Consider the following 56,829-nt stretch of genomic DNA (forward strand, 5'->3'; position numbering starts at 1 on the left):
CGCGGAGGCGTCGCAGGCCGCGTCCGGCCTCGCCCAGCCGCTGCTGCAATTCCTCTCCGGCATCGAGCCGGCGACCTTCGGAGTCGGCGGCATCATCGCCGGCGCCTCGCTGGTCTTCTTCGCCTACATCGGCTTCGACGTCGTCGCGACCACCGCCGAGGAGACCCGCAACCCGCAGCGCGACATGCCCATCGGCATCATCGCCTCGCTGATCATCTGCACCGTGCTCTACTGCGCCGTCGCCCTCGTCGTCACCGGCATGGTCCCCTACCGCGAGCTCGACCCCTCCGCCGCCCTGGCGAACGCCTTCGCCTACCACGGCCAGACCTGGATGGCGACGGTCATCTCCGCCGGCGCCGTCGCCGGCCTCACCACCGTCGTGCTGACCCTCCTCATCGGAGCCACCCGCATCATCTTCGCGATGTCGCGGGACGGCCTTCTCCCCCAGCGCCTCGCGAAGGTGCACCCCCGCCTGCGCACCCCGTGGGTCACCTCCGTCGTCGTCACGATCATCGTCGCCCTGCTGGCTGGCCTGACCCCGATCGGCGTCCTCGAGGAGATGGTCAACATCGGCACCCTCTCCGCCTTCGTCCTGGTCTCCGTCGGCGTCATCGTCCTCCGCCGCAAGCGCCCCGAACTCAAGCGCGGCTTCCGCGTCCCGCTCAACCCCTGGCTCCCCGGCCTCTCCGCCCTGATCTGCACCTACCTGATGCTCAACCTCTCCATCGAGACCTGGCTCCGCTTCCTGATCTGGCTGGCCATCGGCTTCGCGATCTACTTCGCCTACTCCCGCTCCCACGCGAAGCTCGGACGCTAGACGAGCACTCCTTCGCCCCGCCGGCGATCCGGGGAACGACTGCTGACCTCGATTGCCACAGCACGCATCGAACCGCACCGGATAGGTCGTCGCCAGCCAGGATGCATGACGCGACAGCGGGGGCCGCGACGGTGAGCGACTGTGAGGATGTCCGGATGAACGTCGCATGCGCTGCACATCTGGATGAACTCGCTGGCCAGGCCGGCGCATGCGGGTCCGGTGCCCAACGCTTTGCCTCGAGAACGCGATGACCAGCCAAGAAGGAATCGGGTCCGACAGGTCCGCGCGGATCGAGTTCGAGGACCTCGCACACAGCGTCGTGGAGACATTCCTCAGCGAGATCGCCCGACGGATGGTGCTGACCGGCGAGGTCGATCCGGCGGTGACGAGTCCGTCCGATGTCTACGGACTCGCGATGTCGCGTCTGAGGGAGCACTTCGAGGCAGGTGCCGGCTTCACGTTCACCATCGATCACCGGTCCTCGACGCTCGAGTACGCCCGCAACTTCTCCCTCGAGGGCAGGGACGAGTACTCGTTGGTCTTCTACGGCCTCTACATCGAACACACAGTGAACCTCGCCATTCGCGACCGTGCGATCCAGCTCGGTCTCACAGAGAACGAGGCAATAGATCTCATGCGGCGCTCACTTCCCGAGAAGACCGGGCTGACCTGGAAGCGTCTGTTCGACGAGGATTTCCCGCAGCAGTTGCGTGCCGACATCGTGACGGTCGCGAACCGAAGGAACGCGTTCGCTCACTACGAATGGCAGAACGACACGAGCTTGAAGCTGCTGCCGGCGGCCGTGGCAGCTCGACGCAAGACTGCCTTCGACGCAGCAGAGCGAGCTGCGGTCGAGCTCGACGCCTACAGAGCACGACTCTTCGGAGTGAACGGCGTCGATCTCGACGACTGGTTCCGCGAGCGGGAGGAGTCGCAGAGCTGAAGGCTCGCACCCTCCCCACTCACCGCTCCGATCCCTTCACCATTCCGCTGTCCTCACCACAGCGAGTCGGCGGCAGGATGCTCCCGACCCAGTTCACCGAAGTCTTGAACCCCCGCTGATCAGGGCCGTCTGCGGCTCTGGGCACCCGCGGAGTCGGACGTCCGCCGTAGGGTGCAGTCATGCCCCGCTCCATGGCCGACCTCGACTTCCGCCGACAGCAGTGGGAGCAGCGCTACGCATCCCACGTCGCGCCGATCAACCGCTGGATCGACGAGCTGCGCAATCCCTACGAGCGCGGCTGGCTCCCCTACGTCGCACCCCTCCACGGCGGCACCGAGGCGCGAGTGTTGAGCATCCTGCGCGATCCCGGCCCCGGCACTCGGGACGGCGCCGGCAGCGGCTTCCTCTGCACCGAGAACGACGACGGCTCCGCCGAGCTGATGTCGCGACTCCTCACGGACGTCGGACTGTCGCCGTTCGACCTTCTGCCCTGGAACGCCTACCCCTGGTACATCGGCAAGGCGCCGACCGCTGATCAGCTCGACGCGGGGATCCCGACGGTCCTGCACCTGCTCGACCTCGCGCCGAGCATCCAGGTCGTCCTGCTGCAGGGCGCCGATGCCGACCACGGCTGGCGTCGTCTGCTCCGCCTGCACCCCGGCATCGAGCGCGAGCGCGGCCTGGCCGTGGTGCGCACGTTCCACCCCTCGCCGCAGGCCCTCTTCACGAAGGACCCCGCCGAGCGGGCGGCGCGGGCGGCTCGACGCGAAGCCGCCTTCGCAGAGGTCGCGGCCCTCCTGCGCTGAGCGGCCGCGTCACGCTCGCGAGGCGTCCGGAGGAACGACGAAGCCCTGACGAGAAGATGCTCTCATCAGGGCTTTCTGTCGGGCTGACAGGATTTGAACCTGCGACCCCTTGACCCCCAGTCAAGTGCGCTACCAAGCTGCGCCACAGCCCGTGGCAGTCCGGACCGAGGCCCGGGCAACTCGACTACCTTAGCGGATCGCGAGGCCGAGAGTGAAAACGAGCGTCGCCACGCGCACGTAGAATCTCGGGGGCGGTGGCCACCGGGTGGACCGGCCGGCAGGACCCGTCACAGGAGGCAGCAGCAGTGGACGCGCGGCAGAAGCGATCGCAGGTGGCCCTGCACCGAGCCATCATCGATCTGGCGACTGCCAGGGAGGTCTCGAGCCTCACGGTCTCCGAGATCACCGACCGCGCCGGCGTCAACCGCTCCACCTTCTACGCGCACGCCACCTCGGCCGCCGAGCTGCTCTGTGCGGCTCTCGCCGCCGAGCTCGACGCGATCCGCGACGAGTATCTCGACACCCTTCGCGCGGGAGCGGCGACCGACGCGACCATCCGGCAGGGCACGGCGCGGATCCTCGGACACCTCGAGGCGCGCCGCGACCTGTACCTGCGGGCGTTCGACGCTCCCGGCGGCGACTCCGGCGTCCGGGCGATGCTCGCGCTGCACTTCCGCGCCGCCGTGCTCGCCACCCTCGAGACCGGCACGCTCCAGCTGCCCGACGGCGACGACATCACCCCGTTCCTCGCGGACGGCACCGCCTCGTTCCTCGCCGCCGGCTCGACCGGACTCATGGAGGCGTGGCTGCGCCTCCCCGCCCCGCGCACCCCGGAGACCTACCTCACGGCGTACCGCCGCCTGCTGCCGTCCTGGTGGCCGTTCGCGACCCAGGACTGACGTCCGCGGGCATCGCTCCGTCACGAGCGGTCGGTCAGCGCGCGGAGCACGACCCTACGTGACCGATCGATCGCCGCACGCACGGGCTCAGGTGGATCTCGATACGCCCGCGCCGCGGGCTACTCGATCAGCATGGTGCACCCCACCATCCGCACGCCCCGCAGCGGCCGGCCCCCTTGCTGGTCGAGTAGCCCCGCAGGGGCGTTTCGAGACCACCGACCGTCAGCAGCCCTCGCGGCAGACCTCCGGCACGCAGAACGACGAGCCGAAGCCGCCGAAGCAGGAGGTGTCAGCGCGCGCGCTTCTCCCGCACGCGCATGTTGACGTTCACCGGCGAGCCCTGGAAGCCGTAGATCTCGCGCAGGCGGCGCGCGATGTAGCGGCGGTAGCCCGGGTCGAGGAAACCGGTGGTGAACAGCACGAATGTCGGCGGGCGCGAGGACGCCTGGGTGCCGAACAGCACGCGGGGCTGCTTGCCGCCGCGCAGGGGGTGCGGGTGCGCCGCGGTGAGCTCGGCGAGGAACGCGTTGAACTTGCCGGTCGGGATGCGGGTGTCCCAGGACTCGAGGGCGAGCTCGAGCGCGGGCACGAGCTTCTCGAGGTGACGCCCGGTCTTCGCGGAGATGTTGACGCGCGGCGCCCACGCCACGTGCGCGAGGTCCTTCTCGATCTCGCGCTCGAGGTAGCGGCGGCGCTCGTCGTCCAGGAGGTCCCACTTGTTGAACGCGAGCACGAGCGCGCGGCCCGACTCGAGCACCAGGTCGATGATGCGGACGTCCTGCTCCGAGATCGGCTCGGAGACGTCGATCACGACGACCGCCACCTCCGCCTTCTCGAGCGCGGTCGACGTGCGCAGCGACGCGTAGAAGTCGGCGCCCTGCTGCAGGTGCACGCGGCGGCGGATGCCGGCGGTGTCGACGAAGCGCCAGATCTTGCCGGCGATCTCGACCTGCTCGTCGACCGGGTCGCGGGTGGTTCCGGCCAGCTCGTTGACGACGACCCGCTCCTCCCCCGCGGCCTTGTTCAGCAGGCTCGACTTGCCGACGTTCGGGCGGCCGAGGATCGCGACGCGGCGCGGGCCGCCGACCTCGCGCTTGGCGACGAGCGACTCGAGCGGCAGCTTCTCCAGCACCGTGTCGAGCAGGTCGGCGACGCCGCGGCCGTGCACGGCCGAGACCGGGTACGGCTCGCCGAGGCCGAGCGACCACAGCGAGGCGGCGTTCGGCTCCTGGCGCACGTCGTCGACCTTGTTGGCCGCGAGGAAGACGGGCTTCTTCGTCTTGCGGAGCAGCTTGACCACGTGCTCGTCGGTCGCGGTCGCACCGACGTTCGCGTCGACGACGAAGATGACGGCGTCGGCGAGGTCGATCGCGATCTCGGCCTGCATCGCGACGGAGGCGTCGATGCCGCGGGCGTCGGGCTCCCAGCCGCCGGTGTCCACGATCGTGAACTGGCGGTCGATCCACTCTGCCTTGTACGAGACGCGGTCGCGGGTGACGCCGGGGGTGTCCTCCACGACGGCCTCGCGGCGGCCGAGGATGCGGTTGACCAGCGCCGACTTGCCGACGTTGGGACGGCCGACGATCGCCACGACCGGCAGCGCCGGGAGGTAGCGGACCTCGTCGGGGTCCTCGCTCGCGTACTCGAGGAGGTCGCGGTCCTCCTCGTCGAGGTCGTAGTCCTCGAGTCCGCTGCGCAGCGCCTGGGCGCGCGAGGAGGCGAGCTGCTCGTCGAGATCGCCGAGGCGCTCGACGAGGTCGTCGTCTCCGAAGTTCAGCTCGTCGTCACCGACGTGCGTGTCCTGTGCCATGATCGGCCCTTGCTCTCGAAGTTCGGACCTCGGCGATGACCGCATCGACGGTCTGCTCGAAGTCGAGGTGAGTGGAGTCGAGAAGAGTGACTCCGTCTGCGGCGTTCATGAAGTCCACCACCTGGGAGTCGGCGCGGTCCCTGGACCGCAGTGCCTGACCCGTCGCTTCAGCGGATTGCGTGGTGACTTCGCGCGAACGCCTCGCCATCCTAGCCTCTTCGCTCGCCGTCAGGAGGATCCGCACCCCGGCGGTCGGCGCCACGACCGTCGTGATGTCGCGCCCCTCGACGATGATGCCGGCCTTGCGGGTCTCGCCGATGATGCGGCGGAACAGCAGCGTGATCCTCCGGCGCACCTCCGGGACCTTCGCGACGGCGGACACCTGACCGGTCACGCGGGGCTCGCGGATCGCCGCGGTGACCTCGGTCCGGCCGACCCAGACCGAGTACGACTCGGGGTCAGTGCCGATGGAGTAGTCGAAGCCGTCGAGCGCGTCGACGATCGCGTTCTCGTCGGCGAAGTCGAGCCCGGTGTCGAGCCCGTGCCAGGCGAGCGCGCGGTACGCGGCACCGGTGTCGAGGAACTCGAAGTCGAGGCGGCGGGCGGCCTCGCGCGAGACGCTCGACTTGCCGCTGCCGGCCGGGCCGTCGATCGCGACGACGACCGCGTCGCCGAAGTCGGGTGCGTCGTCGGTGCGGGCGCCGCTCTCGCGCTCGGGCGCGGCTCCCCCGTCCTCCGGGATGCTCTGCTGCGCGCGACGGGCGGGCGTCATGCGGTTCAGGCCGCCCTCCTGCCTGTTCTGCTCCGTGCTCATCCGGCGATCCTCCAGCCGCGTGCGGTCAGTTCCTCGGTCAGCGGGCCGACGGCCTCCGGCACCACCGAGATCTCGGCGAGGCCCACGCGGCGCCCCTCCGCATGCTCGAGGCGCACGTCCTCCAGGTTGACCCCGGCCTCGCCGATCTCGACGAACAGCCGGGCGAGAGTGCCCGGGATGTCGTCGACGAGGACGATCAGGGTGGAGAAGCGCTGGTCCTGGCCGTGCTTGCCGGGCAGGCGGGCGACGCCGGCGTTGCCCGCGGCGAGGTGCTCGGCGAGCAGTCGGCGGGCGCCCGGCGCGTCGAGGTCGCGCAGGGCGTCGGCGACCGCGGCGACGTCGTCGCGGAAGGCGTCGAGCACGGCGACCACGTGCTCGCGGTTCGCACCGAGGATCTGCACCCACAGCTCCGGGGCGGACGCGGCGAGCCGCGAGACGTCGCGCACGCCCTGGCCCGCGAGCCGCAGGGCGTCGTTGGGCGCGTCGACGAGGCGCTGCCCGAGCAGGGACGAGATCACCTGGGGTGCGTGCGAGACGAGGCCGACCGAGCGGTCGTGCTCCTCCGGGCCCATCTCGATGATGGAGCCGCCGAGGTCGAGCGCGAGCGCCTCGACCCGGGCGAGCGCGTCGGGCGGCGTCTCGCCGTCCCGGCAGATCACCCAGGGACGGCCGACGAAGAGGTCGCCGCGGGCCGCGACCGGGCCGCCGCGCTCGCGGCCGGCCATCGGGTGCGAGCCGATGTAACGGCTGAGGTCGAGCCCCCGGGCGCGCAGCTCGCGCAGCGGCTGCATTTTGACGCTGGCGACATCGGTGACGACGGCCTCGGGGAAGGCGGCCAGCTCACGCTCGACGACGCCGGCGACGACGTCCGGCGGCACGCACACCACGATCAGCACGGGCCGGTCGGCGGCGGAGGCGGCGCGGCCGGCCCCGTAGTCGATGGCGAGCGAGAGGCTGGCCGGCGAGGCGTCGTCGAGGACGACGTCGACCCCGCGCGAGGCGAGGCCCAGACCGATCGACGCGCCGAGCAGGCCGGAGCCGACCACCCGCACCGTCCCCGTCGTCCGCATCGCGGGCGGGGCGGGGTGCAGGAGCTCGTTCACCCCGACAGCCTACCGATCAGGCCGACGCCGCTTGTCCTGGCCGCTGCGCCGCACACCGGAGTCGGGTCGCTCGGCGCCGTTCGCGGAGGGGCGTCGCCGGTCCTGCGGCGGCGTCGCGCGGTCGTCGGAGCGCAGTGCGTCGGACGGACGCTCGCGCGGCCGCTCGTCGCGGCGACGCTCGTCGGAGCGACGATCACCGCGGTCGTCGGTGCGGCGCTCAGACCGCTCCTCGGAGCGGCGCACCGGGCGGTCGTCCGATCGACGCTCGGGACGCTCCTCGGACCGACGCACGGGGCGGTCGTCCGAACGGCGCTCAGGCCGGTCCTCCGACCGACGCACGGGGCGGTCGTCCGAACGGCGCTCAGTCCGGTCCTCCGACCGACGCACGGGCCGGTCCTCGGATCGCCGGACGGGCCGGTCGTCCGATCGACGGACGGGCCGGTCGTCGGAGCGACGCTCAGGCCGCTCCTCGGACCGACGCACGGGACGCTCCTCCGAGCGCCGCACCGAGCGCTCCTCTGTCCGCCGCTCCCCGCGCCCCTCGGTCCCCCGGTCGTCCGCCGTCTGCGGCCGCGGGCGCCGCGCGCCCGCGCTCGCCTGGCGCGTCGGCTCCGGCTTCTCCACCGGCGCCTCGCCGCCCTGCCGCGAGATGGTCAGCAGCGCACCGAGCTCGTCGCGGGTCAGGTCGCGCAGGTCGCCCGAGCGCAGCGAGCCCAGGTGCAGCGGGCCGAACTGCCGGCGCACCAGCTCGAGTACGGGGTGCCCGACCGCGGCCATCATCCGTCGGACGACGCGGTTGCGACCGGAGTGCAGCGTGATCTCCACGAGCGACGCGTTCGAGCGCCCCTCCGGCCGGCCGAGCAGCCGCGCCTTGTCGGCCGCGACCGTGCCGTCCTCCAGCTCGACGCCGGCGGTCAGCGCCGCGATGGTCTGCGGCAGCACCTGCCCGTGCACCTTCGCGATGTAGGTCTTGGTCACCCCGAACGACGGGTGCGCGAGCACGTGCGCCAGCTCGCCGTCGTTGGTCAGGACCAGGAGCCCCGAGGTCTCGGAGTCGAGGCGGCCGACGTTGAACAGGCGCTCCTCGAAGTTCTGCGTGTAGGTCCGGAGGTCCGGTCGGCCGTTCTCGTCCGACAGCGAGCTGACCACGCCGACCGGCTTGTTCAGCATCACGTAGCGCCGCGAGGTGTCCAGCTGCACGGCGACGCCGTCGACCTCGATCCGGTCGTTCTCGGGATCGATGCGGCGGCCGAGCTCGCTCGCGACCTCGCCGTTCACCCGGATCCGCCGCGCGACGATCATCTCCTCGACGACGCGGCGGGAGGCGACCCCCGCGGCCGCGAGGACCTTCTGCAGTCGTTCGCCCTCGGGCAATTCAGGCGCGCTCATCGAATCCGTTCCGTCCGTCGCTCAGTAGGGGGGAGATCTTCGGCAGCTCGTCGAGCGAGGCGAGGCCGAGATGGACGAGCAGCTGCTCGGTGGTGCCGTAGAGGACCGCGCCGGTCTCGGGGTCGCTGCCGACCTCCGCGATCAGGCCGCGGCCGAGGAGGGTGCGCGCGACGGAGTCGACGTTGACCGCGCGGATCTGGGCGACCTGGCCGCGGGAGATCGGCTGCTTGTAGGCGATCACCGCGAGCGTCTCGAGGGCGGCCTGCGACAGCTTCGTCGGGTTCTGGGTCAGCACGAAGTCCGAGACGACGGAGTCGTACTCGCGGCGCACGTAGACCCGCCAGCCGCCGCCGACCTCGCGCAGCTCGAAGCCGCGGCGGATGCCGCCGTCCGCGCCGTCGAAGTCCGCGGCGAGGCGCTCGACCGACTGCCGGACGACCGGGATCGGCCGGGAGAGCGCTGTGGCGAGCGCGGCGAGCGACTGCGGCTCGTCCGCGATCATCAGGATCGCCTCGACGGCGCGGTCGATCTCGAACGCGACGGTGCCGGGGCCCGCGACGCCCGCGGAGTCGGTGGTCGCGGATTCACTGGTCATAGTCGGCCCCCAGGTGCGCGAGGCTCGCGTCGGACCAGTTCTCGGCCACCCACTGCAGGGTCAGCTCGCCGAGCGGCTCCGGCTGCTCGAACGCGATCGCGGCGTGCCGGTAGAGCTCGAGCACGGCGATGAAGCGCGCCACGATCACGCCCTTCTCGTCCGCGTCGGCGACGAGCTCGCGGAAGGTCGCCGTCGTCCGCTCGCGCAGCACGGCCACGATGTACGCGGCCTGCTCCCGGATGCTGATCAGCGGGGCGTGCAGGTGGTCGAGGCCGACGGTCGGGATCTCGCGCGGCGCGAGCGCGAAGGCGGCCAGCGCCGCGAAGTCCTCCGGCGAGAGCGTCCAGACCAGCTCCGGCTTCTTCGCGCGGAACTCCTCCTCGAGCGGCACCTGGCGCACGTGCCGACCGGTCTCGGCGTCGATCCGCTCGGCGAACCACGCCGACACCTGCTTGAAGGCGCGGTACTGCAGGAGCCGGGCGAAGAGCAGGTCGCGCGCCTCGAGCATCGCGGCGTCCTCCGCGTCGACCAGCTCGCCCTGCGGCAGGAGCCCGGCGATCTTGAGGTCGAGCAGGGTCGCCGCGACGACCAGGAACTCCGAGGCTCGGTCGAGCCCTTCCGCCGTGTCGATGCCGTGCAGGTAGGAGAGGAATTCGTCCGTCACCGCGCTCAGCGCGATCTCGGTGATGTCGACCTGCTGCTTCGCGATCAGGCTCAGCAGGAGGTCGAAGGGCCCCTCGAAGTTCGACAGCGCGACGGTGAAGCCGCGGGAGACGGGGGCGGTGTCCGCCTCCTGGTCGAGCAGGAGCGCCTCAGGCGACCGCGCCACGCGAGATCAGCTCCCTGGCGAGCTTGCGGTACGCCTTCGCCGCGTTGTGCTCCGGCGCGAACGTGGTGATCGGCACCCCCGACACGCTCGCGTCGGGGAACTTCACCGTGCGTCCGATCACCGTCTCGAGCACGCTGTCGCCGAAGGCGTCGACGACCCGGTCGAGCACCTCCCGCGAGTGCAGCGTGCGCGAGTCGTACATGGTGGGCAGGATGCCGTCGAGCTCGATCACCGGGTTGAGTCGGTCGCGGACCTTGTCGATCGTCTCGATCAGCAGCGCGACGCCGCGCAGGGCGAAGAACTCGCACTCGAGCGGGATGAGCACGCCGTGACTCGCGGTCAGCGCGTTCACGGTGAGCAGGCCCAGCGACGGCTGGCAGTCGATCAGGATCACGTCGTAGTCGGCGCTGACCTTGCGCAGCACCCGGGCGAGGATCGTCTCGCGGGCGACCTCGTTGACGAGGTGCACCTCCGCGGCGGAGAGGTCGATGTTGGCGGGGATGATGTCGAGGCCCGGGACGCGGGTCGGGCGGATGGCCTCGCTCGGGTCCTTGACGGTGCCCAGCAGCAGGTCGTAGATCGTGATCGCGTCGTAGGTGGCGACGCCGAGACCGGCGGACAGCGCGCCCTGCGGGTCGAAGTCGATGGCCAGCACGCGGCGGCCGTACTCGGCGAGCGTCGCGCCCAGGTTGATGGTCGTCGTCGTCTTGCCGACGCCGCCCTTCTGGTTGCAGAGCGAGATGATGCGCGCGGGCCCGTGCCCGGTCAGCTCCACCGGAAGCGGGAACTCGCGCAGGGGCCGGCCGGTCGGGCCGAGCGTCGGGGCTTCGAGACCGGTGAGCTCGGCCTTGTCGTCCGTCTTGCGTGTCACCTGCGTCGCCTCGCTTCCCGTGTCGGCGTGCGCTCCCGCGCGGCCTCCGTCGAGTGTACCGGCGGCCGTGCCCCTCCCCGCGGCGCCCCGCCCATGCTGATCGAGTAGCCGCGCAGCGGCGTATCGAGACCCGCCCCGTCAGCGCCGCGCCCGCGGGTGCGCCGTCGTGTACACGTCGCGCAGCGTGTCCGCCGTCACCAGCGTGTAGATCTGCGTCGTCGCCACCGAGGCGTGGCCGAGCAGCTCCTGCACCACCCGCACGTCCGCGCCGCCCGCGAGCAGGTGCGTCGCGAAGGAGTGCCGGAACGTGTGCGGCGAGATCTCCCGATCCAGCCCCGCCTTCTCGGCGACCGCGCGGATCACCAGCCACGCGCTCTGCCGCGACAGCCGGCTCCCGCGCACCCCGAGGAACAGCGCCGGCGTCGCCCGCCCGCGCCGCGACAGCTCGGGCCGTGCCCGCACCAGGTAGTCCTGCACCGCCTCGCGCGCGAAGCCGCCCAGCGGCACCATCCGCTGCTTCGAGCCCTTGCCGGTCAGCCGCACCACCTCCGAGTCGACGACGTCGTCGACGCTCAGGTCCACCGCCTCCGAAATGCGCGCCCCCGTGGCGTAGAGCAGCTCCAGCAGCGCCCGATCGCGCAGCTCCGACAGCTCCTCGCCCCGGGCCGCCTCGAGCAGCGACGCCATCTGCTCGACCGTGATCGCCTTGGGCAGCGTCATCGGCAGCTTCGGCGGCACCACGTCGTGGGCGACGTCGTCGGCGACGTGTCCCTCCTCCAGCGCAAAGCGGTGCAGCCCGCGCACGCTCGAGAGGATCCGCGCCCGCGAGCTCGCCGCCAGCGGCCGCTCGGCGCGCGCCGCCAGCCAGGACGCGAACGCCCCCACGTCGGAGCGCCGCAGCGCCGCGAGATCCGAGACCCCGCGCTCCTCCAGCCAGCCGAGGTACAGCCCCAGATCGCGCCGGTACGCCGCGATCGTGTGCGCCGAGAGTCCGCGCTCGACGCTCGCCTGCCGAAGGAAGGCGTCGGCGATCGCGGGCGGGGTCACCCCCGGCGGACCCGCGGGTGCCGCGTCCACGGCGAGGAGGCGTCGCCGAGCCCGGCCCAGCCGCGCGCGCGGAAGGCGTGCGCCGCGAGGACCGCGATGCACAGCGACGGGTTCTGCACCCGCCGCGAGAGCACGGCGTCGACGGCCTCGTCGAGCGCGACCCAGCGCAGCTCCATGTCGGCCTCCTCCGCCTCGCGCTCGAAGGCGGCGTCGGTGGCGGAGAGGTCCCGCGCCAGGTAGATGCGGATCACCTCGTCGCTGCCGCCGGGCGAGGTGGCGAACTCCGAGAGCAGGTCCCAGCGGCCGGCCCGCAGGTCGGTCTCCTCCCCCAGCTCGCGCTGCGCGGCGACGAGGGCGTCCTCCCCCTCGATGTCGAGGAGGCCGGCCGGGATCTCCCACTCGCGGGTGCGCACGGGGTGGCGGTACTGCTTGATCAGCGCGACGCGGTCCTCCTCGTCCAGCGCGAGCACCGCGACGGCGCCCGTGTGGTCGAGGAACTCGCGGCGCAGCTCGCCGTCGCCGTAGCGGAAGGTCTCGGCGCGGACGCCCCAGACCATGCCGTCGAAGACGCGCTCGCTGGTGAGGATCTCGGGCTCGACCAGCTCGTCCGAGAGCGGTCCGTTCGTGTGGAGCTCGGGCGCGTCAGTCATCGGAGCCGGCCTCCGAGGCCGGGAACAGTCGCGACGCCTCCTGGCGCTCCAGCGCCGCGGTCACGAGCCCCTTGAACAGCGGGTGGGCGTTGTTCGGCCGCGAGCGCAGCTCGGGGTGCGCCTGCGTGCCGACGTAGAACGGGTGCTTCTCCCGCGGCAGCTCGACGTACTCGACGAGGCTGCCGTCCGGCGAGGTCCCGGAGAACCACAGCCCGGCCTCGGCGATGCGGTCGCGGTAGCCGTTGTTCACCTCGTAGCGGTGGCGGTGGCGCTCCGCCGCCTGCGGCGCTCCGTACACGTCGGCGACGATGGAGCCCTCGGCGAGATCGGCCGTGTAGAGCCCGAGCCGCATCGTGCCGCCCATGTCGCCGGCGGCGAGGATCTCGACCTGCTCGGCCATCGTGGCGATGACGGGGAACTCGGTCTCCGGGTCGAACTCGGACGAGGACGCGCCCTCGAGCCCGGCCTCGTTCCGCGCGTACTCGATCACCATGCACTGCAGCCCCAGGCACAGCCCCAGGGTCGGGATGCCGTTCTCCCGGGCGAAGCGCAGCGCGCCGAGCTTGCCCTCGATCCCGCGGATGCCGAAGCCGCCGGGGACGCAGATGCCGTCGAGCTCCGACAGCGTCTTCGCCGCCGCTTCCGGGTCCTCGAGTCCATCGGAGGCGATCCAGCGGATCGCGACCTTGGTCTGCTGCGCGAAGCCGCCGGCCCGCAGCGCCTCGGTCACCGAGAGGTAGGCGTCGGGCAGGTCGATGTACTTGCCGACCAGGCCGATGGTCACCTCGTGCTTGGGCTCGTGCACGGCCTCGAGCAGCTGCGACCAGCCGTCCCAGACGACCTCGCCGGCCGACAGGTCGAGCTGGTCGATGATGTACGAGTCGAGTCCCTGCTCGTTGAGCATCGAGGGGATCTCGTAGATGGAGGCCACGTCCTTCGCATTGACGACGGCCTGCTCGTCGACGTCGCACATCAGCGCGATCTTGCGCTTGTTCGACTCCGACACCGGCCGATCGCTGCGCAGCACGAGCGCGTCCGGCTGGATGCCGATCGAGCGCAGCGCGGCGACGGAGTGCTGGGTCGGCTTGGTCTTCTGCTCCCCGGACGCGCCCATGAAGGGCACGAGCGAGACGTGCACGAAGAAGACGTTGCGGCGGCCGAGCTCGTGGCGCACCTGGCGGGCCGACTCGATGAACGGCTGCGACTCGATGTCGCCGACGGTGCCGCCGATCTCGGTGATGATCACGTCGGGCTGCGGGTCGTCCTCGGCCTGCAGGCGCATCCGGCGCTTGATCTCGTCGGTGATGTGCGGGATGACCTGGACGGTGTCGCCGAGATATTCGCCCGCCCGCTCGCGCGCGATGACGCGCGAGTAGATCTGACCGGTGGTGACGTTCGCCGCCTGGTTGAGGTTGATGTCGAGGAAGCGCTCGTAGTGCCCGATGTCGAGGTCGGTCTCCGCGCCGTCGTCGGTCACGAAGACCTCGCCGTGCTGGAACGGGTTCATCGTCCCGGGATCCACGTTGAGGTACGGGTCGAGCTTCTGCATCACGACGCGCAGTCCGCGCGCGGTGAGCAGGTTGCCGAGGCTGGCGGCCGTCAGGCCCTTGCCGAGCGAGGAGACGACGCCGCCCGTGACGAAGATGTGCTTCGTGACCTTCGCGGGGGCGGTGTCGCGCCCGGCCGCAGAAGTGTCGGAAGAGGAAGAGGAAAGGCCCGAGTTCGAATTGTCCACCACGGGGTTCCACCGTAACAGCAGAACCGGGCCCGAGCGCCGCCCCGGCCGATTTCGCACCGGTCGGGGGGCGGCGCTCCGGCCGCGCTCAGCGGCGGCGGCTCGATTCGAGCAGCTCCCGCGCGTGCGCCAGGGCGTTCTCGGAGTCGGTCAGACCGGACAGCAGGCGCGCCATCTCGGACACCCGCTGCTCGGCGTCCAGCTGGGTCACCGCGCTCGAGGTGACCGAGCCGTCCGAGCCCTTCTCGACCCGGAGGTGGTTGGTGGCGAACGCCGCGACCTGGGCCAGGTGCGTCACCACGATGACCTGCGACGTCTCGGCGAGCCGAGCGAGTCGGCGCCCGATCTCGATCGCGGCCGCGCCGCCGACCCCCGCGTCGACCTCGTCGAAGACGAAGGTCGGCACCGGATCGTTCGCCGCCACCACGACCTCGATCGCGAGCATCACCCGCGAGAGCTCTCCCCCGGAGGCGCCCTTCGCCAGCGCGCGCGGAGTGGCGCCGGTGTGCGGCTGCAGCAGCATCTCCACCGTGTCGCGTCCGTGCACCGTCGGCTCGTTCGCGCTGCCGACCTGCACGTGCAGGCGGGCGTCCGCCATGGCCAGGGCGGTCAGCTCGTCGCTGACGCGCGCGCCCAGCTCGGCGGCGGCGGCGGTCCGGAGCTCGGTGAGCCGGTCCGCGAGCCGCTCGACCAGATCGGCGTCCGCGGCCGTGTCGGCCTCGAGGGCCGCGATCCGCTCGTCGTCGCCGTCGAGCTCGAGCAGGCGCAGGCCGGAGGAGTCGACCAGGTCGAGCACGTCGTCCAGCGTGGGCCCGTAGGTGCGCGCGAGTGCCGAGAGCTCCGCCCGGCGGTTCTCGATCAGCTCCAGGTCGTGCGCGCCGTCGAGGTCGAGCTCGGCGAGGTAGGAGGAGAGGCCGGCTGCGACGTCGCCGAGCAGCACCGACGCCTCGCCGAGGGTCTGCGTGAGCGGCTCCAGCGCAGCATCGTGCTCGGCGGCGCGCTCGAGCACCCGGCGCGCGATCTCGACGAGTCCGAGGGCGTCCCGGCCGTCGAGCTCCTCCGAGGACACGGCCTCGCGGGCCTCGCCCGCGGCGATGCGCAGCTGCTCGATGCTGCCGAGCCGCTCGGACTGCGTCGAGAGCTCGACGTCCTCACCGCGCTGCGGGGCGACCACCTCGATCTCGGCGAGGGCGCTGCGGAGCCGCTCCGCCTCGCGTGCCCGCGATTCGCGCGCCGTGGTCAGCTCGTCGAGCTCCTCGCGGTTGGCCCGCCAGCGCTCGAAGGCGCTCGCGTAGTCGCGCAGGGCCTCTCCCAGCTCGGGTCCGCCGAAGCGGTCGAGCGCGTCGCGCTGTGCGGCGGCCGAGCGGAGCCGGATCTGATCGGACTGCCCGTGCACGACGACCAGCTGGTCCGCGAGCTCGCTGAGCACGCTGACCGGTGCACTGCGGCCGCCGACGACGGCGCGGCCGCGCCCCTCGGCCGACACCGAGCGGGCGAGCAGCAGCTCCGGGCCGTCGAGGTCGCCGCCGGCGTCGTGGACGCGGTCCGCGACCGCGCCCTCCTCGGGTACGAGCCAGCGGCCCGACACCCAGGCCTGCTTGCTGCCGGAGCGGACGGCGGACGCGTCGGAGCGCGCGCCGAGCACGAGGCCCAGGGCGGTCACGACCATGGTCTTGCCCGCACCGGTCTCGCCGGTGACGGCGGTGAATCCCGGTCCGAGCGGGAGGGTCGCCTCGGCGATGACACCGAGGTCGCGGATCTGCAGCTCTTCGAGCATGCGGCTACTCCGTCTCCACCGACCCCCGCCATCCGCGGATGGGGAGACCGAACTTCTGCACGAGGCGATCGGTGAACGGGGCGTCGTGCAGGCGTGCGAAGCGCACCGGCACGGGCGACCGGCGGTAGATCACCCGCGCCCCGGGCGGAAGCTCGTAGGTGCGCCGGCCGTCGGCCCACAGCACGCCGACACCGTCGGTGCGCTCCTTCACCTCGACCGCGAGGCTGGAGTCCGGCCCCACGACGAGCGGGCGGGCGAACAGCGCGTGCGCACTGAGCGGCACGAGCAGCATCGCCTCGAGGGTGGGCCAGACGACGGGACCGCCACCGGAGAAGGCGTAGGCGGTCGAGCCGGTGGGCGTCGACACGACGATCCCGTCGCAGCCGAAGCTGGAGAGCGGGCGGCCGTCGACGCCGACCATCACCTCGAGCATCCGCTCGCGGCTGCCCTTCTCGACGGTCGCCTCGTTGAGCGCCCACGTCTCGTAGACGACCGCGTCGTCGATCTTGACGCGCACCTGCAGCGTCATCCGCTCCTCGACGGCGTAGTCGCCGTCCAGAGCACGGGCGACCGCGTCGTCGAGGTCGTCTCGCTCGCTCTCGGCGAGGAAGCCGACATGGCCGAGGTTCACGCCGAGAAGCGGGGCCGTCCCGGTCCGCACGATCTCGGCGGCACGCAGAATGGTGCCGTCTCCGCCCAGGACGAAGACCAGCTCGATCTCCTCCAGCGGGACGTCGACGCCGAGCACGGCGACGTCGCTCAGCTCGGGAGCGTTCCGGACGATGTCGCCCTTGTCGTCGGCGCAGAGCACGGGCCGGGCACCGGACCCGCGGAGGCGCCCGACCACGAGGATCGCCGCGTCGAGGGAGTCCGCCCGTCCGGTATGGGCGATGACGAGGATGTTGCGCTCGCCAGGAGGGGACTGCATCGAGTGGGTGTCCTTCGGGTCGATCGACGGCGGCGGACACGATCGCGTCATCCGAGGGTGAGCGCGGTGACCGCGTCCCTCCATTCTGTCGGAATCGTTCCGCGGTCGCGGTGGAGGTGCACCAGATACTCCTGATTCCCAGCGCCACCCGGGAGCGGCGAGGCGATCAGGCCGACGACTCCGAGCCCCGCGTCCCACGCGGACCACAGCACGTCCGAGAGCGCCTCGCGCCGGAGCTCGGGATCGCGGACGATCCCCTCCTTGATGCCCAGGCGCCCCACCTCGAACTGCGGCTTCACCAGCACGACGAAGTCGGCGGTCCGCGCGACGGATGCGGCGACGGCCGGGAGCACCATCGACAGGGAGATGAAGGAGACGTCGGCGACGACGAGGTCCGGGACGGTGTCGGATCCTGCGGCTGCTGCGAGCGACGTCGCCGTCATCTCACGCGCATTGAAGCCCTCGACGACGTGCACTCGCTCATCCGATCGGATCCGAGGAGCCAGCTGCCCGTGTCCGACATCGAGCGCGATCACCGACGCGACTCCGCGTTCCAGGAGGACCTGGGAGAAGCCGCCCGTGGAGGCGCCGACGTCGAGCGCGTCCGACCCCTCCACCTCCACCGTGGGGAAGGCGTCCAGTGCGGCGATCAGCTTGTGTGCCGCCCGGCTGACGTAGTGATCGAGGGAGGCCACCGCGATCTCCTGGTCCGGACGCACTCGGATCGACGGCTTGAGCGCCGGCGCACCGTCCACCGTGACGACGCCGTCGGCGATCAGCCGCGCCGCATGCACTCGCGACCGCGCGATGCCCCTGGTGGCGAGGGCGGTGTCGAGACGCTGATCCTCGATGTCGCTCATCGGGCGGAGTCCCCGCCCTCGAGCCGGACGCGCAGCTGCTCCTGCAGTTCCGCATAGGCGGCCGCCCGGGATTGCAGGGGCGACTGCTCGATGTCATCGAGACGATCGCCGACCTCGACGCGCTCGCTTCCGGATGCGCGGTCCTCGGACATCGTCACTCCTCACGGCGCCGCGTCGAGCGGCTGGCGGCTCTCGTGGAGAACCTCTGGTTAAACAGCGATGGCCACCCATCTCTGGGTGGCCATCGTAAATTAGTGTCCGGCGGTGTCCTACTCTCCCACAGGGTCCCCCCTGCAGTACCATCGGCGCTGAGAGTCTTAGCTTCCGGGTTCGGAATGTGACCGGGCGTTTCCCTCTCGCTATGGCCGCCGTAACCCTCTCAGACACAGCCACCCGCCGAGGCGTGGTGGTGGTCAAATCTGGGTCACACGTCATGCGTGTGTTCTGTTGTCCGCCCCGAAGGTGCGGTATGCAGGTCGTGTCTTTGCGAACACGACCCGCGGTATGGAGCCCGTATTCTGGGAACCACAAAGTGGACGCAAGCAATCTCTGACCACTCCTACCAGCCTTTACAACGGTATGAGTGTAGTGATTATCAAGTTATCGGCTTATTAGTACCGGTCAGCTCCGACAGTCTTTAGTCCTGTCTTCCACATCCGGCCTATCAACCCAGTCGTCTGGCTGGGAGCCTCTCCCCCGAAGGGATGGAAATCTCATCTCGAAGCCGGCTTCCCGCTTAGATGCTTTCAGCGGTTATCCGTTCCGAACGTAGCTAATCAGCGGTGCTCCTGGCGGAACAACTGACACACCAGAGGTTCGTCCATCCCGGTCCTCTCGTACTAGGGATAGATCTTCTCAAATTTCCTGCGCGCGCAGCGGATAGGGACCGAACTGTCTCACGACGTTCTAAACCCAGCTCGCGTACCGCTTTAATGGGCGAACAGCCCAACCCTTGGGACCTACTCCAGCCCCAGGATGCGACGAGCCGACATCGAGGTGCCAAACCATGCCGTCGATATGGACTCTTGGGCAAGATCAGCCTGTTATCCCCGAGGTACCTTTTATCCGTTGAGCGACAGCGCTTCCACAAGCCACTGCCGGATCACTAGTCCCGACTTTCGTCCCTGCTCGACTTGTCAGTCTCACAGTCAAGCTCCCTTGTGCACTTACACTCGACACCTGATTGCCAACCAGGTTGAGGGAACCTTTGGGCGCCTCCGTTACTCTTTAGGAGGCAACCGCCCCAGTTAAACTACCCATCAGGCACTGTCCCTGAACCCGATTAGGGTCCGAAGTTAGATATCCAGAGTGACCAGAGTGGTATTTCAACAATGACTCCACGAACACTAGCGTGCCCGCTTCACAGTCTCCCACCTATCCTACACAAGCCACACCGAACACCAATACCAAACTATAGTAAAGGTCACGGGGTCTTTCCGTCCTGCTGCGCGTAACGAGCATCTTTACTCGTAATGCAATTTCGCCGAGTTCGCGGTTGAGACAGCTGGGAAGTCGTTACGCCATTCGTGCAGGTCGGAACTTACCCGACAAGGAATTTCGCTACCTTAGGATGGTTATAGTTACCACCGCCGTTTACTGGGGCTTAAATTCTCAGCTTCGCCTTGCGGCTAACCGTTCCTCTTAACCTTCCAGCACCGGGCAGGCGTCAGTCCGTATACATCGTCTTGCGACTTAGCACGGACCTGTGTTTTTAGTAAACAGTCGCTTCCCACTGGTCTCTGCGGCCATCGAACGCTCCCGGAGCAAGTCCGTTCACGCCTCAGGCCCCCCTTCTCCCGAAGTTACGGGGGCATTTTGCCGAGTTCCTTAACCACGATTCTCTCGATCTCCTTAGTATTCTCTACCTGACCACCTGAGTCGGTTTGGGGTACGGGCAGCTAGAACCTCGCGTCGATGCTTTTCTTGGCAGCATAGGATCACCGATTTCGACTTGCGTCTACCCATCAGATCTCAGGCTGTATGAACGACGGATTTGCCTATCGTTCGCCCTACATCCTTAGACCGGGACAACCATCGCCCGGCTCGGCTACCTTCCTGCGTCACACCTGTTAATACGCTAAACGCACCAGCACGGGTTCGTACGCTAGGCCCAACGCTTCACCCCGAAGGGATCCATCAAAGGGATTCAGATACTTAGCACTACTGGATTGTCTTGGGCGGTTCTTCGCCGGTACGGGAATATCAACCCGTTGTCCATCGACTACGCCTGTCGGCCTCGCCTTAGGTCCCGACTTACCCAGGGAAGATTAGCTTGACCCTGGAACCCTTGGTCTTCCGGAGGACGGGTTTCTCACCCGTCTTTCGCTACTCATGCCTGCATTCTCACTCGTGTGGCGTCCACGGCTGGTTCACACCGCCGCTTCACTCGCCACACGACGCTCTCCTACCCATCAACACGGCTGGACCACGAAGGCCTACCACTAATGTCAATGCCACAACTTCGGTGGCGTGCTTGAGCCCCGTTACATTGTCGGCGCGGAATCACTTGACCAGTGAGCTATTACGCACTCTTTCAAGGGTGGCTGCTTCTAAGCCAACCTCCTGGTTGTCTGTGCAACTCCACATCCTTTCCCACTTAGCACGCGCTTAGGGACCTTAGTTGGTGGTCTGGGTTGTTTCCCTCTCGACTATGAAGCTTATCCCCCACAGTCTCACTGCTGCGCTCTCACTTACCGGCATTCGGAGTTTGGCTGACGTCAGTAAGCTTTTGGGCCCCATCGGCCATCCAGTAGCTCTACCTCCGGCAAGAAACACGCAACGCTGCACCTAAATGCATTTCGGAGAGAACCAGCTATCACGAAGTTTGATTGGCCTTTCACCCCTATCCACAGCTCATCCCCTCCATTTTCAACTGAAGTGGGTTCGGTCCTCCACGACGTCTTACCGTCGCTTCAACCTGGCCATGGATAGATCACTTCGCTTCGGGTCTAGACCCTGCGACTGAATCGCCCTATTCGGACTCGCTTTCGCTACGGCTGCCCCACACGGGTTAACCTCGCCACAGAGCACTAACTCGCAGGCTCATTCTTCAAAAGGCACGCCGTCACCCCAACATGGGAGCTCCGACGGTTTGTAAGCAAACGGTTTCAGGTACTATTTCACTCCCCTCCCGGGGTACTTTTCACCTTTCCCTCACGGTACTTGTCCGCTATCGGTCATCTGGGAGTATTTAGGCTTATCAGGTGGTCCTGACAGATTCACACGGGATTTCTCGGGCCCCGTGCTACTTGGGATACTCTTCACGCCATAACACCATTTCGACTACGGGGCTCGCACCCGCTCTGGCCAGGCATTCAAACCTGTTCGTCTATGATGCGCTGTAACGTTCAGTGCTCGGCAGAACACAACGAAAAGTCCCACAACCCCGACCATGCAACCCCTGCCGGGTATCACACATGATTCGGTTTAGCCTCTTCCGCGTTCGCTCGCCACTACTGACGGAATCACTGTTGTTTTCTCTTCCTGTGGGTACTGAGATGTTTCACTTCCCCACGTTCCCTCTACCCGCCCTATATATTCAGGCGGGAGTCACCAGGTCACCACAAGGGGCCTGGCGGGGTTTCCCCATTCGGAAATCCTCGGATCACAGCTCGTTTATCAGCTCCCCGAGGCTTATCGCAGATTACGACGTCCTTCTTCGGCTCCAGATGCCAAGGCATTCACCGTTTGCTCTTAAAAACTTGAAAATCACATGAGTTTAAGAAACCACAACTCGAAAAGTTGCAGATCCAATGATTGGCAAGAACACAACCCGAAGGCTGCTCCTTGCGAATCTTGTCGACCCGAACAACCCGCAAAGGCTGCCCGAGTCTAAGATGCTCGCGTCCACTGTGTAGTTCTCAAAATACGGGCGGTATCCCTCCCCCACACACCCAGGCGTGGAAAAAGGATCCAGGAGAGTCGAGATCCAGCCACTCCCCGAAGGAAGCAGCCGGCCCGGTCCCTCAGGACCCAACAGCGTGCATGTGCAGTAGCCCACCCGCTCGTGCGTTCCCAACCCGAAGGCTGTACTGACACGAGACGAATCTCTTCCTGCACCCAGTTCAATGTTCCACCCATGAGCTACCAGCAAAGACATTCGCTTTGATCTGGCGCCTGGAACAACCTCTACGTTCAAGAACGCATGGTGTCCAGATGCTCCTTAGAAAGGAGGTGATCCAGCCGCACCTTCCGGTACGGCTACCTTGTTACGACTTAGTCCTAATCACCGATCCCACCTTCGACAGCTCCCTCCTTGCGGTTAGGCCACTGGCTTCGGGTGTTACCGACTTTCATGACTTGACGGGCGGTGTGTACAAGGCCCGGGAACGTATTCACCGCAGCGTTGCTGATCTGCGATTACTAGCGACTCCGACTTCATGAGGTCGAGTTGCAGACCTCAATCCGAACTGAGACCGGCTTTTTGGGATTCGCTCCACCTTACGGTATCGCAGCCCTTTGTACCGGCCATTGTAGCATGCGTGAAGCCCAAGACATAAGGGGCATGATGATTTGACGTCATCCCCACCTTCCTCCGAGTTGACCCCGGCAGTCTCCTATGAGTTCCCACCATGACGTGCTGGCAACATAGAACGAGGGTTGCGCTCGTTGCGGGACTTAACCCAACATCTCACGACACGAGCTGACGACAACCATGCACCACCTGTATACCGACCTTGCGGGGCAACCATTTCTGGAAGTTTCCGGTATATGTCAAGCCTTGGTAAGGTTCTTCGCGTTGCATCGAATTAATCCGCATGCTCCGCCGCTTGTGCGGGCCCCCGTCAATTCCTTTGAGTTTTAGCCTTGCGGCCGTACTCCCCAGGCGGGGAACTTAATGCGTTAGCTGCGACACGGAGACCGTGGAAAGGTCCCCACATCTAGTTCCCAACGTTTACGGCGTGGACTACCAGGGTATCTAATCCTGTTCGCTCCCCACGCTTTCGCTCCTCAGCGTCAGTAACGGCCCAGAGAACTGCCTTCGCCATCGGTGTTCCTCCTGATATCTGCGCATTCCACCGCTACACCAGGAATTCCATTCTCCCCTACCGCACTCTAGTCTGCCCGTACCCACTGCAGGCCCGAGGTTGAGCCTCGGGTTTTCACAGCAGACGCGACAAACCGCCTACGAGCTCTTTACGCCCAATAATTCCGGACAACGCTTGCACCCTACGTATTACCGCGGCTGCTGGCACGTAGTTAGCCGGTGCTTTTTCTGCAGGTACCGTCAAGCCGAAGCCCTTCTTCCCTACTAAAAGAGGTTTACAACCCGAAGGCCGTCATCCCCCACGCGGCGTTGCTGCATCAGGCTTTCGCCCATTGTGCAATATTCCCCACTGCTGCCTCCCGTAGGAGTCTGGGCCGTGTCTCAGTCCCAGTGTGGCCGGTCACCCTCTCAGGCCGGCTACCCGTCGTCGGCTTGGTGAGCCATTACCTCACCAACTACCTGATAGGCCGCGAGTCCATCCTTGACCGAAAAACTTTCCACCCGCACCCGATGCCGGGGCAGGTCGTATCCGGTATTAGACGCCGTTTCCAGCGCTTATCCCAGAGTCAAGGGCAGGTTACTCACGTGTTACTCACCCGTTCGCCACTAATCCACCCAGCAAGCTGGGCTTCATCGTTCGACTTGCATGTGTTAAGCACGCCGCCAGCGTTCGTCCTGAGCCAGGATCAAACTCTCCGTAAAAAAATTACGAACACCAACCCCGAAAGGAAGGCACTCAAGTTTGACCTCTAGCAAATAAGACATCATTACTGACATCAATTTCCAAAGGAACCCAACCGGATCACAAGACCCGGACGGGGTTATAAATTTGGCATTGAACATAGTGCACGCTGTTGAGTTCTCAAGAATCGGACACATCCCGCCTCCACACCTGAAGAGGTGCTTCACAACGGAAGTGATCGAAGATGTTGTACCGAGAGCCGGCCTGATTCAGGCGGGACGTTCGATTTGTTCGTGTCGCCGAGACCGGGTAGGCTTATCAGAACCGAAGTCCCGATCGCCTCCGTGGCAACTCGACTAACTTAGCACATCCGCAGGCCGTGTCAAGTCGGCGTCTTCGTGATGCTCGGCGTCGGATCCGGAGATCGTCTCGCCGTCATCGTGCGCAGCCGAGGCCGTGCACCGAAGCCGAGGACCTGGGTCCCGCGGAGGCTTTGCATCTTACGCTCGCGATCCTCCGCCATCAAGAGACGAATCTCTAACAGGCTTGGGAGCGAGGGGATGGTCATCGCTTGAGGGGGGCCGGCGGGTCACGATGCTCTGCATCCGACTCTCGCTGTCCGCTCCTTTGGGCTGACGAGGAGTTACATTACGTCGAGGTTTCGCGGCCCTGCAAATCGCTCGTCGCCCGGGCGTGTCGCGATCCGGGCTCCTCGCGGGGCGGATCGGACTCCCGTCAGGAGATGAAGGCGCCGGCGAAGCTCTTCTTGCCGCGGCGCAGCACGGCGATCCCGTCGATCAGCGGGAGGTCGCCGAGCACGGCGGCGTCGTCCGACACCGCGGTGTTGTTCACCGAGAGACCGCCCTGGCCGATCGCCCGGCGGGCCTCGCCGAGACTCGCGACGAGTCCGGCCTCCACGAAGGCCTGCACCACCGGGGTCGACGCGGTCGCCTCGACCGTCGTCACCGCCTGGAGCGCCCCCCGCAGGATCCCCGCGTCGATGCCCTCCAGCGACCCGCGACCGAAGAGCGCCGAGGAGGCCGCGATCACCGAGGCCGTCACCGCCTCCCCGTGCACGAGAGTGGTGACCTCGCTCGCGAGCGCGCGCTGCGCCTCCCGCTTGAACGGTGCTTCCACACTCGCCTGCTCGAGCCGCTCGATCTCGGTGCGCGGCAGGTAGGTGAAGGTCTTCAGCCGGGCCGCCACGTCGCGGTCGTCGGTGTTGAGCCAGAACTGGTAGAACGCGTACGGGCTGGTGAGCGACGGGTCGAGCCAGACGGCGTTGCCCTCGCTCTTGCCGAACTTCGTCCCGTCGGAGTTCATCACCAGCGGCGTCCCGATGGCGTGCACCGAGACCCCCTCCGTCCGGTGGATCAGATCGGTCCCGCTGGTGAGGTTGCCCCACTGGTCGCTGCCACCCGTCTGCAGGACGCAGCCGTACTGGCGGTAGAGCTCGAGGTAGTCCAGTCCCTGCAGGATCTGGTAGCTGAACTCGGTGTAGCTGATCCCCGCGTCGGAGTTCAGGCGTGCACTGACCGCGTCCTTCTTGAGCATCGTGCCCACGCGGAAGTGCTTGCCGATCTCCCGGAGGAAGTCGATTGCCGACATCGGCGCCGTCCAGTCCAGGTTGTTCACCAGCCGCAGCGGGTTCTCCCCCTCGGTCGAGAGGAACCGCGACACCTGCGCCTGCAGGCGGGACACCCACTCGACCACCGTCTCGCGGGAGTTGAGCGTCCGCTCCGCCGTCGGCCGCGGATCTCCGATGAGGCCCGTCGATCCGCCGACGAGACCGAGGGGCCGGTGCCCGGCGAGCTGGAGCCGGCGGAGCACGATCAGCTGCACCAGGTTGCCCAGGTGCAGGCTCGGCGCGGTCGGGTCGAAGCCGCAGTAGTAGGTGATCGGGTCTCCGGCGAGGAGCTCGCGCAGCGCTGCCGCGTCGGTCGACACGTGGATCGCGCCACGCCAGACGAGCTCGTCCCAGACGTTCTCGAACGAGGGATCGAGCGACGGGATGGTCGCGGATCCGCGGGAGTCCTGATCGGTCACCCGTCCAGGGTAGCGCGAGGCCGACGGCGCGCTCAGCGCGGGATCAAGTCCGGGAGCTTGATCTCGAGGCATCAAGCCCTGATACTTGATCGAGGAGGTCATCGTGTTCGTCATCACCGCCGATCAACGCGACAGTCGTCACGACGACGACCGGGTCGAGCAGGCGATCACCGCTCTGCTCGAATCGGAGGCGTCGTCCTTCGTGCTCCCTCCCGAGCGCACCGCGGGCGACGAGTTCCAGTTCGTGCTCGACCGCGCCGAGGCCGTCGTGTCCGTGGTCCTCGCGCTCCACCGCTCCGGGCACTGGAGCATCGGCCTCGGCATCGGCGCGATCGAGCGGCCGCTGCCCCGGACCACCCGTGCCGCCCGCGGAGCGGCGTACTTCGCGGCGCGTCGCGCGGTCGAGGCGGCGAAGGGACGGGCGACCCGCTTCTCCCTCGACCCCGACTCCCCCGGCGCGGACCACGCCGGCGCCGACTCCCCCGAGGACGCCTTCCCCTCGGTCGGCGACGCCCAGGCTCTGTTCGATCCGCTGCTCCACCTCCGGGACTCGCGGACCCCGGCCGGCTGGGAGATCGTCGACCTCCTGGACGCGGGGCTCTCGCAGAAGGAGGCGGCCGAGCGTCTCGCCGTCTCCCCCCAGGCGGTCAGCCTCCGGGTGCGGACCGCGAGCGCGCGCGCCGACGGACCGGCACGGGACGCCCTCGCCCGGCTGCTGACGGTGGTCGACCGTACGCTCGACCCCGACGCGGCGGCGAGCGCCGACCCGTCGGCGCAGGGCTCCACTGAGACCAGCGCCCCTTCCGCTTCCGCACCCGCTTCCGAGAGGACACCCCGATGACGGCACTCCGCACCGCACTGCCCGAGACCTTCGCCGTCGCCGCCCAGTCCGCCTCCTGGACCGGCGTGCTCCTGGTGCTCCTGGCCGGAGTCGCGGGCGCCGTCCTCGCGGTGCGCCTGCGCCGCCCCTCGCTCGGCTGGATCAGCATCGGCGCCGCGGCCGCCGCCTTCCTGCTGACCGGCGTGGCCGGTGCCTCCGCTCCCCCGGCGCTCGCTCTCGCCGTCGTGGTGCTCGCCTTCGCACTCGCGGTCCTCGGCGGCGGGCCGGTGGTCCTGCTCACCCTCGATCTCGCGACCACCGACTCCCGCAGCGGCGCGCACGGCGGCATCATGATCGCCGCCGCTCAGCGCCCCGGCACCCCCGGGGTCGCTCCGTCCGCGATCGGCCAGCCGATCGAGGTGCTGCGCGGCGGCACCACCATCGGCGTGCTCGAGCGGATCGCCACCGCCGGCGCCCTGCTCAGCGGTCTGCCGGAGGGCGTCGCCGTGATCGTCGCCGTCAAGGGCGTCGGCCGCTTCAGCGAGCTGGCGTCCCCGGAGGCACGCGAGCGCTTCATCATCGGCACGCTCGCCAGCCTCGCCTGGTCCGCAGCGCTCGGGATCCTCGCGCGCCTCTACCTCGCGGGCTGACCGCCGCCCGACTCCGCGCGACGGCGGACGACCGCACGCCGGTACGGCGAGACCGTCGGGTCGCCGGAGATCGAGAACCGCCAGGGGAAGGCGTCGCCCCCTCCTTCGCCGGAGACCCCGGTGCGCGCGGACGCCTCGATCGCCACCGGCGCCTCGCGCGGCAGCAGCTCGAAGGCCGCCGACATCGGATCGCCCGACTCCGCGAGGGTCACCCCGAGCGCCTTCGCGAGCCGCGCCGGACCGCGGGCGAGGTCCCTCGGGCGGACCGGACCTCGGCGGAGCAGCGCGAGCTCCTCCCCCGCGACGATCTCGCCGGCGCGCAGCAGCACCGCCGACGCCGTGCCCGCCGGCGAGCAGACCAGGTTCACGCAGGTGTGCATGCCGTAGCTGAAGTACGCGTAGACCGTGCCCGGCTCGTCGAACATCGGCGCGTTCCGCGGCGACCGGCGCCGGTGCGCGTGCGATCCGGGGTCCTCGCCGAGTCCGAGGTACGCCTCGACCTCGGTCAGCCGGACGCCGACGACGCCCTCGTCGGTGCGGTGCAGCAGCACCGCTCCGAGCAGATCGGGAGCGACCTCGAGGGCCGAGCGCGACAGGTCGATCGGCTGCGGCATCCCTAGAAGAAGCTCTGGCCCGAGACCACGGTGACGATGATCACCGCGATGATCACGACCCCCGCGACGACGACGAGGGTCCGCTGCTGCCACGGCGGCAGCGGCGGACGGCCGTCGTCGCCGGGCGGACCCTGAAGGGTCACGACGCGTCCCCGCGGAGGGCGGATCGGACGACCCGCACGCGCTCGGTCAGCTGCGCGAGCTGCTCGGCCACGCGGTCGGGTGCGGTGCCGCCGACGCCGTCGCGGCTGGCGACCGAGCCCTCGATGCTGAGCACCGAGCGGACGTCGGGCGTCAGCAGCGGCGATACCGAGCGCAGCGCCTCGTCGTCGAGGTCCTCGAGGCCGAGGCCGCGCGTCTCGGCGAGCTTGACCAGCTCGCCGGTGATCTCGTGCGCGTCTCGAAACGGCACGTGCTTCTTCACCAGCCACTCGGCGACGTCGGTCGCGAGCGAGAAGCCCTGCGGGGCGAGCTCGGCCATCCGGTCGGTGTGGAAGGTCAGCGTGGCGATCATCCCGCTGAACGCGGGGAGGAGCACCTCGAGCGTGGTCACCGAGTCGAAGACCGGCTCCTTGTCCTCCTGCAGGTCGCGGTTGTACGCGAGCGGGAGCGCCTTCAGCGTCGCGAGCAGGCCTGTCAGGTTGCCGAGCAGCCGACCCGCCTTGCCGCGGGCGAGCTCGGCGATGTCGGGGTTCTTCTTCTGCGGCATGATCGACGACCCGGTCGAGTAGCCGTCGTCGAGGGTGACGAAGGCGAACTCGCGCGTGTTCCAGAGGATGATCTCCTCCGCGATCCGCGAGACGTCGATGCCGATCATCGCGCTCACGAAGGCGAACTCGGCGACGAGGTCGCGGCTCGCGGTGCCGTCGATCGAGTTGGGCACGCTCGCGGCGAAGCCGAGCTCGCGCGCGACCGCCCCCGCGTCGAGTCCGAGGGTCGAGCCGGCGAGCGCACCGGAGCCGTACGGCGACACGTCGGCACGGACCGCCCAGTCGCGGAGGCGCTCGAGGTCGCGCAGCAGCGCCCAGGCGTGCGCGAGCAGGTGGTGCGCGAGCAGGACCGGCTGCGCGTGCTGCAGATGCGTGCGGCCCGGCATGATCGCCGCGGGGTGCGCCGACGCCTGCGCGGCGATCGCATCGATCAGCTGCACCACCAGCTCGGCGATGACCGCGGCGTGGTCGCGGAGGTACATCCGCACGAAGGTCGCGATCTGGTCGTTGCGCGAGCGCCCGGCGCGCAGCTTGCCGCCGAGCTCCGGGCCCGCCTCGAGCATCAGGCCGCGCTCGAGCGCTCCGTGCACGTCCTCGTCGGCGTCGTCCGCGGTGAAGCGGCCCTCGACCACCGCTGAGCGCAGGCGCTCGAGCGCGTCGAGCATCCCGGTCAGCTCGGCGTCGTCGAGGTAGCCGGCGGTCGCGAGGGCACGGGCGTGCGCGCGGGAGCCTGCGATGTCGTACTCGGCGAGCTGCCAGTCGAAGTGCGTCGACTTCGAGAGCGCGGCCAGCTCGGGTGACGGGCCGCCGGCGAACCGGCCTCCCCAGAGCGCGCCGGCCTCGCCCGCGCGGGCGGAGGGTCGTTCCGTCATGGTTCTCCTCGGGGTCGGCTGTCGAGTCTACTGAGCGGCGTCGGGGGTGCCGGCGCGCTCGAGGAGCCAGACCAGCAGGGCCTTCTGGGCGTGCAGGCGGTTCTCCGCCTCATCCCAGATCACGCTCTGCGGCCCGTCGATGACCTCGGCGGTCACCTCGTAGCCGCGGTCGGCGGGCAGGCAGTGCAGGAAGAGCGCGTCGGAGGCGGCGGCCGCCATCGTGTCGGAGTCGACCCGGTAGTCGCGGAAGGTGGCGACCCGTGCGGCCTTCTCCTCCTCCTTGCCCATCGAGACCCAGGTGTCGGTGATCACGATGTCCGAGCCGGCGGCACCCGCGGCCGGGTCGGTCGTGGTGGTGGCCGAGCCGCCGGTGGTGGCCGCGATGCGCTGGGCGTCCGCGAGCACGGCCGGGTCGGGAGCGTAGTCCGCGGGCGAGACGATCCGGACGTGCATCCCCGCCGTCGCGCCGGCCAGCAGGTAGGAGTGCGCCATGTTGCTCGCGCCGTCGCCGAAGAAGGTCAGCGTGAGCCCGGCGAGGCGACCGCGGTGCTCGCGGATCGTCAGCAGGTCGGCGAGCAGCTGGCAGGGGTGGAACTCGTCCGAGAGCGCGTTGACGACGGGGACGCGGGTGCCCGCCGCCATCTCCTCCAGCCCGGACTGCGCGTAGGTGCGCCAGACGATGGCCGCGACCTGGCGCTCGAGCACGCGCGCGGTGTCCGACGCGGTCTCCTTGCCGCCGAGCTGGCTGCTCGCGGTCGAGATGATCAGCGGGCTTCCGCCGAGATCGGCGATGCCGACGGCGAAGGACACCCGGGTGCGGGTGGAGGACTTGTCGAAGATGACCGCGACGGTCTGCGGGCCGGCGAGCGGGGTGCGCGAGAAGCGGTCGCGCTTGAGCTCGAGGGCGAGGTCGAGGATCTCGGCCTGCTCGGCGGGGGTGATGTCGTCGTCGCGGAGGAAGTGGCGGGTCACGGCTGCGGTTCGCTTTCGATCGGGGAAGGAGGTCGGGTCGTTCAGGCGTCGAGCGCCTGCACCGCGCGGCCGAAGCGGGCGACGAACTCGTCGACGTCGGCGGCGGTGATGATCAGGGGCGGCGCGATCCGGATGCTGGACTCGTTCGGCGCGTTGACGATGAGTCCCTCCGCCATCGCGGTGGCCGCGAGCCGGGCGGCGACGGGTTCGCTGAGCGCGATGCCGAGCAGAAGACCGGCGCCACGCACGCCGGCGATCAGCGGTGAGCCGAGGCCGAGCACGCCCCCGGTCAGCTGCGCGCCGCGCTCCCGGGCGTTCCGGAGCAGATCGGCGCGCTCGATCTCGCCGATCACCGCGCCGGCGACCGCGGTCGCGAGCGGGTTGCCGCCGAAGGTGCTGCCGTGGTGGCCCTTCTGCAGCAGCTCGGAGGCCGCGCCGAAGGTGACCAGGGCGCCGACCGGGAAGCCGCCGCCGAGGCCCTTGGCCAAGGTGATCGCGTCGGGCAGGATGCCGGCCCGCTGGTAGGCGAACCAGCTGCCGGTGCGGCCGATCCCGGTCTGGATCTCGTCGACGATCAGCAGGACACCGTGCTCGAGCGTGAGCTCACGGGCACGCTCCAGGAAGCCGTCCGGCAGCGGGATGACGCCCGCCTCACCCTGGATCGGCTCGACGATCAGCGCGGCGACCGACTCGTCGATCGCGGCCTCGAGGGCCTCGATCGTCGCCTCGACGTGCTCCACTCCACCGGGCATCGGCTCGAACGGCGCGCGCATCGCGGCCTTGCCGGTCATCGCCAGGGCGCCCATCGTGCGCCCGTGGAAGGCGTTCTGCAGCGCCAGGATGCGGTGCCGGCCGCCGGCCCCGTGCAGGCGGGCGAGCTTGAAGGCCGCCTCGTTCGCCTCGGTGCCGGAGTTCGCGAAGTAGACGCGGCCCGCCTCGCCCGCGCCGGTGAGCTCGCGGAGCTTCTCGGCCAGCCGGATCTGCGGGGCGGTGGCGAAATAGTTGGAGACGTGCGCGAGCGCGCCGGCCTGGGAGGTCACGGCCTCGACGAAGACCGGGTGCGCATGGCCGAGGGAGTTCACGGCGATCCCGCCGAGGAAGTCGAGGTACTCGCGGCCGTCGACGTCCCAGACCCGGCAGCCCTCACCGCGCTCGAGCACGGCGAGCGGGGCGGCGAAGGTCTGCATCATCGCGGCGGCGTAGCGGTCGCGCGCCTCGGCGGTGCGGTCGGAGGCGGCCTCCACGGCCGGTGCGGAGGAAGGCACTTCGGGCGCGGAGGCGCTGGTAGCGGTGTCGGTGGACATGTCGAGCCTTTCGAGCAGAAGCGGTCCGGCCGGGAGGGCCGTCGGTGCGCGCACCCGGTCGGGGTGGCGCTCGGAGCCGGGGCCGCTGGTGGTCAGCGGCCCGACGTTCGCTCCCGGTCGCGAGGATCGGCTGAGGCGACGACCTCGGTGCCGACGCCCTCGGAGGTGAAGACCTCGAGCAGCATCGAGTGCGGGACGCGGCCGTCGATGATCGCGGCCTTCGGCACCCCGCCGAGCACCGCGTCGAGGCACGCCGTCATCTTGGGGATCATCCCCGACTCGAGCGAGGGCAGCAGGGCCGCGAGCTCGTCGGAGGCGATGTGCGACACGAGGGAGTCGCGGTCGGGCCAGTCGGCGTACAGCCCGGGGACGTCGGTGAGGATCACGAGCTTCTCGGCGCCGACGGCGACGGCGAGCGCTGCCGCGGCGGCGTCGGCGTTCACGTTCAGCGACTGCGTCGGGTCGTCGGAGTCGGGCGCGATCGAGGAGACGACCGGGATCCGGCCGGCGTCGAGCTGGGCGAGGACGGCGGCGGGATCGACGGAGATCACGTCGCCGACGAGGCCCAGGTCGTGCTCGACCCCGTCCAACACGACGCCGCGACGACGGCCGACGAAGAGCCCGGCGTCCTCACCGGAGATCCCGGCGGCCAGCGGCCCGTGCTCGTTGATCCGCCGGACGATGTCGCGGCTGATGCTGCCGGTGAGCACCATCCGCACGACGTCCATCGCCTCGGGACTGGTCACCCGGTAGCCGCCGCGGAACTCGCTGGCGATGCCGAGCCGGTCGAGCATCGCCGAGATCTGCGGGCCGCCGCCGTGCACGACGACCGGACGGATGCCGGCGTAGTGCAGGTAGACGATGTCCTGCGCGAAGGCGCGCTGGAGCTCCTCCGACACCATGGCGTTGCCGCCGAACTTGATCACCATCGTCCTGCCGTGGAACCGCTGCAGCCAGGGCAGCGATTCGATCAGGGTGCCGGCCTTGACGGCCACGGCGTCGCGCAGCGCGAGGGTCTCGGCCTCGGTCGGATCGTCGGTGCTCACCGGGTTCTCGGCGCTCATCAGCTGGAGTACGCCGAGTTCTCGTGGACGTAGTCGTGGGTGAGGTCGTTGGTCCAGATCGTCGCCGTGGCGTCCCCGGCGTGCAGATCGATGTCGACCGAGACCTTGCGCGGGGCGAGGTCGACCAGGTCGCGGCTCTCGTCGGGTTCGCCGGCCCGGCAGACCTGCACGCCGTTCATCGCGACATCGATCCCGTAGGGATCGAACTGCGCGTCGGTGGTGCCGACCGCGGCCAGCACCCGGCCCCAGTTCGGGTCGTTGCCGAAGATCGCGGCCTTGAAGAGGTTGCTCCGCGAGACCGCGCGGGCGACGACGACGGCCTCGTCCTCGGTCGCGGCGTTCAGCACGCGGATCGCCACGTCGTGCGCGGCCCCCTCGGCGTCGGCCTGGAGCTGGAGCGTGAGATCGCGGCAGACGTCGGTGAGCGCGGCGGTGAAGTCGGCGTGCTCGGGAGTCGCACCGCTCGCGCCACTGGCGAGCAGCGCGACGGTGTCGTTCGTCGACATGCAGCCGTCGGAGTCGAGGCGGTCGAAGGTGACCCGGGTCGCCGCGCGGAGCGCGGTGTCGAGCTCGGCGGAGTCGAGGACCGCATCGGTCGTGATCACCACGAGCATCGTCGCGAGCCCCGGCGCGAGCATCCCGGCGCCCTTGGCCATTCCGCCGACGGTCCAGCCCTGCTCGGAGCGGACGCTCGCCTGCTTCGGCACGGTGTCGGTCGTCATGATCGCGCGGGCCGCCGCCTCGCCGGCCTCGGGGCCGGTCGCGCCGGGGAGCGCGGCCGACGCCTCGGTCACCCCGGCCGTGAGCTTGCCGAGGTCGAGCTGGTCGCCGATGAGGCCGGTGGAGCAGACCAGCACGTCGCCCGCGGAGACGCCCAGGCTCCCGGCCACGGCCTCGGCCGTGCCGTGGGTGACCTGGAAGCCCGCGGCACCGGTGTAGCAGTTGGCCCCGCCGGAGTTGAGCACGATCGCCGAGACGACGCCGTCGCGCATCACCTGCTCGCTCCAGAGCACCGGATTCGCCTTGCAGCGGTTGCTGGTGAAGACCGTCGCCGCGTTCTGCAGCGGACCGAGGTTGTGCACGAGGGCGAGGTCGCGGGCGCCGGTCGACTTCAGGCCGGCGACGACCCCGGCCGCGGCGAATCCGGCTGCGGCGGTGATGCTCACGGCGCCACTCCGTTCGTGCTCAGGCCGAGGGTCTCGGGGAGGCCCAGGGCGATGTTGGTCGACTGGATCGCGGCGCCGGCGGTGCCCTTGACGAGGTTGTCGAGGGCGGTGATCACGACGACGCGGCCGGCGCGCTCGTCCACGGCGAGGCCGATCAGCGCGGTGTTGGCGCCGACGGTGTCCGCGGTGCGCGGGAAGGCCCCCTCCGGCAGCAGCTGGACGAAGGGCTCGTCGGCGTAGGCCGACTCCCAGGCCTCGCGCACGTCTCGCGCGGAGACCCCCGGTGCGAGGCGCGCGGTCGAGGTCGCGAGGATGCCGCGCGACATCGGCACCAGGATCGGCGTGAACGAGATCGAGACGGGGCCGGCACCGGCGAGCGCGAGGTTCTGCCGGATCTCCGGGTTGTGGCGGTGCCCGCCGCCGATGCCGTAGGCGTGGGCGGAGCCGAGCAGCTCGCTCGCCAGCAGGTCGGTGCGCAGGCTCTTGCCGGCACCGGACGGGCCGACCGCGAGGACGGAGACGAGGTCGGCGGCCTCGATCACGCCGGCGTGCAGGCCCGGCGCGAGGCCGAGCGTGATGGCGGTGACGTTGCAGCCCGGCACGGCGATGCGGCGGACCCCCGCCAGCACGTCGCGCTGCCGGCCGGAGCCGGCCAGCATCAGCTCGGGCAGGCCGTAGGGCCAGGCGCCGGCGAAGTCGCCGCCGTAGTACTCCGCCCAGTCCTGCTCGTCCGTCAGCCGGTGGTCGGCGCCGCAGTCGACGACGAGGACGTTATCGGGGAGCGTCGCGGTGATCTCGCCGGACTTGCCGTGCGGCAGGGCGAGGAAGACGACGTCGTGGCCCGCCAGGTTCTCGGTCGTCGTGTCGACGAGCTCGAGTCGGCGCAGCGAGCGCAGGTGCGGCTGCACCGCGGCGAGGGGCTGGCCGGCGTTCGAGTGCGCCGTGACCGTGCGCACCTCGAACTCGGGGTGATCGGCGAGCAGGCGGAGCAGCTCGCCGCCCGCGTACCCGCTCGCTCCGGCCACCGCCACGGAAAAAGTCATGCCCGAGAGCCTAGTCGCTGGCGGGACCCGCCCTCGCCCGATCGCGACGGGCGGCCGCCGGCCGGAACCGGCGGCCGTCCGCTCACTCGCGCGGCGACGCGCCGAAGCGCTCGGCGGCGAGCGCGGTGCCGCTCTCCTTCGCCGAGCTGGCCTCGGCGGCGGTCAGGGTGCGGTCGGCGGCGCGGAAGCGCAGCGCGAAGGTGAGCGACTTCGAGCCCTCGGGGACGCCCGCGCCGCGGTAGTCGTCGACCAGGCGGATCGCCTCGAGCAGCTCGCCGGCTCCCTCCGCCACGGCGGCCTGCAGGTCGGCCGCCGGGACGGCCACGGGGACGACCAGCGAGAGGTCCTGGGTCGCCGCGGGGAGCGCGCCGACCGGGCGCGCGACGACGAGGCGGCCGGCGCGGGCGATCAGCGGATCGAGGTCGAGCTCGACCACCGCCACGCGGTGCGGCAGGTCGAGGTCGTCGGCGAGCGACGGGAGCAGCTCACCGGCGTGGCCGACCACGGCGCCGTCGAGCAGCACCTCGGCCGTGCGTCCCGGGTGCAGGGCGGCGTGCGAGCCCTGCCGGATCTGCAGCTCCGCGCCCGCGGCGGCCGCGACGTCGCGCACGACGTCGAGTGCGTCGCGCCAGTCGAAGTCACGCGCGGCGACGCCGGGCTGGCGCTCGAGGGCCGAGCCCGTCAGCAGCGCGGCGACGTGCAGCGGCTGGCGCGGGATCCCCGCGTTCAGCGCCGCCTCGACCTCCGCGGACGGACGCGCGCCGGCGAGGGGCAGGCCCGCGGAGCCGAACGGACGGTCGCCCTGCGGCAGGAAGACCGAGCCCATCTCGTAGACGGCCAGGTCGACGAGGCCGCGCGAGCGGTTGCGCGCCGCGACCTGCACGAGTCCGGGCAGGAGAGAGAGCCGCAGCTGCCCCGCGGTCGCGTCCAGCGGATTCGCCAGCGAGACCTGCTGCACCGGCTCGCCGTCGACGGAGCCGAAGCGGTCGTTGATCGAGCGGGAGAGGAACGGGTAGGACAGCACCTCGGTGAGCCCGGCGGCCGCGAGCGACTGCGCGACCGTGCGGCGCAGGCGCTGCCCGGGCGTGAGGCCGCGGCCGGGAGGCGCCACGGGGAGGATCGACGGGATGCGGTCGTAGCCGGTGATCCGGGCGACCTCCTCCGCGAGGGTGGAGCGGTCGGTCAGGTCGGGCCGCCAGCTCGGCGGAGTGACGAGCAGACCCGCTCCCCCGGCCTCGACGCTCGCGCCGATCTCCACGAGGGCGCCGCGGATCTCCTCGGGCGTGTACTCGAGGCCGATCAGGCCGGAGATGTAGCCGTCGGGCAGCTCGATCGTCTCAGCCGCGCCCGCGTCGGCGAGCACCGAGCCGAGCTCGTCCGCGGTGCCGCCCGCGAGCTCGACCAGCAGCTGCACCGCGCGCGCGGCGGCGACCGGCGCGACCAGCGGGTCCACGCCGCGCTCGAAGCGGCGCGACGCCTCGCTCGGCAGCTTGTGCCGGCGGGCCGTGCGCGCGATCGAGACCGGGTCGAAGTTCGCGGCCTCGATCAGGACGTCGGCGGTCGTGTCGGTGATCTCGGTGCGGGCGCCGCCCATCACGCCGGCGAGCCCGATCGGACCGCCGTCGTCCGTGATCAGGAGGTCCTCGTGGTGCAGGCGGCGGGTCTGGCCGTCGAGCGTCTCGAGCGTCTCACCGGCGCGGGCGCGGCGGACGACGATGCCGCCCTCCAGGCGCTCGAGGTCGTAGCCGTGCAGCGGCTGCCCGAGCTCGAACATGACGTAGTTGGTGATGTCGACGACCAGCGAGATCGAGCGCACGCCGGCCAGGCGCAGTCGCGCGATCATCCACGGCGGCGTCGGCAGCGAGGGATCGATGCCGCGGACGACGCGGGTGACGAAGACGGACGAGCCGACGCGGCCGCGGATCGAAGCCTCGTCCTCGACCGCGACGGGGAAGACGGGCGCGGACTCGAGCCGCTCGGGCGCGGTGATCGCGAGCGCGGGGTCGCGGAAGGCGGCGCCGGTCGCGTGGGCGTACTCGCGGGCGATGCCGCGGATCGAGAAGGCGTAGCCGCGATCCGGGGTCACATTGACCTCGACCGCGGCGTCGTCGAGCCCGAGGAGCGCGATGGCGTCGGTGCCGACCTCGGGGTCGATGCCGAGGCTCGCCAGGCGGAGGATGCCCTCGTGGTCGTCGCCGAGGCCGAGCTCGCGGGTGGACGCGATCATCCCGTCGGAGACGTGCCCGTAGGTCTTCCGCGCCGAGATCGGGAACGGCCCGGGCAGCACGGCTCCGGGCAGCGAGACCACCACCTTGTCGCCGGCCGCGAAGTTGTGCGCACCGCAGACGATGCCGCGGACGTCGTCGCCGCCGTCGGCCGCGCGCTCCCCCTCGGGCGCGACGCGGACGGTGCACCAGTTGATGGTCTTGCCGTTCTTCTGCGGCTCGGGGACGAGGTCGAGGACCTCGCCGACCACGACGGGGCCGGAGACGTCGAAACGGTGGACGTCCTCCTCCTCCAGGCCGACCGACACGAGCGCCGCGTGCACGGCCTCGGTCGTGACGCCCTGCTCGAGGTCGACGTACTCGCCCAGCCAGCTCAGCGGGATGCGCATCAGATCACCATCCCGTACTGCTTGCTGAAGCGAACGTCGCCCTCGACCATGTCGCGCATGTCCTTCACGTCGTTGCGGAACATCAGGGTCCGCTCGATCCCCATCCCGAAGGCGAAGCCGGAGTACTCGTCCGGGTCGATGCCGACGGAGCGCAGGACGTTCGGGTTCACCATCCCGCAGCCGCCCCACTCGATCCAGCGGGCACCGCCGACGAAGGTGGGGTGCCAGATGTCGAGCTCGGCGCTCGGCTCGGTGAAGGGGAAGTAGTTGGGGCGCAGGCGGATCTTCGCCTCGTCGCCGAACAGGAGACGGGCGACGTGCTCGAGCGTGCCGCGCAGATGCGCCATCGTCAGACCGCGGTCGACGGCGAGGCCCTCGAACTGCGTGAAGACCGGGGTGTGCGTGGCGTCGAGCTCGTCGGTGCGGTAGACGCGGCCGGGCGCGATCACGTAGATCGGCGGGGTGCGCTCGAGCATCGAGCGGATCTGCACCGGCGAGGTGTGGGTGCGCAGCACGAGGTGCGACTCGACCGGATCGACGAAGAAGGTGTCCTGCATCGCGCGGGCCGGGTGGTCCTCGTCGAAGTTGAGGGCGTCGAAGTTGAACCACTCGTTCTCGAGCTCCGGTCCCTCCGCGATCTCCCAGCCCATGCCGACGAACACGTCGGCGATCGACTCCTGCAGGAGCGAGAGGGGGTGGCGGGCGCCCTGGCGCACGAAGCTGGCGCCGGCGGTGACGTCGACGCGCTCGGCGTCGAGCGCCGCGGCCTGCTCGGCCTCGACGAGCTCCGCCTCGCGCTCGGCGTACGCGTCGCCGACCTGCTTGCGGGCGCCGCCCACGAGCTTGCCGGACGCCGCCTTGAACTCCGGCGGCACGGAGCGCATCAGCGCGTTCAATCGGGCGAGGGCCGAGCCCTCGCCGAGGTGGGCGGTGCGGGCCGCCTTCAGAGCGGCGGAATCGGCGGCCGCGCGGATCGCGGTGAGCGCCTCCGCGGTCGCCGCCGAGACGGCCTCGTCGGTGATCGGGTTGCTGTCAGACACGATCCCCCAGTGTAGGGATGCCTCGCGCGGCCCGCTCGCCCGGGCGGGCGGACGTCTGTGCCCGTCAGCGCGGCCGATCCCGGATCCGGCCGGTCTCCATGCTGATCGAGTAGCCCGCGGCGCGGGCGTATGGAGATCCGCCCGAGCCAGAACCGGCGGCCGCCAGTCCTCCTCGCGGAGCGGTGGGTCTCGATACGCCCCTGCGGGGCTACTCGACCAGCATGTGCACGGATATCGAACAGGAACCCTGCAGATCGCCGACCGCCCGCAAGGCGAACGTGTGAATCGCGTGCCAGCGATTCGCGCTAGGCGGACGCAGGACGCTCTGCGGAACGCGACCGTCTCAGAGAGCCGAGTGCGGTCGACATCGCCGCGGACGATGCCGACGACTCGACACCGAATCGCGTGACAGCGATTCGCGCCTGCCGGACGCGCGACGCTCTGCAGGTCGCGACCGCCTCGGCAGCCGACCGCGGTGGGGATCGCCGCAGGCGATTCCCACAATCGGGTTCAGTCCTGCGCGGCGAGCAGGGCGGTGTCGGTGGTCGCGCGGGCCGCCGGGTGGCCGGTGCCCTTGCGGCCGCCGTTCTTCGTGCGGATCTCGACCCACTTGGCGATGCCGGAGAGGATCAGGCAGATGCCGATGTAGATGGCGCCGACCACGATGGCCGCGGGGATGATCGGGCTGTCCAGGCTCGGCTGGTTGCCGAGGTAGCGGGCGTAGTAGAGCAGCTCGTTGTAGGTGATGATCGAGCCGAGCGCCGTGTCCTTGAGGGCGACGACGAGCTGGGCGATGATCACGGGCAGCATCGAGCGGATCGCCTGCGGGAAGAGGATGAGGCGCATGACGCCCGCCTTGCGCAGGCCGATCGCGTAGCCCGCCTCCTTCTGGCCGCGCGGGAGGGCCTCGATGCCGGCGCGGAAGATCTCGGAGAAGACGGAGCCGTTGTAGAGCGTCAGTGCGATGACCACGGCGAGGTACGGCGTCAGCTTGAGGCCGACGAACGGGAGCCCGTAGTACATCAGCATCATCAGGATGAGGACCGGGATGGCGCGGAACAGCTCGATGAAGAGCGTGACCGGGATGTTGATCCAGCGGCGGTCGGAGAGACGGCCGATCGCCAGCAGCAGGCCGAGCACGATGCTCGCGACGCCGGCTGTGGCGAAGGCGGCGAGCGTCTGCCCGAGCGCCGCGCCGATGCTCTGCCAGACCAGCGGGTAGCCGAACGCGCGCCACTTGGCCGCGGAGAACTGCCCGGACTCGGCGAACCGCCAGAGCACGAAGGCCAGCAGGGCGACGAGGACGAGCAGGACGACGGCGCCCATGACGCGGTTGCGGGCGACCGCACGGGGTCCGGGGTTGTCGAAGAGGACGGAGCTCATCGGGCGACCCTCCACTTCTTCTCGAGCTGGCGTTGGAGGAGGGAGAGCCCGGTGACGAGGATCACGAAGGCGAGCGCCACCCAGAGCACGACGATGAGGCTGTTCTCGCCGCGCTCGTTGAGCACGCGGACGATCGTCCCGGCCTCGGCGACCGAGAAGCCGGCGGCGACGGTGGTGTTCTTGAGGAGGGCGATCAGCACGCTCATCAGCGGCGGGATGACCGAGCGGAACGCCTGCGGCAGCACCACCTGGGTCATCGTGAGGCCGAAGTCGAGGCCGATCGCGCGGGCCGCCTCGGCCTGGCCGATCGGCACGGTGTTGATGCCGGAGCGGAGCACCTCGGCCACGTAGGTCGCCGTGTAGATGCTCAGCGCGGTGATCGCGAGGTTCGTATAGCCGACGTCCGGCAGGTCGAGCTTGGGATAGCCGAAGGCGAAGAAGAACATCAGCAGCGTCAGCGGCGTGTTCCGGATGGTGTTGACGTAGACGGTGCCGACCGCTCGCGCGATCGGGACGGGCGAGACGCGCATCGCTCCGACCACGGTGCCGAGGAGGAGGGCGAAGACGAGCGACACGACGAACAGCAGCAGGGTGTTGCCGAACGCGGGGACGAACACGTCGAGGTTGTTCAGGAGAACATCCATGCTGCGTGCCCTTTCATCGGAGAGGTGGAAGCGGTCGCCGGTGCGGCGTGGAGCAGGAGAGGTCCCGGGGCGATGCGCGACGCGCCGCCCCGGGACTCCTCAGGGGTGACGGCCTAGTAGGCGTCGACCGCGGGCTGCTCGACCGTGGTGCCGGACTGGCCGAGGGTCTCGTCGTAGATCGTGCTCCAGGTGTCACCGCCGTCGGTCAGCATCTCGTTGATGAACCCGCGCAGGGCGGTGTCGTCCTTCGCGAGGCCGATGCCGTAGAGCTCGGTGCTGAAGGGCTCGCCGACGACCTTCAGCTCGTCGGGCTTCTGCGCGGCGTAGCCGATCAGGATCGCGCCGTCGGTGGTCACCGCGTCGACCTGGCCGTCGGCCAGGGCGTCGACGCACTGCGAGTAGGTGTCGAACTCGACGGGCGGGACCTCGGGGTAGTTCGCGCGGATGTTCTGGATCGGGGTCGAGCCGGTCGCGGAGCACACGGTGGTGTCGGCCGAGAGGTCGTCCGGCCCGGTGATCGTGTCGTTGTCCGCGGCGACGAGCAGCTGCTGCCCGGTCTCGAAGTAGGGTCCGGCGAAGCCGACCTGCTCCTTGCGCTTGTCGGTGATCGAGTAGGTGCCGACGTAGTAGTCGATGTCGCCGTTCACGATCGAGGCCTCGCGGTTGGCCGAGGGGATCGGCTGGTAGTCGATCTGCTCCTCGGAGAAGCCGAGCGACGCGGCGACCCACTTCGCGATCTCGATGTCGAAGCCGGAGCGCTCACCGGTCGCGGCGTCGAGGTAGCCCAGACCGGGCTGGTCCTCCTTGACGCCGATGGTCACGGTGTCGTCCGCCGACATGGCGTCGAAGGTCGGGCTGCCCTCGAGGGTGACGTCGGTGGCGACCTCGTAGGCCGCTCCGCTCCCCTCGGAGCCGGAGTCGGAGCCGGTGCCGGTCCCGGAGTCACCGGCGCAGCCGGCGAGGGTGAGGGCCGCTGCGGCGAGTCCCGCGGTCATGAACATGAGCTTGGTGCGCATGATCGTCCTTCCTGGGGTGTGGCCCGCTGGAGCGGGCGATGTCCGGTCGCTCCCGGGGGTTCGGGGGGCGACCTGTCGAACGGCGGCCGGGGCGGGATCCGCCACGGCGCCGGTGACCTAGTGGGTGATCAGCTTCGAGAGGAAGTCCTTGGCCCGGTCGGTGCGCGGGGCGGTGAAGAACGACTCGGGGTCGGTGTCCTCGAGGATCTCGCCGTCGGACATGAAGACGACCCGGTGGGCGGCCTTCCGGGCGAAGCCCATCTCGTGGGTGACGACGATCATCGTCATGCCCTCCTCGGCGAGGCCGACCATGACGTCGAGGACCTCGTTGATCATCTCCGGGTCGAGTGCCGAGGTCGGCTCGTCGAAGAGCATCACCTTCGGCTTCATCGCCAGGGCGCGGGCGATGGCCACGCGCTGCTGCTGACCGCCGGAGAGCTGGGCGGGCGTCTTGCCCGCCTGGTGCCCGACGCCGACGCGGTCGAGCAGCGCCTGCGCCTCCGCCTCGGCCGCCTTCCGCGAGAGCTTGCGGACCTTGATCGGCCCGAGCGTGACGTTCTCGAGGATCGTCTTGTGCGCGAAGAGGTTGAACGACTGGAAGACCATGCCGACGTCGGCGCGCAGCGCGGCGAGCCCCTTGCCCTCCTCCGGCAGCGTTTGACCGTCGATCGAGATCGTGCCGCCGGAGATCGTCTCCAGGCGATTGATCGTGCGGCAGAGCGTCGACTTGCCCGACCCGGAGGGACCGAGGACCACGACCACCTCGCCGCGGTTGATCGTCAGATCGATGTCCTTCAGCGCCTGGAACTCGCCGTAGTGCTTCTGAACCCCGTCGAGGACGACGAGGGGCTCGCGGGCGGCAGCGGACGATCGCCCGGCCTGGGAGGGTGCTTCCATTCCGTCAGAGAATCACACGGGCATGGGCGGGTCAAATCATGAGCGGATTCTTAACCGGAGCGCAACAACTCAGGCTCGCTCCCAGCCTCGCACCACGCCGAGGTGGTGTTCTCTCAGTCCGGGGCTGAAACGTCTCAGACTGCTGACGCGCAGACGCGTCAGGAGCGGAGCGCGAAGGCGCTCTCGTAGAGGCAGACCGAGGCGGCGGTGGCGAGGTTGAGCGACTCCGCGGCGCCGTAGATCGGCACGGCGACGACACCGTCCATCAGCTCGAGCGACTCGTCCTCGAGGCCGCGCGCCTCGTTGCCGAAGACCCACACCGTGGGCTGCGCGAGGTCGCCCCTGGCGCGCACGTCGAGCAGGCCCTCGCCCTTCACATCGGCCGCGACGGCCCTGAGCCCGGCGGAGCGCAGCCGCTGCAGCACGTCGGGCAGTTCGGCGCCGACCGCGACGGGCAGGTGGAACAGCGAGCCCATGGTGGAGCGGACGACCTTCGGGTTGTAGAGGTCGACGGAGCGGCCGGTCAGCACGACGGCGTCGGCGCCCGCGGCGTCGGCCGCGCGGATGATCGTGCCGAGGTTGCCCGGGTCGCGGACCTCCTCCAGCACGGCGACGAGGCGCGGCTCGGAGGCGACGACGTCCTTGAGCGACGTCGGGAACTGCCGGCAGACGGCCACGAAGCCCTGCGGCGTGACGGTGTCGGCCATCGAGTCGAGGACGTCCTCGGTCACGTACTCGATCTCGACCTCGGCCTCCTCGGCCGCGGCGACGATCTCGGGGTGGCGCTCGAGCGCGGTGGGGGTCGCGAACGACTCCATCAGCAGCTCGGGACGGTAGCGGAGCGCCTCGGACATGGCCTGCGGGCCCTCGAGGAGGAAGAGCCCCGACTCCTGCCGTGCCGGACGCCGGGTGAGCTTGGCGACGGAGCGGACACGGGGAGAACGGGGGTTGTCGAGCATGCGGCGAGCCTATCGGCGCTCCGTCGCGGGGCCCGGTCGACACGTCGCCCGCCCGGAAGGCGAGCTGAGGGAACGAGGACCCGCGGGAACGACGAAGGGGGCCGCGCCTCTCGGCGTGGCCCCCTTCGGAGACGTGCTGCGGACTACGCGGCCTTCGGGGCCGAGGTGTCGGCGGGCAGGGCGGCCTTCGCGCTCGCCACGAGGGCGGTGAAGGTCGCCGGCTCGGTGATCGCGAGGTCGGCGAGGATGCGGCGGTCGACCTGGATGCCGGCCAGGGCGAGGCCCTGGATGAAGCGGTTGTAGGTCAGGCCGTTCGCGCGGGACGCGGCGTTGATGCGCTGGATCCAGAGGCGGCGGAACTCGCCCTTCTTCGCGCGGCGGTCGCGGTACGAGTAGACGAGGGAGTGGGTGACCTGCTCCTTGGCCTTGCGGTACAGACGCGAGCGCTGGCCGCGGTAGCCCTTGGCGCGCTCGAGGATGACGCGACGCTTCTTGTGGGCGTTGACCGCCCTCTTGACTCTTGCCATTTCTCTTTCTTCCTTACGATCCGGGTCGGTTGTCGAGGACTACGACGGCAGCGGGCTGCCGTGGTGGTCGACTACAGGCCGAGAAGCTTCTTGGCGACCTTGGCGTCCTGCGGGGCGAGGACCTGGTCCTGGTTCAGGCGACGGGTGCGGACGCTGGACTTCGACTCCAGGTTGTGACGCATACCGGCCTGCTGCTTCATGAGCTTGCCGGAGCCCGTGACCTTGAAACGCTTCTTGGCACCCGAGTGGGTCTTCATCTTGGGCATGTTCTCTCCTTGTCGACGTCGCACGCGCACTCGGCGGGCGAAACTGGTGCCCCGCGAGCGGGGCGTCCACCGGCCCCGAGGACGGGGCGGCGAAGTATCAGACGGATTCGGACTCGGCCGTTTCCTCTTCGGGGGTGTTGGCCTCGCGACGAGCGGCGCGGACGGCGTTCGCCTCGGCCTTCGCCTCGGACTTGTTCTTCAGCGGGCCGATGACCATCACCATGTTGCGACCGTCGATGGTCGGGGTGGACTCGACCTGGCCGAACTCGGACACGTCCTCCGCGAAGCGCTGCAGGAGTCGCACGCCCATCTCGGGGCGGGACTGCTCGCGACCGCGGAACAGGATCATGGCCTTGACCTTGTCGCCGGCCTTCAGGAAGCCCTCGGCGCGCTTGCGCTTGGTCTCGTAGTCGTGCTTGTCGATCTTCAGGCGGAAGCGGACCTCCTTGAGGATCGTGTTCGCCTGGTTGCGACGGGCTTCCTTGAGCTTCTGGGCCTGCTCGTACTTGAACTTCCCGTAGTCCATGATCTTGGCGACGGGAGGCTTGGAGTTGGGAGCAACCTCGACCAGATCCAGGTCTGCGTCCTGCGCGAGTCGCAGGGCGACCTCGATTTTCACGACGCCGACCTGTTCTCCGGCGGGACCCACGAGGCGGACCTCGGGGACGCGGATTCGGTCGTTGGTACGGGGATCGCTGATTGCGTTTCTCCTCTGATCTCGGTGAGTTGCTGCTCTGCGGCCGGAGTGTTCGTCCGGCGCATCCCGAGAGAGGTGATTCCCTGTGCGAAGCGCGTCTACCGCGCTGCGCTGCACCCTTCGACGCGCTCCCCGAGACGTGTCTCGAGGACCGCAGCCCTGCCCCCGTTGCCGGAGGCGGAGTGCTTCTGACCCGGTAACCTAGTGAAGCGGTCAAGCGCGGGTGGGAGAATCTCCACTTTCGAACCGAGGACATGCCTCGGAGCCCGCATCACCATAGCAGACTTCCGGCCGGAAGGGCAGCAGGCGGCATCCGCCACTCCCCCTCCACCGCGGGCGCCCCGCTCCAGCACCGCCTCGGGGCACCCGCGTGCGCCGGTCCCACCGAACGAAGGACCCATGGCTCAGCACGACGACGACTACGCCCGACGGTTCGGCGACGACTCCTCCGATGTGGAGGCCGCCCGCGACATCGCCGAGGTGCCTGCGGTCGAGATCATCACGACCGCCGCGGTGCACCTGATGAGCGCCGCCGCCGTGAAGTGCGGTCTCGCCGATGAGCCGGGCGCCCAGGTCGACCTCGACGAGGCGCGCAAGCTGATCAACGCCCTCGCCGGCCTCGTCACCGCTGGGGCGCCCGACATCAGCGACATGCACGCGCGCAGCCTGCGCGACGGGCTCCGGACGCTGCAGCTCGCCTTCCGCGAGGCCTCGCCGATCGCCGACCCGATCGGCAAGGGCCCGGGCGAGAAGTGGACCGGCCCGGTCACCTGAGCCCGGAGGGCCGGCTCAGGCGGCGGGAGCGGACGCCAGCTGGAGGGTCATCGAGTCGACCCTCGCGGCGACGATCTCGTCGGCGGCCCAGCGCTCGCCCAGCCGCGCGACCAGCGCTCCGAGCGCCGCACGATCGAGACCGGGCTGCAGCTCCAGCACGATGACCAGCTCCGGACCGGTGAGCCGCTGACCGGGATCGCCCGGCCGCACGTCGAGCGAGACGACGGCGTCCTCCGCGGCGGCACCGGCGCGCAGAGCGGCCAGGACCTCCGGATCGGCCGGGCTCGGCCGCCACGGCGACCCCTCGGCGATCGCCCAGAGCGCGGGGCGGCGGACGGCGAACTCGTGCGGCGAAGCGGGGTCGAGGACCATCAGCTCGGTCTCCTCCGCCACCGCGGCCAGCGCCGCCCGCCGTCCGTCGACGGGGACGGGACGTGCGAGCCGGTCCCAGCGGCGCATCGCCTCGACGTCGCTGAAGACCGGGAGCACGGTCCGGCCGTCTGGACCCGCGACCGTCACGATCGACAGCTCCTGCGACTTGTCGGCGCGCAGGCCCGCGACGCCCTCGGCCTCCTCGCCGAGCTTCGCGACCAGGGGGATGAGCAGGCGCGACTCGCGCAACGCGTCGACCACCGCCTCCGGGCCCGCGTCGCCCGCGCCGAACGCGCGCAGCGCGCGGACCAGGCCCTCGGGTGCGCTGCCGTCGTCGTCGGTCGACGCGCTCTGCTCGAAGTGGCGGCCGGCCCACGGGGTGCCGGCCGAGTCGCTCAGGTGCGCGGGGAGCGCGCGTCCCTCACCCGAGGACGAGCCGGTCACTCGGAGGCGACGTCGAGCGCCTCGGCGAGCGTGAAGGCGCCGGCGTAGAGCGCCTTGCCGACGATCGCGCCCTCGAGGCCCTGCGGGACGAGGTCGCGCAGCGCCGCGATGTCGTCGAGGTTCGAGATGCCGCCCGAGGCGATGACGGGGCGGTGCGTGCGGGCCATGACCTGCTCGAGCAGCTCGAGGTTGGGTCCCTTGAGGGTGCCGTCCTTCGTCACGTCGGTGACGACGTAGCGGGTGCAGCCGGCCTCCTCGAGGCGCTCGAGGACCTGCCAGAGGTCGCCGCCCTCCTTCGTCCAGCCGCGGGCCGCGAGGGTGGTGCCGCGCACGTCGAGACCGACCGCGATCTGGTCGCCGTACTGCGCGATGACGCTGGCGGCCCACTCCGGGTTCTCCAGCGCGGCGGTGCCGAGGTTGATGCGCTTCGCACCGGCGTTCAGCGCCGACTCGAGGCTGCGGTCGTCGCGGATGCCGCCGGAGAGCTCGACGTTGACGCCCTTCACCTGGCGGATGACCTTCTTCATGATGCCGTGGTTGTCGCCGCGGCCGAAGGCCGCGTCGAGGTCGACGAGGTGGATCCACTCGGCGCCCTGGTCGGCCCAGTCGCCGGCCGCGTCGATCGGGTCGCCGTAGTTGGTCTCGGTGCCCGCCTCGCCCTGCGTCAGGCGGACGGCCTTGCCGCCGGCCACGTCGATCGCGGGGAGAAGGACCAGGCCCGGGGCCTTGGTGAACTCGCTCATCGTCATCCTCAGTCTCGGAGCTGGTGCGGCCGGGGCGCCTGGGGCGCCGCCGACCACCGGCCGATCCTAGTTCGTGCGGAGCCCGCCCAGCCAATTCGAGAGCAGCCGCAGGCCCGCGGCGCCGGACTTCTCCGGGTGGAACTGCGTCGCGGAGAGCGGCCCGTTCTCGACGGCCGCGATGAACGGACCGCCGTGGTCGGCCCAGGTGACCGCAGGACGCGGGAACGGGGGCATGACGTCCAGCGTCCACTCCCGGGCGCCGTAGGAGTGCACGAAGTAGAAGCGCTCGTCCTCGATGCCGTCGAACAGGCGGGAGCCCGCCGGCACGTCGACGGTGTTCCAGCCCATGTGCGGCACGACCTCGGCGGGCAGCAGGTCGACCGTCCCCGGCCACTCCCCCAGGCCCTCGCTCTCGACACCGCGCTCGACGCCGCGCTCGAAGAGCACCTGCATCCCCACGCAGATCCCGAGCACCGGGCGGCCGCCGGCGAGGCGCTTCTCGATGATCTCGCCGCCGCGCGCCGCCGTCAGTGCCGACATCACCGCGCTGAAGGCGCCGACCCCCGGGACGAGGAGTCCGTCGGCCTCGAGGGCGCGGGTGCGGTTCGAGGTCAGCTCGACGTCGGCGCCCGCGAGCTCGAGCGCCTTGACGGCCGAGTGGACGTTGCCGGAGCCGTAGTCGTAGACGACGACGGACGGCCGGGCGCCGGTCACAGGGCGCCCTTCGTCGAGGGCACTCCGGCGACCAGCGGGTCGAAGGCCTTGGCCTGGCGGAACGCCCGGGCGAACGCCTTGAACTCGGCCTCGGCGATGTGGTGCGGGTCGCGGCCGCCGAGCACCGTGACGTGCACGGTCAGGCCGGCGTTGAAGGCGATCGCCTCGAAGACGTGGCGGACCATCGATCCGGTGAAGTGGCCGCCGATCAGGTGCAGCGCGAAGCCCTCGGGCTCGCCGCCGTGCACGAGGTAGGGGCGGCCGGAGATGTCGACGACCGCCTGGACGAGCGCCTCGTCGAGCGGCACGAGGGCGTCGCCGAAGCGGGAGATGCCGGCCTTGTCGCCGAGCGCCTGCTTGATCGCGGTGCCGAGCACGATGCCGATGTCCTCGGCGGTGTGGTGGATGTCGATCTCGATGTCGCCGGTCGCGCGGACGGTCAGGTCGGTCAGCGAGTGCTTCGCGAACGCCGTCAGCAGGTGGTCGAAGAAGGGCACGCCCGTGGAGAGGTCCGCGACACCGGTGCCGTCGAGGTCGATCGACAGCTCGATGCTCGACTCGCTGGTGGCACGACGGAGGGAGGCGGTGCGCCCGGGAGCGGCGCTCGAGGAGGTCATGGTCTCCAGTGTATTCGGGGTGCCGCCGCCCCTCCGAGCGGCTACTCGCGGGCCAGGGCGACCGCGGGGTCCGCCTCAGGGGCGGGCAGCGCGGCGACCGCCTCGAGGAAGGCGGTGGTCTCCGCCTCGGTTCCCGCGCTCACCCGTAGGTGGTGCGGGATCCCGACGTCGCGGATCAGGATGCCGCGGGCGAGGAGCGCCTCGAACATCGCTCCGGGGTCGGCGACGCCGCCGAAGAGGACGAAGTTGCTGCCGGTCTCGTGCGGGGTGTAGCCGAGCTCGCGCAGTCCGTCGATCATCCGGTCGCGCTGGACGATGATCTCGCCCACCATCGCGAGCATCTCGTCGGCGTGGGCGAGCGCCGCGGTGGCGGCCGCCTGGGTCAATGCGGAGAGGTGGTACGGCAGGCGCACCAGGCGGAGGGCGTCGACGACGGCCGGGTCGGCGGCGAGGTAGCCGAGGCGGACGCCGGCGAAGGCGAAGGCCTTGCTCATCGTGCGGGAGACGAGCAGGCGCGGGCGGCCCTCGAGCAGGCTGAGGGCGGTCGGCGCCTCGCGACCGGCGAACTCCGCGTAGGCCTCGTCGACGACGACGATGCCGTCGGTCGCGTCGTACAGCGCGGCGATCGTCTCGAGGTCGAGCGGCGTGCCGGTGGGGTTGTTCGGGGCGCAGAGGAAGACGATGTCCGGGCGCTCCCGGCGCACCGCGTCGGCGGCGTGGGCGGCGGACACCCGGAAGTCGGCCTCGCGGTCGACGCTGATCCAGCGGGTGCCGCTGCCGGAGGCGAGGATCGAGTACATCGAGTAGGTCGGCGAGAACCCGAGCAGCGAGCGGCCGGGGCCGCCGAAGGCCTGCAGGACGTGCTGGAGGACCTCGTTCGAGCCGTTGGCGGCCCAGATCGAGTCGGCCGTCAGGCCGTGGCCGAGGTAGCCGGCCAGCGAGTCGCGCAGCTCGCGGAACTCGCGGTCGGGGTAGCGGTTCACCGTCCGGAGGGCGACGGACACCCGCTCGACGATGTCGGCGATGACGTCGTCGGGGACCGGGTGGGTGTTCTCGTTGACGTTGAGAGCCACGGGGACGACGGCCTGCGGAGCGCCGTAGGGCTGCTGACCGCGCAGGTCGTCGCGGAGGGGGAGATCGTCGAGAGTCGTCACCCCGGAATGGTACCGGGGAGCTCGACGCGCTCGATCAGCCCGCGATCTCGTACTGCGCGGGGATGGCGAGGCGCTGACCGGGCTCGAGGCCGGCGTTCGCCAGCTGGTTGAGCGACTGGATGTCGTAGACGACGTCGCGCGGGTCGGACTGCGGCGCGAGCTCCTCCGCGAGGGACCAGAGGGACTCGCCGGCGCGGACGGTGACGTACTGGAACTCGATGTCGGCGCTCTCGCCCGAGGCGACGGCTCCGCCGCCGTTGAGGCCGAAGACGAAGGCTCCGGCGACGAGCGGCAGGGCGCCGAGGGTCGCGAGCACGGCGCGGCCGCGACGGGTCAGGCGCAGCCGGGTGCGCGCACCGGGCTGCTCGGCAGCAGTGACGTGCTGTGCGGGAGTCTGGTGCAACGCGGTGGTGGAGAGCTGTGCGGTCATGGTGATCGCTCCTTTCAGCAGGGGTTCGGGCCGGGTCCTCGGCCGGGAGGACCCGGTCCGAACCTCTGTTCCGAATATATCTTCGAATACCGCGTCGGGCAAGGCCCGGTCGCGCCGCATCCGTTGCTGGATCGCGCGACACACTCGAACGAATGTTTCGAACGCGGATCCCCGCCGGATACAGTTTCGAGAGTCCGCAGTCAGTACAGCAGCGACCACCGACATCGGTGCTCGACTCGGGCGGAGAGGGCGCGCACGCGGCGTGCGCACCGAGAGAGGGACGATCGTGAGCGACGCGCAGACGGCCGGAGCGAAGCCGGCCAGGACGACGACTCCGGCGCCGAAGGCGAAGGCGGCGGCCAAGCCCGCGGCCGGCCGCCGCCGGAAGAACCTCAGCGCGAAGCAGCTCGCGATCCTCGACGCCATCCAGCGCTCGGTGTCCAGCCGCGGCTATCCGCCGAGCATGCGCGAGATCGGCGACGCCGTCGGGCTCGCCTCGCTCTCCAGCGTCACGCACCAGCTCAACCAGCTCGAGCTCAGCGGCTACCTGCGCCGCGACCCCAACCGCCCCCGCGCGCTCGAGATCCTCATCGACGTGCCGAGCTCCACCGAGGACGACGGCTCGTTCGAGTCGACGGCGACGGTCGCCGACGCGGCGATGGTGCCGCTCGTCGGCCGGATCGCGGCCGGCGTGCCGATCATGGCGGACCAGCAGATCGACGAGGTCTTCCCGCTCCCCCGCCAGCTGGTCGGCAAGGGCGAGCTCTTCATGCTCAAGGTGGTCGGCGAGTCGATGATCGACGCGGCCATCTGCGACGGCGACTGGGTCGTCGTCCGCTCGCAGCGCACCGCGGAGAACGGCGAGATCGTGGCGGCGATGCTCGACGGCGAGGCGACCGTCAAGGTGCTGCGCCAGCGCGACGGCCACACCTGGCTGCTCCCCCGCAACTCCAACTTCGAGCCTATCCTCGGCGACGAGGCCGAGGTCCTCGGCAAGATCGTCGCGGTGCTCCGCTCGGTCTGACGCGGCGGCGCAGCACGCGCAGGAGGGGCGGACGGCATCGAGCCGTCCGCCCATCCTGCGTCTCCGGGCCTGGCAGCCCGAGGGTCTAGCGGGCGGCGTCCTCCAGCAGCGACCGGCGCGCGGCCGTCGCCGCGCTCACCAGATTCCGCAGCGACGCGACCGTCTCGTCGTAGCCGCGGGTCTTGAGTCCGCAGTCCGGGTTGATCCAGAGCTGCCGGGCGGGGATCCCGTCGAGCGCGGTGCGCACGAGCTCGGCGACCTCCTCCTCGCCGGGCACGCGCGGCGAGTGGATGTCCCAGACGCCGGGGCCGATCCCGCGGGCGAAGCCGGACCGCTCGATGTCGGCGACGACCTCCATCCGCGAGCGCGCCGCCTCGATGCTCGTGACATCGGCGTCGAGCCGGTCGATCGCGTCGATGACGACGCCGAACTCCGAATAGCAGAGGTGGGTGTGGATCTGCGTCGCCGTCGCTGCCCCCGCGGTCGCCAGGCGGAACGAGCCGACCGACCACTCGAGGTACGCCGGCTGGTTGTCCTTCTCGAGCGGCAGCAGCTCGCGCAGCGCCGGCTCGTCCACCTGCACGATGCGGATGCCGGCGGCCTCGAGGTCCGCGATCTCGTCGCGGAGGCTCAGCGCCACCTGCTCGGCCGTCTCCTTCAGCGGCTGGTCGTCGCGGACGAACGACCAGGCGAGGATCGTGACCGGCCCGGTCAGCATCCCCTTCACCGGGCGGTCGGTCAGCGACTGGGTGAAGCTCGACCACTCGACGGTGATCGGCGCGGGGCGCGAGACGTCGCCCCACAGCAGCGACGGCCGCGTGCAGCGGCTGCCGTAGGACTGCACCCAGCCGTTGCGGGTCACCGCGAAGCCGTCGAGGTTCTCGGCGAAGTACTGCACCATGTCGTTGCGCTCGGGCTCACCGTGCACGAGGACGTCGAGACCGATCTCCTCCTGCAGGCGCACGACCCGCTCGATCTCGTCGCGCATGCGGGTCGCGTACTGCTCCTCGGTCAGATCGCCCCTGACCACGGCGGCTCGCGCCGTGCGGATCTCGCGGGTCTGCGGGAACGAGCCGATGGTCGTCGTCGGCAGCGGCGGCAGGCCGAGGGTCTCCTCCTGCGCCGCGAGACGCTCGTCGTAGGACGCGCGCCGGTAGTCCTCCGGCCGGAGGGCCGCGGCTCGCGTGCGGACGGCGCCGTCGCGGACACCGGGCGCCGAGCGCCGGTCCTCGCGGGCGGCGGTCGCGGCGCGCAGCTCGGGCTCGATCGCGTCCCGGCCGGAGTCGAGCCCGCGGGCGAGCGCGGCGACCTGCTGCACCTTCTGGTCGGCGAAGGCCAGCCAGGTGACCAGGCGCTCGTCGAGATCGGGCTCGTCGGTCACGTCGTGCGGCAGGTGGAAGAGCGAGGTGGAGCTGGAGACGGCGACGCGCGAGGTCAGCGAGCGCAGCGCCTCCGCCTTCGCGAACGCCGCGGCGAGATCGCCCCGCCAGACGTTGTGCCCGTCGACGACCCCCGCGACGAGCACGGTGCCCTCGAGCCCGGGAGTCGTCGCCGGCGTAGCGCCTTTCACGAGGTCGACGCCGATCGCCTCGATCTCCGCCGCCGCGAGGACGGGCAGCGCGTCGCCGAGGTCGCCGTACGGTGCTGCGACGAACAGGGCCGGCCGATCCGCCGCTCCGCCCAGCACCCGATAGGCCTCCTCGGTGGCGGCGAGCACGCGGGCGCGATCGACCTCGATCGACTCCGACACCAGCGCCGGCTCGTCCAGCTGCACCCACTCCGCCCCCGCCGCACGCAGGCGGGCCAGCAGCTCGGTGTAGACGGGCAGCAGGTCGGCCAGGCGCGACAGCGGCTCGAAGCCGGCCGGGGCCGACTCGCTCGGCTTGGCGAGCAGGAGGTAGGTCACCGGCCCGACCAGGACGGGCCGCGTCGTGAAGCCGGCCTCCCGCGCTTCCGCCACCTCCCGGATCCGGCGGGTGTCGGCGAGCGAGAAGACCGTCTCGGGACCGATCTCGGGCACCAGGTAGTGATAGTTGGAGTCGAACCACTTGGTCATCTCGAGCGGCGCGCGCTCGCCGTCGCCGCGGGCGAGCGTGAAGGAGCCGGCCAGGTCGACCGCGCCGTCGATGACGAGATCGGCGAAGCGCTCCGGGATCGCGCCGACGGCGAGCGTGGTGTCGAGGACCTGGTCGTAGAAGGAGTGCGCCTCCGGGATCGACGAGTCGTCGCGGCCGAGGCCGAGGGCCACCAGACGCTGCCGGGTCGCGGTGCGCAGCCGGGCGGCCGCGGCCTCCAGCTCGGCGGCGTCGATCGTGCCGGCCCAGAAGGCCTCGACCGCCTTCTTCAGCTCGCGGCGGCGCCCGATGCGCGGGTAGCCCAGAACGGTTCCGGTCGGGAAGGCGGGTGCGGTCGTGCTCATGATGATCTCTCCGTGCTCGGGGTCGGGTCTGGGTCAGGGCGTGCGGGCGGGCGTGGGCGCGTCCGTGGACGGCTCGGCGGCGGGCAGGAGCCCGCTCTCCGCGAGGACCTCCAGCACCGCTTCGTGCCGGTTGAAGGCGTAGAGGTGCACGGCGGGGGCGCCGCCGTCGACGAGGGTGCGGACCATCGCCGCAGCGTGCTCGACGCCGATGCGGATCCGAGCGTCGTCGTCGGGCTCGACGTCGAGGGCGATCGCGAGGTCGGCGGGCAGGTCCTCCCCGCTGAGCTCGAGCATCCGGCGCAGGCGCTCCGGACTGGTCACCGGCATCACCCCCGGGATGATCGGCATGGTCACCCCGGCCGCGCGGGCGCGCTCGACGAAGCGCAGGTAGTCGGCGGGGTGGAAGAAGAGCTGGGTGATCGCGAAGGCCGCCCCCGCCGCCTCCTTCGCCAGCAGCGCGTCGATGTCCTGCGACCGGGAGCGCGAGCGCGGGTGCCCGTTCGGGAACGCGGCGACCGCCACCTGCGCACGCGGCCGGCGGGCGACGTCGACCCGCTGGGCGTTCGGCAGCACCGTCACCGCGCCGTAGGGCTCGCGCTCGGCCTGCACCCGGTGGATCAGCTGCACCAGCTCGGCCGCGCTGCCCAGCTCGCCGAGGAACGGCGCGTCCTCGGCGGCGTCCGTCGGCGGGTCGCCGCGCAGAGCCAGGAAGCGGGTGACGCCCGCCTCGAGGAACTCGTGCACGAGGCGGTTCGCCTCGGCGTGCGTCGAGCCGACGCAGGTGAGGTGCGCCAGGGGCTCCGCCGCGGTGTGCTCGCGGAGGTAGCGGAGGATGTCGAGCGACGCGCTGCGCGAGGAGCCGCCGGCGCCGTAGGTCACCGAGACGAAGGACGGCCGGACGGCCGCGAGCCGGTCGACGGTGCGCTCGAGCGCGCGGGCTCCGGTGGCGGTCCGCGCCGGGTAGATCTCGAAGGAGAACGGGACGGCCCGACAGTGGCTCTCCGGAGCGGTCTCCGAGTGGTTCGTCAGCACGGCACAGCCCTCCGTTCCTCGACGCGGCCGGGACGTCCGGCCGCGATGACGCGGTCTGGGCGGGTGCCGGGCTCGGCTGTCGCTCACAGCGCCGGGTGGCGCCTCGTCGTCCACAGTAGGAACGGGCGCCCGGCACGTCGAGGAGCGTGACGGGATGTGACCGGGCGTGACGCCGCGTGTCGCCGGAGGTGGCGGCCGACGCCCGGGACACACGACGAAGCGCCCGCCGGCACGGGGTGATCCGTGCCGATGGGCGCTCCGACGTCGGTGCTACGCCTCGACGGCCGCGGCCGGAGCCGCGAACTCGCCGAGCGAGCCGGCGAGGTCCTCGTGCACGAGCGCGTGGACGTGAGTGCCGCCCTCGACGTACTGCGTCGAGAGGATCCGCCCGTTGCGGTGCAGCGAGGAGACCACGTCGCCGCGGTCGTACGGCACGAGCAGGTCGATCTCGATCTGCGGCTCGGGCAGGATCTCGGCGATGCGCGCCTGGAGCTCGTCCATCCCCTCGCCGCTGCGGGCGGACACGAAGACCGCGCCGGGAGCGAGACCGCGCAGCACGAGCCGCTGCCCCTCGTCGACGAGATCGGACTTGTTGAACGCGATGATCTCGGGGATCCCGCGCGCGCCCACCTCGCCGATGACGTCGCGGACGGTCGCGATCTGCCCCGCGGGGTCCGGGTGCGAGGCGTCGACGACGTGGACGATGACGTCCGAGTCGGCGACCTCCTCCAGCGTCGAGCGGAAGGCCTCGACCAGCTGGTGCGGCAGGGCACGCACGAAGCCGACGGTGTCGGCGAGCGTGTAGCCGCGCCCGTCCGGGGTCTCGGACTTGCGGATCGTCGCATCGAGGGTCGCGAAGAGCGAGTTCTCGACGAGCACGCCCGCGTGCGTCATCCGGTTGAGCAGGCTGGACTTGCCGGCGTTGGTGTAGCCGGCGATGGCGACCGACGGCACGGCGTTGCGCTTGCGGTTGGCGCGCTTCGCCTCGCGGGCGGGCTTCATCGCGGTGATCTGCTTGCGCAGGCGCGCCATGCGGGTGTGGATGCGACGGCGGTCGAGCTCGATCTTCGTCTCACCCGGTCCGCGGGAGCCCATGCCGGCGCCCGCGCCCACCTGGCCACCGGCCTGGCGGGACATCGATTCGCCCCAGCCGCGCAGGCGCGGCAGCAGGTACTCGAGCTGCGCGAGCTCGACCTGCGCCTTGCCCTCGCGGCTCGTGGCGTGCTGGCTGAAGATGTCGAGGATGACGGCCGTGCGGTCGATGACCTTGACCTTCACCACGTCCTCCAGCGAGCGGCGCTGGCTCGGGGCCAGCTCGGTGTCGGCGACGACCGTGTCCGCGCCGAGCGCGGCGACGAGGCCGGCCAGCTCCTCGGCCTTGCCCTTGCCCAGGTAGGTGCTGGGGTCGGGATGCGGCCGGCGCTGCAGCAGTCCGTCGAGGACGGTCGCTCCCGCGGTCTCGGCCAGGGCGGCGAGCTCGTGCAGCGAGTTCTCCGCGTCCTCGATCGAGCCCTGCGAGTAGACGCCGATCAGCACCACGTTCTCGAGGCGCAGCTGGCGGTACTCGACCTCGGTGACGTCCTCGAGCTCGGTGGACAGTCCGGCGACGCGCCGCAGCGCCTGCCGATCGGCACGGTCGAACTGGTCGCCGTCACTGCTCTGCTCGCCGTCGCGCTCGACGTCCTGCCCATCGCTCTGCAGCGCCTGGGCTCCGCCCGCGACGAACCGCGAATATCCCGACGAACGCGACTGCGCGTTCGCCAGGACCCGCGAGACGACGTCCACGGCCTCGGTCGTGTCGGTCTCGTTCAGGTCTTCCGTCATCCGGATAACACTAACTCCTCAGCTGTTGATAAGTTCACTTTTCATGGCCGCCGAGCACTACTTCACGAGCACTCCCGACGGCGACCTCCGACCCCGCAGGATCAGCGCGCGGATCGCCGGCCGCGACCTCGAGGTCACGACCGCCGGCGGGGTGTTCAGCCCCGGCCACGTCGATCTCGGCACCCGGGTCCTGCTGGACGCGGTCCCCGACGCCCCCGCGAGCGGGGACCTCCTGGATCTCGGCTGCGGCTGGGGACCGATCTCGCTCGCCCTGGCGCTCGGCTCCCCCGACGCCCGGGTGTGGGCGGTCGACGTCAACCAGCGGGCGCTCGAGCTCGTCCGCCGCAACTGCGCAGAACTCGGTGTCTCCAATGTCAACGCGGTGCTGCCCGAGGATGTTCCCGAGGACGTCCGCTTCGCCGCGATCTGGTCGAAC

50 protein-coding genes, 1 tRNA gene, 3 rRNA genes and 1 pseudogene (2 of these 55 cut by a window edge) are annotated in these 56,829 nt (G+C 70.2%); 9 read left to right on the plus strand and 46 right to left on the minus strand.

The window, feature by feature from the left end; genetic code table 11:
• The 3 genes from GTU73_RS13220 to GTU73_RS13230 form a co-directional block, all read left to right on the plus strand.
• Window positions 1–817, plus strand: the 3' portion of a protein-coding gene (locus GTU73_RS13220) for an amino acid permease (RefSeq protein ID WP_127887021.1). The gene continues 632 nt to the left of window position 1, outside the view; 817 of the gene's 1,449 nt are visible here — the last part of the coding sequence; its start codon lies off the left edge, out of view; the stop codon is at window positions 815–817.
• Between the two features lie 247 nt (window positions 818–1,064).
• A complete protein-coding gene (locus GTU73_RS13225) occupies window positions 1,065–1,760 on the plus strand; it encodes a hypothetical protein (RefSeq protein WP_160090184.1) in 696 nt (231 codons plus the stop codon).
• Between the two features lie 179 nt (window positions 1,761–1,939).
• A complete protein-coding gene (locus GTU73_RS13230) occupies window positions 1,940–2,566 on the plus strand; it encodes a uracil-DNA glycosylase (protein WP_160090186.1) in 627 nt (208 codons plus the stop codon).
• A gap of 78 nt (window positions 2,567–2,644) precedes the next feature.
• Here the strand turns inward: GTU73_RS13230 and GTU73_RS13235 are convergent.
• A tRNA-Pro gene (locus tag GTU73_RS13235) sits at window positions 2,645–2,718 on the minus strand.
• A gap of 180 nt (window positions 2,719–2,898) precedes the next feature.
• On the opposite strand from GTU73_RS13235, the gene GTU73_RS13240 reads away from it, so the two are divergent.
• Window positions 2,899–3,465: a TetR family transcriptional regulator gene (locus tag GTU73_RS13240; protein ID WP_160090188.1), complete on the plus strand. Its 567-nt coding sequence runs from the start codon at window positions 2,899–2,901 to the stop codon at window positions 3,463–3,465.
• Between the two features lie 289 nt (window positions 3,466–3,754).
• On the opposite strand, the gene der is transcribed toward GTU73_RS13240, so the two are convergent.
• From der to tyrS, 18 genes and pseudogenes are all read right to left on the minus strand, one after another.
• Window positions 3,755–5,275: a ribosome biogenesis GTPase Der gene (der, locus tag GTU73_RS13245; RefSeq protein WP_160090190.1), complete on the minus strand. Its 1,521-nt coding sequence runs from the start codon at window positions 5,273–5,275 to the stop codon at window positions 3,755–3,757.
• Window positions 5,250–6,089, minus strand: coding sequence for a (d)CMP kinase (gene cmk / locus GTU73_RS13250; protein ID WP_244231634.1), 840 nt, complete (start codon window positions 6,087–6,089; stop codon window positions 5,250–5,252). The genes der and cmk overlap by 26 nt, the downstream gene beginning before the upstream one ends.
• Window positions 6,086–7,159: a prephenate dehydrogenase gene (locus tag GTU73_RS13255; RefSeq protein WP_160091376.1), complete on the minus strand. Its 1,074-nt coding sequence runs from the start codon at window positions 7,157–7,159 to the stop codon at window positions 6,086–6,088. Before GTU73_RS13255 ends, cmk begins: the two co-directional genes overlap by 4 nt.
• A gap of 672 nt (window positions 7,160–7,831) precedes the next feature.
• Window positions 7,832–8,581, minus strand: a pseudogene (locus tag GTU73_RS19365) (pseudouridine synthase); the annotation flags it as partial.
• Complete coding sequence (scpB, locus tag GTU73_RS13265) at window positions 8,568–9,176, minus strand: SMC-Scp complex subunit ScpB (protein ID WP_160090194.1); 609 nt, start codon at window positions 9,174–9,176, stop codon at window positions 8,568–8,570. The gene scpB and the pseudogene GTU73_RS19365, both read right to left, overlap by 14 nt.
• Window positions 9,166–10,005 carry a ScpA family protein gene (locus GTU73_RS13270; protein ID WP_123706605.1) on the minus strand — a complete coding sequence of 280 codons (840 nt, stop codon included), beginning with the start codon at window positions 10,003–10,005 and terminating at the stop codon, window positions 9,166–9,168. Before GTU73_RS13270 ends, scpB begins: the two co-directional genes overlap by 11 nt.
• Entirely contained in the window at window positions 9,989–10,876 is an 888-nt protein-coding gene (locus GTU73_RS13275) for a ParA family protein (protein WP_160090196.1), read from the minus strand. The genes GTU73_RS13270 and GTU73_RS13275 overlap by 17 nt, the downstream gene beginning before the upstream one ends.
• 138 nt (window positions 10,877–11,014) lie before the next feature.
• Window positions 11,015–11,953 carry a site-specific tyrosine recombinase XerD gene (xerD, locus tag GTU73_RS13280; RefSeq protein WP_244231635.1) on the minus strand — a complete coding sequence of 313 codons (939 nt, stop codon included), beginning with the start codon at window positions 11,951–11,953 and terminating at the stop codon, window positions 11,015–11,017.
• Window positions 11,920–12,573 (minus strand): NUDIX hydrolase, encoded by a 654-nt coding sequence (locus GTU73_RS13285; RefSeq protein WP_160090198.1) that lies wholly within the window; start codon window positions 12,571–12,573, stop codon window positions 11,920–11,922. The genes xerD and GTU73_RS13285 overlap by 34 nt, the downstream gene beginning before the upstream one ends.
• Window positions 12,566–14,311, minus strand: coding sequence for a CTP synthase (locus GTU73_RS13290; protein ID WP_160090200.1), 1,746 nt, complete (start codon window positions 14,309–14,311; stop codon window positions 12,566–12,568). Before GTU73_RS13290 ends, GTU73_RS13285 begins: the two co-directional genes overlap by 8 nt.
• An 85-nt stretch (window positions 14,312–14,396) precedes the next feature.
• A complete protein-coding gene (gene recN, locus GTU73_RS13295; RefSeq protein WP_160090202.1) occupies window positions 14,397–16,085 on the minus strand; it encodes a DNA repair protein RecN in 1,689 nt (562 codons plus the stop codon).
• 4 nt (window positions 16,086–16,089) lie between these two features.
• Window positions 16,090–17,013, minus strand: coding sequence for an NAD kinase (locus GTU73_RS13300; RefSeq protein WP_160090204.1), 924 nt, complete (start codon window positions 17,011–17,013; stop codon window positions 16,090–16,092).
• A 47-nt stretch (window positions 17,014–17,060) separates the two neighbouring features.
• A complete protein-coding gene (locus GTU73_RS13305; protein ID WP_160090206.1) occupies window positions 17,061–17,873 on the minus strand; it encodes a TlyA family RNA methyltransferase in 813 nt (270 codons plus the stop codon).
• On the minus strand, window positions 17,870–18,025 hold the full coding sequence (locus tag GTU73_RS18960) for a hypothetical protein (protein WP_167306049.1): 156 nt from the start codon (window positions 18,023–18,025) through the stop codon (window positions 17,870–17,872). The genes GTU73_RS13305 and GTU73_RS18960 overlap by 4 nt, the downstream gene beginning before the upstream one ends.
• Window positions 18,026–18,129: 104 nt before the next feature.
• Window positions 18,130–18,246: ribosomal RNA gene (gene rrf / locus GTU73_RS13310) — 5S ribosomal RNA — on the minus strand.
• Window positions 18,247–18,464: 218 nt separating this feature from the next.
• Window positions 18,465–21,580: ribosomal RNA gene (locus tag GTU73_RS13315) — 23S ribosomal RNA — on the minus strand.
• A 459-nt stretch (window positions 21,581–22,039) separates the two neighbouring features.
• Window positions 22,040–23,562: ribosomal RNA gene (locus tag GTU73_RS13320) — 16S ribosomal RNA — on the minus strand.
• Together the 16S, 23S and 5S rRNA genes form the textbook arrangement of a ribosomal RNA operon.
• A 715-nt stretch (window positions 23,563–24,277) precedes the next feature.
• Window positions 24,278–25,588, minus strand: a complete 1,311-nt coding sequence (gene tyrS, locus GTU73_RS13325; protein ID WP_244231636.1) for a tyrosine--tRNA ligase — start codon at window positions 25,586–25,588, stop codon at window positions 24,278–24,280.
• A gap of 103 nt (window positions 25,589–25,691) precedes the next feature.
• Between tyrS and GTU73_RS13330 the strand changes: the two genes are divergently transcribed.
• Window positions 25,692–26,429 (plus strand): DNA-binding protein, encoded by a 738-nt coding sequence (locus GTU73_RS13330; RefSeq protein ID WP_160090208.1) that lies wholly within the window; start codon window positions 25,692–25,694, stop codon window positions 26,427–26,429.
• Entirely contained in the window at window positions 26,426–27,058 is a 633-nt protein-coding gene (locus GTU73_RS13335) for a hypothetical protein (RefSeq protein ID WP_123444506.1), read from the plus strand. Before GTU73_RS13330 ends, GTU73_RS13335 begins: the two co-directional genes overlap by 4 nt.
• Here the strand turns inward: GTU73_RS13335 and GTU73_RS13340 are convergent.
• The 18 genes from GTU73_RS13340 to infC form a co-directional block, all read right to left on the minus strand.
• Window positions 27,043–27,672, minus strand: coding sequence for a DNA-3-methyladenine glycosylase (locus tag GTU73_RS13340; protein ID WP_160090210.1), 630 nt, complete (start codon window positions 27,670–27,672; stop codon window positions 27,043–27,045). The genes GTU73_RS13335 and GTU73_RS13340 overlap by 16 nt on opposite strands.
• Before the next feature lie 2 nt (window positions 27,673–27,674).
• Window positions 27,675–27,815, minus strand: a complete 141-nt coding sequence (locus GTU73_RS13345) for a hypothetical protein (RefSeq protein ID WP_159422422.1) — start codon at window positions 27,813–27,815, stop codon at window positions 27,675–27,677.
• Entirely contained in the window at window positions 27,812–29,254 is a 1,443-nt protein-coding gene (gene argH, locus GTU73_RS13350) for an argininosuccinate lyase (RefSeq protein WP_160090212.1), read from the minus strand. Before argH ends, GTU73_RS13345 begins: the two co-directional genes overlap by 4 nt.
• A gap of 27 nt (window positions 29,255–29,281) precedes the next feature.
• Complete coding sequence (gene argF, locus GTU73_RS13355) at window positions 29,282–30,226, minus strand: ornithine carbamoyltransferase (RefSeq protein WP_160090214.1); 945 nt, start codon at window positions 30,224–30,226, stop codon at window positions 29,282–29,284.
• 41 nt (window positions 30,227–30,267) lie between these two features.
• Window positions 30,268–31,530 (minus strand): acetylornithine transaminase, encoded by a 1,263-nt coding sequence (locus GTU73_RS13360; protein WP_160090216.1) that lies wholly within the window; start codon window positions 31,528–31,530, stop codon window positions 30,268–30,270.
• 92 nt (window positions 31,531–31,622) lie between these two features.
• Window positions 31,623–32,594, minus strand: a complete 972-nt coding sequence (gene argB / locus GTU73_RS13365) for an acetylglutamate kinase (protein ID WP_160090218.1) — start codon at window positions 32,592–32,594, stop codon at window positions 31,623–31,625.
• The gene (argJ, locus tag GTU73_RS13370) at window positions 32,594–33,760 is read right to left on the minus strand and encodes a bifunctional glutamate N-acetyltransferase/amino-acid acetyltransferase ArgJ (RefSeq protein WP_160090220.1); all 1,167 of its coding nucleotides are present in this window, start codon (window positions 33,758–33,760) and stop codon (window positions 32,594–32,596) included. The genes argB and argJ overlap by 1 nt, the downstream gene beginning before the upstream one ends.
• A complete protein-coding gene (gene argC / locus GTU73_RS13375; RefSeq protein WP_160090222.1) occupies window positions 33,757–34,803 on the minus strand; it encodes an N-acetyl-gamma-glutamyl-phosphate reductase in 1,047 nt (348 codons plus the stop codon). Before argC ends, argJ begins: the two co-directional genes overlap by 4 nt.
• An 82-nt stretch (window positions 34,804–34,885) precedes the next feature.
• On the minus strand, window positions 34,886–37,417 hold the full coding sequence (gene pheT / locus GTU73_RS13380; protein WP_160090236.1) for a phenylalanine--tRNA ligase subunit beta: 2,532 nt from the start codon (window positions 37,415–37,417) through the stop codon (window positions 34,886–34,888).
• A complete protein-coding gene (gene pheS, locus GTU73_RS13385) occupies window positions 37,417–38,457 on the minus strand; it encodes a phenylalanine--tRNA ligase subunit alpha (protein ID WP_123444514.1) in 1,041 nt (346 codons plus the stop codon). Before pheS ends, pheT begins: the two co-directional genes overlap by 1 nt.
• Before the next feature lie 510 nt (window positions 38,458–38,967).
• Entirely contained in the window at window positions 38,968–39,840 is an 873-nt protein-coding gene (locus GTU73_RS13390) for an amino acid ABC transporter permease (protein WP_160090237.1), read from the minus strand.
• Entirely contained in the window at window positions 39,837–40,484 is a 648-nt protein-coding gene (locus tag GTU73_RS13395; RefSeq protein WP_160090238.1) for an amino acid ABC transporter permease, read from the minus strand. Before GTU73_RS13395 ends, GTU73_RS13390 begins: the two co-directional genes overlap by 4 nt.
• Window positions 40,485–40,597: 113 nt before the next feature.
• Complete coding sequence (locus GTU73_RS13400; protein ID WP_160090239.1) at window positions 40,598–41,500, minus strand: glutamate ABC transporter substrate-binding protein; 903 nt, start codon at window positions 41,498–41,500, stop codon at window positions 40,598–40,600.
• A 117-nt stretch (window positions 41,501–41,617) separates the two neighbouring features.
• A complete protein-coding gene (locus tag GTU73_RS13405; protein WP_123444517.1) occupies window positions 41,618–42,397 on the minus strand; it encodes an amino acid ABC transporter ATP-binding protein in 780 nt (259 codons plus the stop codon).
• 158 nt (window positions 42,398–42,555) lie between these two features.
• A complete protein-coding gene (locus tag GTU73_RS13410; RefSeq protein ID WP_160090240.1) occupies window positions 42,556–43,356 on the minus strand; it encodes an RNA methyltransferase in 801 nt (266 codons plus the stop codon).
• A gap of 143 nt (window positions 43,357–43,499) precedes the next feature.
• Window positions 43,500–43,883 (minus strand): 50S ribosomal protein L20, encoded by a 384-nt coding sequence (gene rplT, locus GTU73_RS13415; RefSeq protein ID WP_123444519.1) that lies wholly within the window; start codon window positions 43,881–43,883, stop codon window positions 43,500–43,502.
• A gap of 71 nt (window positions 43,884–43,954) precedes the next feature.
• Window positions 43,955–44,149, minus strand: coding sequence for a 50S ribosomal protein L35 (rpmI, locus tag GTU73_RS13420; protein WP_056042364.1), 195 nt, complete (start codon window positions 44,147–44,149; stop codon window positions 43,955–43,957).
• 97 nt (window positions 44,150–44,246) lie between these two features.
• Window positions 44,247–44,849, minus strand: coding sequence for a translation initiation factor IF-3 (gene infC, locus GTU73_RS13425; protein WP_160091379.1), 603 nt, complete (start codon window positions 44,847–44,849; stop codon window positions 44,247–44,249).
• Window positions 44,850–45,245: 396 nt separating this feature from the next.
• Here infC and GTU73_RS13430 point away from each other — a divergent pair, with 396 nt between their 5' ends.
• Window positions 45,246–45,620 carry a DUF1844 domain-containing protein gene (locus GTU73_RS13430; protein WP_133963637.1) on the plus strand — a complete coding sequence of 125 codons (375 nt, stop codon included), beginning with the start codon at window positions 45,246–45,248 and terminating at the stop codon, window positions 45,618–45,620.
• A 15-nt stretch (window positions 45,621–45,635) separates the two neighbouring features.
• On the opposite strand, the gene GTU73_RS13435 is transcribed toward GTU73_RS13430, so the two are convergent.
• The 6 genes from GTU73_RS13435 to GTU73_RS13460 form a co-directional block, all read right to left on the minus strand.
• Window positions 45,636–46,436: an SseB family protein gene (locus GTU73_RS13435; protein WP_167306050.1), complete on the minus strand. Its 801-nt coding sequence runs from the start codon at window positions 46,434–46,436 to the stop codon at window positions 45,636–45,638.
• Window positions 46,433–47,179: a bifunctional 1-(5-phosphoribosyl)-5-((5-phosphoribosylamino)methylideneamino)imidazole-4-carboxamide isomerase/phosphoribosylanthranilate isomerase PriA gene (gene priA, locus GTU73_RS13440; RefSeq protein ID WP_123705565.1), complete on the minus strand. Its 747-nt coding sequence runs from the start codon at window positions 47,177–47,179 to the stop codon at window positions 46,433–46,435. The genes GTU73_RS13435 and priA overlap by 4 nt, the downstream gene beginning before the upstream one ends.
• A gap of 66 nt (window positions 47,180–47,245) precedes the next feature.
• Window positions 47,246–47,893, minus strand: a complete 648-nt coding sequence (hisH, locus tag GTU73_RS13445) for an imidazole glycerol phosphate synthase subunit HisH (RefSeq protein ID WP_160090241.1) — start codon at window positions 47,891–47,893, stop codon at window positions 47,246–47,248.
• A complete protein-coding gene (gene hisB, locus GTU73_RS13450; RefSeq protein WP_123444522.1) occupies window positions 47,890–48,510 on the minus strand; it encodes an imidazoleglycerol-phosphate dehydratase HisB in 621 nt (206 codons plus the stop codon). The genes hisH and hisB overlap by 4 nt, the downstream gene beginning before the upstream one ends.
• Window positions 48,511–48,551: 41 nt before the next feature.
• Window positions 48,552–49,664, minus strand: a complete 1,113-nt coding sequence (locus GTU73_RS13455) for a histidinol-phosphate transaminase (protein ID WP_160090242.1) — start codon at window positions 49,662–49,664, stop codon at window positions 48,552–48,554.
• A gap of 34 nt (window positions 49,665–49,698) precedes the next feature.
• Window positions 49,699–50,094, minus strand: coding sequence for a LysM peptidoglycan-binding domain-containing protein (locus GTU73_RS13460; protein ID WP_160090243.1), 396 nt, complete (start codon window positions 50,092–50,094; stop codon window positions 49,699–49,701).
• Window positions 50,095–50,380: 286 nt separating this feature from the next.
• Here GTU73_RS13460 and lexA point away from each other — a divergent pair, with 286 nt between their 5' ends.
• The gene (gene lexA, locus GTU73_RS13465; RefSeq protein WP_160090245.1) at window positions 50,381–51,118 is read left to right on the plus strand and encodes a transcriptional repressor LexA; all 738 of its coding nucleotides are present in this window, start codon (window positions 50,381–50,383) and stop codon (window positions 51,116–51,118) included.
• Between the two features lie 85 nt (window positions 51,119–51,203).
• Here the strand turns inward: lexA and metE are convergent, their stop codons facing one another.
• From metE to hflX, 3 genes are all read right to left on the minus strand, one after another.
• The gene (gene metE / locus GTU73_RS13470; RefSeq protein ID WP_160090247.1) at window positions 51,204–53,537 is read right to left on the minus strand and encodes a 5-methyltetrahydropteroyltriglutamate--homocysteine S-methyltransferase; all 2,334 of its coding nucleotides are present in this window, start codon (window positions 53,535–53,537) and stop codon (window positions 51,204–51,206) included.
• A gap of 33 nt (window positions 53,538–53,570) precedes the next feature.
• On the minus strand, window positions 53,571–54,569 hold the full coding sequence (locus tag GTU73_RS13475) for a methylenetetrahydrofolate reductase (RefSeq protein WP_244231637.1): 999 nt from the start codon (window positions 54,567–54,569) through the stop codon (window positions 53,571–53,573).
• Between the two features lie 270 nt (window positions 54,570–54,839).
• Window positions 54,840–56,393, minus strand: a complete 1,554-nt coding sequence (gene hflX / locus GTU73_RS13480; protein WP_160090249.1) for a GTPase HflX — start codon at window positions 56,391–56,393, stop codon at window positions 54,840–54,842.
• A 43-nt stretch (window positions 56,394–56,436) separates the two neighbouring features.
• On the opposite strand from hflX, the gene GTU73_RS13485 reads away from it, so the two are divergent.
• Window positions 56,437–56,829 carry the 5' portion of a methyltransferase gene (locus tag GTU73_RS13485; protein WP_160090251.1) on the plus strand. It continues 219 nt past the right edge of the window, so only the first 393 of its 612 coding nucleotides appear in the window; its start codon is at window positions 56,437–56,439; the stop codon falls past the right edge of the window.

The organism is Rathayibacter sp. VKM Ac-2804 (genome assembly GCF_009866655.1).
GTDB lineage: Bacteria > Actinomycetota > Actinomycetes > Actinomycetales > Microbacteriaceae > Rathayibacter.

What these genes read in the sequence shown, in the direction of transcription:
- argC (WP_160090222.1), bottom strand. Translation starts at nt 34,803, where the DNA reads ATGACTTTTTCCGTGGCGGTGGCCGGAGCGAGCGGGTACGCGGGCGGC.
- scpB (WP_160090194.1), bottom strand. Translation starts at nt 9,176, where the DNA reads ATGACCAGTGAATCCGCGACCACCGACTCCGCGGGCGTCGCGGGCCCC.
- GTU73_RS13285 (WP_160090198.1), bottom strand. Translation starts at nt 12,573, where the DNA reads ATGACTGACGCGCCCGAGCTCCACACGAACGGACCGCTCTCGGACGAG.
- GTU73_RS13360 (WP_160090216.1), bottom strand. Translation starts at nt 31,530, where the DNA reads ATGTCCACCGACACCGCTACCAGCGCCTCCGCGCCCGAAGTGCCTTCC.
- GTU73_RS13405 (WP_123444517.1), bottom strand. Translation starts at nt 42,397, where the DNA reads ATGGAAGCACCCTCCCAGGCCGGGCGATCGTCCGCTGCCGCCCGCGAG.
- der (WP_160090190.1), bottom strand. Translation starts at nt 5,275, where the DNA reads ATGGCACAGGACACGCACGTCGGTGACGACGAGCTGAACTTCGGAGAC.
- hisB (WP_123444522.1), bottom strand. Translation starts at nt 48,510, where the DNA reads ATGACCTCCTCGAGCGCCGCTCCCGGGCGCACCGCCTCCCTCCGTCGT.
- GTU73_RS13395 (WP_160090238.1), bottom strand. Translation starts at nt 40,484, where the DNA reads ATGGATGTTCTCCTGAACAACCTCGACGTGTTCGTCCCCGCGTTCGGC.
- pheT (WP_160090236.1), bottom strand. Translation starts at nt 37,417, where the DNA reads ATGCGCATCCCGCTGAGCTGGCTGGGCGAGTACGTCGACCTCGAGCAG.
- argB (WP_160090218.1), bottom strand. Translation starts at nt 32,594, where the DNA reads ATGAGCGCCGAGAACCCGGTGAGCACCGACGATCCGACCGAGGCCGAG.
- rplT (WP_123444519.1), bottom strand. Translation starts at nt 43,883, where the DNA reads ATGGCAAGAGTCAAGAGGGCGGTCAACGCCCACAAGAAGCGTCGCGTC.
- GTU73_RS13340 (WP_160090210.1), bottom strand. Translation starts at nt 27,672, where the DNA reads ATGCCGCAGCCGATCGACCTGTCGCGCTCGGCCCTCGAGGTCGCTCCC.
- priA (WP_123705565.1), bottom strand. Translation starts at nt 47,179, where the DNA reads ATGAGCGAGTTCACCAAGGCCCCGGGCCTGGTCCTTCTCCCCGCGATC.
- GTU73_RS13230 (WP_160090186.1), top strand. Translation starts at nt 1,940, where the DNA reads ATGCCCCGCTCCATGGCCGACCTCGACTTCCGCCGACAGCAGTGGGAG.
- argH (WP_160090212.1), bottom strand. Translation starts at nt 29,254, where the DNA reads ATGACGGAACGACCCTCCGCCCGCGCGGGCGAGGCCGGCGCGCTCTGG.
- GTU73_RS13225 (WP_160090184.1), top strand. Translation starts at nt 1,065, where the DNA reads ATGACCAGCCAAGAAGGAATCGGGTCCGACAGGTCCGCGCGGATCGAG.
- hflX (WP_160090249.1), bottom strand. Translation starts at nt 56,393, where the DNA reads ATGACGGAAGACCTGAACGAGACCGACACGACCGAGGCCGTGGACGTC.
- GTU73_RS18960 (WP_167306049.1), bottom strand. Translation starts at nt 18,025, where the DNA reads ATGTCCGAGGACCGCGCATCCGGAAGCGAGCGCGTCGAGGTCGGCGAT.
- GTU73_RS13390 (WP_160090237.1), bottom strand. Translation starts at nt 39,840, where the DNA reads ATGAGCTCCGTCCTCTTCGACAACCCCGGACCCCGTGCGGTCGCCCGC.
- cmk (WP_244231634.1), bottom strand. Translation starts at nt 6,089, where the DNA reads ATGAGCACGGAGCAGAACAGGCAGGAGGGCGGCCTGAACCGCATGACG.
- rpmI (WP_056042364.1), bottom strand. Translation starts at nt 44,149, where the DNA reads ATGCCCAAGATGAAGACCCACTCGGGTGCCAAGAAGCGTTTCAAGGTC.
- GTU73_RS13255 (WP_160091376.1), bottom strand. Translation starts at nt 7,159, where the DNA reads ATGCGGACGACGGGGACGGTGCGGGTGGTCGGCTCCGGCCTGCTCGGC.
- GTU73_RS13430 (WP_133963637.1), top strand. Translation starts at nt 45,246, where the DNA reads ATGGCTCAGCACGACGACGACTACGCCCGACGGTTCGGCGACGACTCC.
- GTU73_RS13335 (WP_123444506.1), top strand. Translation starts at nt 26,426, where the DNA reads ATGACGGCACTCCGCACCGCACTGCCCGAGACCTTCGCCGTCGCCGCC.
- GTU73_RS13300 (WP_160090204.1), bottom strand. Translation starts at nt 17,013, where the DNA reads ATGCAGTCCCCTCCTGGCGAGCGCAACATCCTCGTCATCGCCCATACC.
- GTU73_RS13460 (WP_160090243.1), bottom strand. Translation starts at nt 50,094, where the DNA reads ATGACCGCACAGCTCTCCACCACCGCGTTGCACCAGACTCCCGCACAG.
- GTU73_RS13400 (WP_160090239.1), bottom strand. Translation starts at nt 41,500, where the DNA reads ATGCGCACCAAGCTCATGTTCATGACCGCGGGACTCGCCGCAGCGGCC.
- GTU73_RS13305 (WP_160090206.1), bottom strand. Translation starts at nt 17,873, where the DNA reads ATGAGCGACATCGAGGATCAGCGTCTCGACACCGCCCTCGCCACCAGG.
- metE (WP_160090247.1), bottom strand. Translation starts at nt 53,537, where the DNA reads ATGAGCACGACCGCACCCGCCTTCCCGACCGGAACCGTTCTGGGCTAC.
- recN (WP_160090202.1), bottom strand. Translation starts at nt 16,085, where the DNA reads ATGCTCGAAGAGCTGCAGATCCGCGACCTCGGTGTCATCGCCGAGGCG.
- GTU73_RS13410 (WP_160090240.1), bottom strand. Translation starts at nt 43,356, where the DNA reads ATGCTCGACAACCCCCGTTCTCCCCGTGTCCGCTCCGTCGCCAAGCTC.